The organism is Leisingera sp. JC11 (assembly GCF_040704725.1).
GTDB lineage: Bacteria > Pseudomonadota > Alphaproteobacteria > Rhodobacterales > Rhodobacteraceae > Leisingera.
Genome location: NZ_JBFCVS010000011.1, coordinates 1 through 53869, shown reverse-complemented (window position 1 = coordinate 53869; position 53869 = coordinate 1). Strand labels below are relative to the sequence as shown.

Below are 53869 nucleotides of genomic sequence, written 5' to 3'. Positions count from 1 at the left end.
GTGTTCATTTCCAGGAAGTAGAAGTTCTTGTCGCCGTCGACGATGAATTCGACGGTGCCGGCAGAGGAATAGCCCACCGCCTTGGCCAGCGCCACGGCCTGTTCGCCCATGGCGCGGCGGGTGTCTTCATCAAGGAAGGGCGACGGGGCCTCTTCCACCACTTTCTGGTTGCGGCGCTGGATCGAGCATTCGCGCTCGCCCAGGTAGATGCCGTTGCCATGCTTGTCGCAGAGGACCTGGATTTCGATGTGGCGCGGCTGGGTGACGAATTTCTCGATGAAGATCCGGTCGTCGCCGAAGGAGTTCGCGGCCTCGTTCTTGGAGGACTGGAAGCCTTCGCGGGCCTCCTCGTCGTTCCAGGCGATCCGCATGCCCTTGCCGCCGCCGCCGGCGGAGGCCTTGATCATCACCGGGTAGCCGATCTCATTCGAAATCTTCACCGCCTCGTCGGCATCGGCAATCAGGCCCATGTAGCCGGGCACGGTGGACACACCGGCCTCCTGGGCGATTTTCTTGGAAGTGATCTTGTCGCCCATCGCCTCGATCGCGCCTTTCGGGGGGCCGACAAAGGCGACGCCTTCGGCCTCGAGCGCCTCGGCGAACTTGGAGTTCTCCGAGAGGAAGCCGTAGCCCGGGTGCACCGCCTGGGCGCCGGTCTGGCGGATCGCCTCCATCACCTTGTCGATGACGATATAGGACTGGTTGGCGGGCGGCGGGCCGATGTGGACGGCCTCGTCGGCCATTTGCACATGCAGGGCCTGCTTGTCGGCGTCGGAGTAGATGGCAACGGTCTTGATGCCCATTTTCCGCGCGGTTTTGATCACGCGGCAGGCGATCTCGCCCCGGTTGGCGATCAGGATCTTATCAAACATAGGCAGTCCCTTGTTCCTTGGTATTCCGGAATGCAAAACGCCGCGCCCGGGGAAGACCCGGACGCGGCGTTTGCGCGATGTCAGAAGCGGCCCGCGAAGGGCGGCTGTTCAGAGCGGCGGCAGGCGCCTCAGCACTTGCGGGGGTTTTGCTCGCAATAGACCAGGTTTGCGGCCACGCCGACGGCTGCGCCGGTGACCAGGTTGGCGTCCAGCACCGCGGCGCCAAGCGCGCCTGCGCCGCCGCCGTAGATGATGCGCTCGCCGGTGGTGTCGCCGCAGGCCGCCACGAGGCCGCAGAGCGAGAGCGCCGCAATGAGAGATTTTGCCCGCATGTCCATGTTCCTTCTTCCGGGGACGTGAGTGTCCCTGCGGAATTTGCAGGCTGGCAAGCGCGGCGCAACGCTGCATCGGCAAGAAGCCGATGATGCGCGGAGGCTTGCCGCACCGGGGGGCAGATACGGCAAGCTTCCGCCAATGCCTGAAGGGGATAAAAGACGGGCAGGCCGCGGATGGGGTCGCGTACCTGCCCGTTCAGGCGAAGGGGCCGGAACAGATGCTCGGCACAGCAGCGTGGCTGCGCTGCTTGGGCCACGATGCACGCCGCGGCGGCGGCTGTAAGCCCCTGAGATACAAGGCTGCCGGTTTGAGCAAATTCCTGCTGAATCGCGCAGGGCTTGTGCAAATTCACGCCGAAAACCCGGCCCGGGGAAAGCCGCAAGGCGCGCCCGCGCCCCGGACGCCGGGAGCGGCTGCGCGCGGGAAGCCGCGCCGCCTGACCGGTGATATGCGTCCGGGGCTGCGCCATTACTCGAACGCCTCCGGGAAGGAGGCCCGCGCCACCGCCTCGTCGATGACCAGCAGCGCCTCGTAGCTTTCGGGATCAAACGGATCCTCGGCCGGAATCACCTCGCGGCCGAACAGCCAGCTGAGACGGCCGGCATCAAGGTTGCCGCGCTCGAACGGCTGGTCGCCGAAATGCTCCCACAGCGCCTGCATGAACGTGAGGTCGACACGCTTGTCGACGTTCTTGCGGTCGCGGAAGCGCTCGCGCCGGATCAGCGGCGTGACCCCCTTGGGGTTGGGGCGGCGGATGGTGAATTGGAAATCAGTGCCGGGCATGCGGCCCGGGAACCCGCGGTGTTTCAGCATTTGGGTGCCTCCGGTCCGGCACCCCACGGGGCGGCGGGGGCCGGCCGCAGGGCCGGACCCCTGTAGTGTTTAGTTGTACTTGCCGGTGAAGGTCGGCTCTTCGGTGACCGGCTCGACAACGACGAATTCTTCTTCCTGCTGGGCGCAGGCGGTGACGGCGGCCAGCAGGCCTGCCAGGGCGATGAGTTTGATGCTTTTGGACATTTCTGTCTCCTGATAAAAATAGTGAAACCTGCGGCGGCTGCGCCACCCGCATGCCTCAACCTCAATGCGAAGGCAGCCTGATGGCTGCCCGTGCCAAGGATAGCCGGGTTTGCCGCCGAGTCACATGCAAATCGCTGCAAGCGGCTGTGCTGTGGCTGCAATGCCGCAAGAATCCGCCGGCCCGGCCCATGGCCCGCAAGATATTGTGGAAACATCAGAAAGCCTCCCACATGCAGGCGCCGCCATCGGGGCGGTAGGCCTCGAAAAACTGGGTCGCTTCCGAGTCCTGGGCGCCGAAGGGCACCATCCGGTCAGAGAGCGAGATCACCACCCGCGCCGCGCTGATCCCGTGTTCGGCCAGATAGGGCAGCGCCAGGGCGCCGCAGAGGTGGTCCATGTCGGGGGCCGCCGATTCATAGCTGACGGTGCCGGTGCCGCGGGCGATCTGCGGCGCCAGGAAGCGGAACCGCGCCCAGGTTTCGCCGGGCTGGCCGGGGGCGTCGTCCAGCAGCACCTCTGCCAGCGTCACCGGCTGGCCCGAGGGCACGGCAATCGCCTCCGCCGCTGCGGCGGTCAGGGCATGGAGCGCAAAGGGGATGGCCGCCAGATATCCGCAGCTCCGGCCCCCGGTCGCCCGGGCTCCTCCGGCCGGAGCTGCAGGCGCTGCGCAAGTGGCGCGCGCTGTCTGATATCGGCTGGCGCGGATCATGACGCTGATTCGCTCTTCATGTCAAATTTTGCCGCGATTCTATGCGAATCCTTCGCATCTGCGCGGGAATCGGGCAGAGCAGCGCCCTTCCCCCGCCCGGCATGGCGGACCCAGCGGGCGCGGCGGGCGGGATCTTCCAGAACTTCGGTGATTTGTACGGCCGCATTGGCGGGCACCCGGCCCGTCACCTGCCCGCCTGCCCGCACCCGCAGCCCCTGCCCTTCGGCGGAGATTTCCACCACCGGGGCGAAGCCGCGCAAGCGCTGCAGTTTGCGCCACATGTCCTGACGGATCTGATGCGCCAGCCGCAGGGGATCGCCTGACGGCAGCACCGTTTCCGCCGATACGTCGAAACGCGCAGACACACGGCGCGACAGCGTCAAGGCGCCTTCGGTGCGGGTGATATGCCAACGGCTGCGGGACAAGATGCCGGGATCCCTCTTCATCTGGCTAATAAATCCTCGGGGGTGCGGGGGCGGACAGCCCCCGCTCGACCTCCGCGGTTACAACGGAATGTTGTCGTGCTTTTTCCATGGGTTCTTCAGCTGCTTGCCCCGCAGGGAGGCAAAGGCGCGGCTGACCCGTTTGCGGGTGGACTGGGGCATGATCACCTCGTCGATGAAGCCGCGTTCGGCCGCCACGAAGGGGTTGGCGAAGCGGTCCTCGTAGTCCTTGGTGTGGGCCGCGATCTTCTCCGCGTCCTTGAGGTCGGCGCGGTGGATGATCTCGGTGGCGCCCTTGGCGCCCATCACCGCGATCTCGGCGGTCGGCCAGGCATAGTTGAAGTCGCCGCGCAGGTGCTTGGAGGCCATCACGTCATAGGCGCCGCCATAGGCCTTGCGGGTGATCACGGTGACCTTGGGCACGGTGGCTTCGCCATAGGCGAACAGCAGCTTGGCGCCGTGCTTGATGACGCCGCCGTATTCCTGGCTGGTGCCCGGCAGGAAGCCCGGCACGTCGACGAAGGTCAGGATCGGGATTTCGAAACAGTCGCAGAAGCGCACGAAACGCGCGGCCTTGCGCGACGAGTCGATGTCGAGGCAGCCGGCCAGCACCATCGGCTGGTTGGCGACGACGCCGACGGTCTGGCCTTCGAGGCGGATGAAGCCGGTGATGATGTTCTTGGCGAAATCCTCCTGGATCTCGTAGAAATCGCCCTCATCCGCGACCTTGGTGATCAGCTCCTTCATGTCGTAGGGGCTGTTGGGGTTTTCCGGGATCAGGGTGTCCAGGCTTTCCTCGATCCGGCCGGGCTGGTCGAAGAACGGGCGCACCGGGGGCTTTTCGCGGTTGTTCAGCGGCAGGAAGTCGACCAGGCGGCGGACCTCGGCCAGCGCCTCGACGTCGTTTTCAAAGGCGCCGTCGGCGACCGAGGATTTGCGGGTGTGGGTGGAAGCGCCGCCCAGCTCCTCAGCCGTCACCACCTCGTTGGTCACGGTTTTCACCACGTCCGGGCCGGTCACGAACATGTAGGAGGTGTCCTTGACCATGAAGATGAAGTCGGTCATCGCCGGGGAGTACACCGCGCCGCCGGCGCACGGCCCCATGATGACGGAGATCTGCGGGATCACGCCGGAGGCCATGATGTTGCGCTGGAAAATCTCGGCGTAGCCGGCCAGCGCGTCGACGCCTTCCTGGATGCGGGCGCCGCCCGAGTCGTTGATGCCGATGACCGGTGCGCCGTTCTGCACCGCCATATCCATGATCTTGCAGATCTTCTGGGCGTGGGTCGCGGAGACCGAACCGCCCAGCACGGTGAAGTCCTGGGAGAAGACATAGACCTGGCGGCCATTGATGGTGCCCCAGCCGGTGACCACGCCGTCGCCGGCCGGCTTGTTGTCTTCCATGCCGAAATCGGTGCAGCGGTGGGCGATGAACATGTCGAACTCTTCGAAGCTGCCCTCGTCCAGCAGCAGTTCGATCCGTTCGCGGGCCGTCAGCTTGCCGCGGCCGTGCTGTGCGTCGATGCGGCGCTGGCCGCCGCCCAGCCGCGCGTCCTGGCGGCGGTCTTCCAGCTCGGAAAGGATGTCTTTCATGGCACATGTCCCCTGTCAGTTTCAGCGCGACCATATATTGCGCAGCAGCGAAGCCAAAGGACATAATCGCAAATTTGCAAACCATTTGCATACGGAGTTGGCAAAGTTGAAAATCAGCAAAGTCCGGGCGCATCCTTCCGGCCGGGAGGGCATTGCCCGCAGGTCCGCAGGGGACCCCGGCCCCGGGACTGCCGGCAGCCCTGTGCGCTGCCGCACAGCGGAGCGATGGACAACGCCGGCCGACTGCTCTAACCGGATGGTATGTCCACATATGATACAAGGGCCGCCGGCCAGCGGACGCCTCCGCGCATTTTCACCCTGATCCTGCTGGCAGGCCTGTCGGCGCTTGGCATGAACCTGCATCTGCCGTCGCTGGCGGGGATGGCAGAGTATTACGCGGTCGACTACCGGGTGATGCAGCTGTCGGTAGCGCTGTACCTGGCGGGCAATGCGGTGGTGCAGATCTTTGTCGGGCCGATTTCCGACCAGATGGGGCGGCGGCCGGTGATCCTGGGCAGCATCGTGCTGTTCCTGCTGGCCACGCTGGGCTGCATCTATGCGCCGACGGCGGAGCTGTTCCTGATGTTCCGGGTGGCGCAGACGGCGGTGGCCGCAACCATGGTGCTGAGCCGCGCCGCGGTGCGCGATATGTATGACACCAACGAGGCCGCCAGCATGATCGGCTATGTCACCATGGGCATGGCGGTGGTGCCGATGATCGGCCCGGCAATCGGCGGCTTCCTGGACCAGTGGATGGGCTGGACCGCCAACTTCTGGCTGCTGTTCCTGGTCGGCGCAGCGACGCTGCTGATCACCTTCACCGATTTCGGCGAGACCGCGCACAAGAGCGGCAAGACGCTGGTGGCGCAGTTCCGCGAATACCCGGAGCTGTTGAGTTCGCCGCGCTTCTGGGGCTACTCGCTGTCGTCCGGCCTGGCCTCCGGCGCCTTCTTTGCCTATCTGGGCGGCGCGCCGTTTGTTGGCACCGAAGTTTACGGCCTCAGCACCGCAGAGCTGGGGGTTTGGTTCTCCGCGCCTGCGGTGGGGTATTTTGCCGGCAACTTCGTCTCCGGCCGCTATTCCACCCGGCTGGGGGTCAACCGCATGGTGCTGTGGGGCTGCATCATCAATGGCGGCGGGGTGCTGTTGTCGCTGCTGATCGCAATGGCCAGCGCGGACAGCGTGATCACCTTCTTCGGCCTGATGTGCTTTGTCGGGCTGGGCAACGGCATGGCGATCCCCAATGCCACCGCAGGCGCGATTTCGGTGCGGCCGCATCTTGCGGGCACGGCATCAGGCCTCAGCGGCGCGATCATGATCGGCGCGGGCGCCGCGCTCAGCGCCTTTGCGGGGATGCTGCTGGTGCCGGGATCCACCGCGGTGCCGCTGCTGGCGATCATGTTCGGCACCGCCATGTGCGGGCTGGTGGCGATCCTGCTGGTGGTCTGGCGGGAGCGGCAGATCCGCGCATAAGCGCCGCCGCAAGCTTGCGGGGCGGCCTTTGCAATTATACGCTTCGCAGGAGCTGAATTTGCAAAGGCACACCTCATGGCCACTCAGAAACTTTACGCCGGCGCCAAGCTGCGCGAGATGCGGCAGCGGCTGGAGCTGACGCAGAAGGATTTCGCCGCCAAGCTGGGCGTCTCCCTGCCCTATCTGAACCAGATGGAGAACAACAACCGCCCGGTGTCGACCACGGTGGTACTGGCGCTGGCGCAGGAATTCGGCATGGATGTTACCGAGCTGAGCGCGGGCGACAGCGAGCGGCTGGTCAGCGACATGCGCGAGGCGATGGCGGACCCGGTGTTTGCCGATGACGCGCCGCCGCTGGCGGACCTGCGGCTGACGGCATCAAACGCCCCGGCGCTGGCGCGGGCGTTTCTGGCGCTGCACCGGGCCTACCGGCAGACCCATGAGCGCCTTGCCTCATTGGATGAGGCGCTGGGGCGGGAGGATGCGCGCATTCAGGCGAGCCCCTGGGAAGAGGTGCGCGATTTCTTCCATTACTGCGACAACTACATCGACGCGGTGGACCACGCGGCGGAACGCTTCGCCGCCACCAATGACATCCGCGCCGCGGCGGTGGCCGAGCTGGAGCGCGGCGGCATCACCGTGCGGCAGACCGAGATGGAAGGTTTGCGCCACTATGATGCGGAGGCGCAGGTGCTGCATCTGTCGAACCGCTCCGCGCCGCAGACGCAGCTGTTCCAGATGCTGCTGCAGGTGGCGCTTTTGCGGCAGAACACGCTGCTGGAGGCGACCCTCGATTTTGCAAAGTTCCAGAGCGAGGAGGCCCGCGCCATCGCCAAGATCGGCCTGGCCAACTACTTCGCGGGCGCGGCGCTGATGCCCTATACACGGTTCCTGGAGGCGGCGCAGGCCTGCCGCCACGACCTGGAGCTGCTGGCGATCCGCTTCGGCGCCTCGATCGAGCAGATCGCGCACCGGCTGTCGACGATGCAGCGGCCCGGCGCCAAGGGCGTGCCGTTCTTCTTTGTGCGGGTGGATCAGGCGGGCACCATCACCAAGCGGCACTCGGCCACGCGGCTGCAGTTTGCCCGTTTCGGCGGCGCCTGCCCGCTGTGGAACGTGCACCGGGCGTTTGAAACCCCGGGCCGGTTCCTGCGCCAGCTGGCGGAGACGCCGGACGGGGTGCGCTATATCTCGCTGGCGCGGGATGTGTCCAAGCCCGGCGGTTCCTTCGGCGCGCCGGTGCGGCGCTATGCGATTGCGCTGGGGTGCGAGGTGCGCCACGCGGACGCGCTGGTCTATGCCGACGGGCTGGATGTGAGCCAGGACAGCGCTTATGAGCCGATCGGCATCTCCTGCCGGATCTGTGAGAGAAAGGACTGCCACCAGCGCTCGGTGCCGCCGCTGGAGAGGCGGCTGACCATCAACACCGACCAGCGCGGCGTGCTGCCTTATGAGGTAAGCTGAGGCTGCTGTGCCGCAGAGCGGAGCGCTGCAATCAGCCGCGCAAACGGTCCAGCAGGCGGGCCATCAGCGCGCGTTCCGCCTTGGCGGCTGCTTGGGGCGGCTGTTTGGGCTGGTCCGCCGGGGCCGGCTGCCACTGGCGCGCGCGGCCGGGCGCAGGCTGCTCCTGCCGCGCCGGGACCGCGGTTTCCGCCCGGATCACATTCCGCACCGCTGCCAGGATTTCGGCATCGGTGGCCTCTGACGGCACCCCTTCGATCTCCTGCCAGCGCCCCGGCTGATAGATCTGTCCCATCGGGTTACTCCTTCGCACACTACGCTGCACCCTTTGGCCTGAGGACAAATTCAGGCCGTAGTTTGTAGATAGTGCACCCGGTCACAATTTTGACGAATTTGCCTTAAATTCATCAAAATTACCCCGTTCCGGGAGGTAAATCCTCACCAGTTGGCCGGGCGGTCCGGCACTGTTGCCAATTCAGGGCTAATGCGGCGGCCGCGAATCCCCGGGCTGCCGGTTCGCACAGGGGAAGGCCCGCGTGCCGGATGCAAAAAAGGGGCGCCGCAGGCACCCCTTCTCCGTTGCGCCATCCGGCGGCATCACGCCTTGGACAGGATCCCCCAGATCTCATCCTTCAGGGCGGCGCGCTGTTTGCGCATTTCGGTCTCGGCCTGTGCGCTGACCGGCTCCACATTGGTTTCCGCCCGATGCACGGCGCGGTTCACCGCGTGGTAGTCTTCCGACAGCTTGGCGAAATGCGCGTCGGACTGTTTCAGCTGGCTCATCAGCGCCGCTTTTTCCGGGAATTCCTCGGCCAGTTCATGGGGAGTGTTGGACACCTGCTCGCTCCTTCTTCCTAGGGTCGGTTGCAGATTATTGCCTGCCCTGCCCGGCCACTTTGACGCGGATCAAAAGATGACCGCAGCGGGCGGATTTTCGGGAAAATTCCGGCAGCAAAAAGCCGCCCGCACAAAGGGGAGGTGGCGGGCGGCTTGCTGGCAGCGCAACAGGATCAGCGTTGCGCTTCGCGCCAGTTCGGGTTGAACCACGGCTCTGCGTTCGAGGACGGCAGGCGGCGGCCCAGGATGTGGTCGGAGGCCTTCTCGCCGGTCATGATCGAGGGGCCGTTGAGGTTGCCGTTGGTGATGCGCGGGAAGATCGAGCTGTCGGCGACCCGCAGGCCGTCCACGCCGATGACGCGGCATTCCGGGTCGACCACCGACATCGGATCGTCCGCCGCGCCCATCTTGCAGGTGCCGCAGGGGTGGTAGGCGCTTTCCACGTGCTCGCGCAGGAAGCCGTCGATCTCGTCGTCGGTCTGCAGGTGGTCGCCGGGCTGGATCTCGTGCTTGAGGAACGGTTTCATCGCGTCCTGGGCAAAGATCTCACGCGTCAGGCGCACGCATTTGCGGAAGTCGATCCAGTCCTGCTCGGTCGACATGTAGTTGAACAGGATGTTCGGCGCGTCCTTGGGATCGCTTGAGGCCAGCGTGACTTCGCCGCGCGAGGGCGAGCGCATCGGACCGACGTGGGCCTGGAAGCCGTGCCCCTCTGCCGCGGCCTGGCCGTCGTAGCGGACCGCGATCGGCAGGAAGTGGTACTGGATATCCGGGTAATCCACGCCCTTGTCGGAGCGGATGAAGGCGGCGCTTTCGAACTGGTTCGAGGCCCCCAGGCCGGTCTTGGTGAACATCCACTGGGCCCCGACCAGGCCCTTGCCCAGCAGGTTCCAGTATTTGAACAGGGTGATCGGCTGCTTGCAGGCGAACTGGAAGTAGAATTCCAGGTGGTCCTGCAGGTTCTGGCCGACACCGGGGCGGTCGGCGACCACCTCGATGCCGTGTTCTGCCAGGTGTTTGGCCGGGCCGATGCCGGACAGCATCAGCATCTTGGGGGAGTTCAGCGAGGAGGCGGCCAGGATCACTTCGGCATTGGCGCGGATCACCTCGACCTTGCCGCCGCGTTCGATCTCGACACCGACGGCGCGACCGTCCTCGATCACCACCTTGCGGGCAAAGGCGCGGATCAGGTCGCAGTTTTCACGTTTCAGCGCGGGCTTCAGATAGGCGTTGGCGGCGGACCAGCGGCGGCCCTTGTAGACCGTCATCTCCATCGGGCCGAAGCCTTCCTGCTGCTCGCCGTTGTAGTCGGAGGTGACCGGGTAACCGGCCTGCTCGCCCGCCTTGACGAAGGCGTCATGCAGCGGGTTGTCGCGGGGGCCGCGGGTCACGTGCAGCGGGCCGTCCTTGCCGCGCCAGTCGGGGTCGCCGCCGTGGCCGCGGTCGTTCCAGGTTTCCATGCGCTTGAAGTACGGGAGCACGTCGGCATAGGACCAGCCCGCCGCGCCGCTTTCGGCCCAGTGGTTGTAGTCGCCTGCGTGGCCGCGCACATAGACCATGCCGTTGATCGAGGAGGAGCCGCCGATCACCTTGCCGCGCGGGCAGACCAGCTCGCGGCCGCCCAGGTGCGGCTCGGGCTGGGATTTGTAGCCCCAGTCATAAAGCGGCATGTTCATCGGGTAGCTGAGCGCGCCCGGCATCTGGATAAACGGCCCGGCATCGGTGCCGCCGTGTTCGATCACCAGGACCTTCTTGCCGGCCTCGCTGAGCCGGTAGGCCATGGCACAGCCGGCAGAGCCGGCCCCGACAATCACATAATCCGCGTTCATTTCCATTCTCCATCCGGCAGCCGGAAGATCTGGACTGCTGCCGTTTTCTTCAGATTGGGCGGGCGCGCAGGGCGCCCTGCCCGGCCGTTGCTTGCAGGCGGATGCCGATCAGAACGCCGCTTCGACGTCGCCCATGCGGACGTAGACGGATTTCACCTGGCTGAAGTGCTTGATCGCCTCTTTCGAGTTCTCGCGGCCCACGCCGGAGGCCTTGACCCCGCCGAACGGCGCCTCGACCGGCGCGTCGTTGTAGGAGTTGATGAAGCAGCTGCCCGCCTCCAGCTGGCCGATCACCCGGTGGGCGCGGCTGAAGTCGTTGGTGAAGACGCCGGCGGACAGGCCGAACTCGGTGTCATTGGCGCGGGCGATAACCTCTTCCTCGGTGTCGAAGTCGAGGACGGACATCACCGGGCCGAAGATTTCCTCGCGCGCGATGGTCATGTCGTCGGTCACATCGGCAAAGACGGTCGGCTGAATGTAGTAGCCGGGCATGTCGGCACGGTTGCCGCCGCAAACAACGCGGGCGCCTTCCTCTTTGCCCTTTTCGATGTAGCCCAGCACGATGTTCATCTGGTTCTCGGTGACCATCGGACCGAAGCTGGTGGCCTCATCCATCGGGTCGCCCAGGATGGCATTGCCGGTACGCTCCGCCAGGCGGGCGAGGAATTTCTCCTTGATGCCTTTCTGCACGAACACGCGGGTGCCGTTGGAGCAGACCTGGCCGGAGGAGTAGAAGTTGCCGTTGATGGCGCCGCCAACGGCGTTGTCGATGTCGGCGTCATCAAAGATGATCAGCGGCGACTTGCCGCCCAGCTCCATGGTGACGTGCTTCATGCCTTCGGCGGCGGCGGCATAGACCTTCTTGCCGGTCGGCACCGAGCCGGTCAGCGAGACCTTGTCCACGCGCGGGTCGGTGACCAGCGCGCCGCCGACCTCGCCCATGCCCTGGATGACGTTGTAGATGCCGGCCGGGGCGCCGGCCTCGTGCAGGATCTCGGCCACCTTCAGGGCGCAGAGCGGCGTGGTCTCGGAGGGTTTGAACACCATCGAGTTGCCGCAGGCCAGCGCAGGCGCGCCTTTCCAGCAGGCGATCTGGGTCGGGTAGTTCCAGGCGCCGATGCCCACACACAGGCCCAGCGCCTCGCGCACGGTGTAAACCCAGTCCTCGCCCATCGGGATATGCTCGCCGGTCAGGGAGCCTGCCAGGCCGCCGAAATATTCCAGCGCGTCGGCGCCGGAGGTGGCGTCGGCGACCAGAGTTTCCTGCAGCGGCTTGCCGGTGTCGTAGGTTTCCAGAACCGACAGTTCGTGGTTGCGCTCGCGCATGATGTCGGCGGCGCGGCGCAGGATGCGGCCGCGTTCGGTGCCGGTCATCTTGGCCCAGGCCTTCTGGGCTTCCTTGGCGGTGGACAGCGCCTGCTCCACGATTGCGGGGGTGGCGGCGTAGACGGTGGCGATCTGCTCACCCGTCGCGGCGTAGATCACCGGGATCGGGGTGCCCGCGGTGTCTTCGACGTATTCGCCGTTGATGAAGTGGCTGGCCTTGGGCTGGGCGGGGTGGGTCATGATACTCTTGTCCGATCTGTTCAAGGGTTTCAGTGCTGCCGGGGCAGCAATTGCGGGGTCTTCGTATGACTGGCAGAGGGTGCTGCCAGCGGGTTCAGTTGCGGGCCGGTCTGCCGGTTGGCAGGAGCGTCCGGGAGAAGCGGCTTTCTGGGGCCTGGGGCTGGAGCCGCTTGTCGCAGACCTCCGCGGAGACGGCGGTGTGCAAAGGCGCCTGGCAGGCCCGAAGGCACCGCCAGGCAGTTAGAGGCTGAACCGACTATTCGGGGAAACAGAGGTCCAGCCGGGAGACCGCCCTTAGTGGGCCGCCTTGATCTTTTCGAAGTCTAGCGTGTTTTCCTCGGGCGAGGCGTCGATGCTCATCACTTCGCTGCGTTTGAAGGCCAGGATGTAGGCCAGGCAGGCCACATAGATGGCGATCACGATGGTGCCGATCCACTGGATCTGCAGCCACTGGCTCTGGAAGGCCAGGGTCAGGCCGAAGAGCACAACCGCGTTGCCGAGCACGTAAGGGATGGTGCCGAAACGCTTGGCCGTCAGGTTCAGGTTGTCGGTGTAGAGGCGGATCAGCGAGTCAAACGAGTTGACCACGAAGATGATGCCCACCGCGACCATGGAGACGTTGATCAGCAGCGTCGTTTCGATGCTGTTCAGGTGGTAATAGTACAGCACCGAGAACCACACACCCAGCGGGATCGACGGGAAGATCAGCAGCGCTGCCAGAACCTGCCAGGTGCGCAGGCCGCCGACAAAGCGCGAGGTGAACTGGCCGATCATGATCGACCATGCGAACCACCAGAACAGGTAGAACTCATGATAGTCGGTCAGCGGCAGGATGAACTTGTGGATGTTGGCGAAGTAGCCGCCGATGTTGGAGGCGGTGTCCGCGAAGGCGCCCAGGCCCATGCCGGCATAGGCCCACATGCCCAGGATCAGCGCCATGAACAGCACCGTGGAGCCGACCGACAGGATGCGGACGTATTTGATGTCGGTGGAGGAGAAGGCGGCAAACAGGATCACCAGGAAGGTGATGACGTAGAACGCCGGGATCACCGTCTCGCCGTCGCCCATGAAGGTGGCGTAATACGGCAGGTAGATCAGGAACAGCGCGCCGGTGAAGGCGCAGGTGCCAATGATCACGATGTTGTTGATCCACTTCACCAGCGGGATCTCGAAGAACTTCACCCGCGGTTCGATGACGCAGAAGTAGAAGGTCGTCAGGAAGTAGAAGCCCCAGATCAGGAAGCCCCAGAAGCCGAACTCCAGCGCCAGCGGGTTGGTGAAGCCATAGGCCGGTTCCGCCGCGGTGTCCGCATAGAGCGGGAAGTCCCAGGCCAGCGGGAACATGATCAGGCCCACGTCCAGACCGGAGGTGAACAGGATTGCGATGAAGGTGAAAAGGTGAACGGGGGTCACGCCGACGTTGCGGACGTTCCACCACTTGATCACGCAGAACGCCACCAGCGCAAAGGCCAGCAGGATCCCGAACGAGATGATTGAAGTCATATGTCCCTCCCATTTCCGGGCGGTTACCGCCCTAAGACATGGGAGGAGTACATATCACAGCAGACTGAGGCGCCAAACAGTTTTTTAAACGGCCATTCAAGTTTCGGATTCACGAGAACAACAGTTGAAACGCCGGCCCAATTGCCGCACAACTTAATCATGAGCAGGAAACGCATCCGGGACATCCGCAACGAGGAGCTGATCGAAGCCACCATCGTTGCCGTGCACAAGCGTGGTTACGGCGTTGTAACCATGGCGGAAATCGCACGGGAGGCCGGGGCGTCGGCGGCCTCGATCAACTACTATTTCGGCTCCAAGGAAGGGCTGATGGAAGCCACGATGCTGCATCTTCTGGGCAAGCTGCGCCGCGCGATGAGCGAGGGTTACGCCACTGCGCGCACCCCGCGCGAGCGGCTGTATGCGGTGATGGATGCGAACTTTGCCGACGATCTGTTCACTGTTCCCCAGTGCAGCATCTGGATGCAATTCTGGGCAAATGCCCCCTATTCGCCCCGGCTCAGCCGCCTGCACCGAATCAACCGGGCCCGGGTGCGCAGCCATTTCCTGGCCGAGCTGCGGGCGCTTTTGCCGGCCCAGCGGGTGGAAACCGCCCGCCAGGCGTTGCAGTGCTACATGGACGGGGTTTGGCTGCAGGCGGCGCAATCGGAAGAGGCGCTGGACCCGGAGGATGCCCGCGCCGCAGCGCACCGGGTGGTGGACCTGGTGATCCCCTGATCCCCAGATCCCCAGGGGCAGGCGCTATTGCAGCCGCCTGTAGTCCAGCCGGATGCCGCGCGGCAGATAGATCAGCGTCATTCTGTCCTCCGTCAGGGATTTGATCCGGTAGCACAGGCTGGAGTCGCGCAGGCTGTCCCAGGCCAGCAGGAAGTCCCCGCCCCCGGCTCCCTTGCAGCTGCCCTGGACCGCGATGAATTCCGGCGACATCTCGACGCCCTCGTAGCGGACCCGGCGCTGCGCGCCGGAAATCGAAAAGCTGTCGTAACGATTGCTTTCCGACACCCACTCTCCCTGCATCTGCTGCAGCATCCTGTCGAACCGGTTCGGAACCCGCGGCGTGACGCTGTGCAGCTCCAGCTCCCCGAAAGAACCGAAGGTGGCGATCATCTCCCCGTCGATGGCCAGCGGGGCGCCGCGCAGCAGGCCCAGAAGGTAAGTAAAGACTGGATCGGAGATCTGCACCCTGCCCGCGGCGCCGATTTCCATGCCGTTGCCGACGAACTTGCAGGTCACCATTGCCGCTGATGCCTGCTGTGTGCAGCCCTGAAAGACCACATCCACCGCATAGTGCGACCCGTCCGCATGCAGCGCCGCGTGCTGCGCGTCGTGGCGGATCTCCCGCAGCGCCGCTGCCGCAGCGCCGCCGCTTGCGGTTTGAGAACGGCCGCTGAGCGGAATCGTCCGGTCCTCCGCTCCTGCCTGCGCCTTGGCAAACCCCTGCCGGGATTGGCCCGGCAGCTCGCAAGCAGCATCATCCGCGATCCGGAACCGCCCCGGAGCGGTGCAGAACCGGACGCTGTCGTCCCGGAAACTGTAGCCGGGGCCTTCGACGCGGAAATAGAAGAATTTTCTGCTGTAGCCCTGCGGCGCCGGCTCCACGCAGCCGCCCGGCGGCAGCGGCTGCCATCCCTGGGCCACCCATCGGCCGCCGGTGTGCAGAGTCACAGCCAGCTGATGCAGGGCTTCCGTATCGTTGCAGATGCGGGTCCCGGCCTGCACCGCTGCCGTATCGTAAAACGCCGCCAGCAGCAGGGCCGGCAGCCAAAGGCATTTCATCATTCACGGCCCCTGGGAGTCTCCGTAAGATCGGGAGGTTACGCCACTATTGTAACACCCATAAGACGATCAAATACCAGGGACATTACCGGAAGATGAAAGGGATTTCCTTTTTATCCTGGCTTCACGCCAGGAGATGAAGCTGACCGCCGCCAGGATCAGGCCGCCGCCGGAGATCACCCAGATGTCGGCGGGCTCGCCAAAGGCCAGCGCGCCCAAGAGGGTGGCCCAGACCAGCTGCAGGAAGGTGACCGGCTGGGTGACCGCCACGGGCGCTGCGGCAAAGGCCAGCGTCATGGTGTAATGGCCCGCGGTGGCAAAGCAGGCGACGCCGAACAGGATCGCGGTCTCTGCCAGGGTCGGCGTGACCCAGGCCGCCAGGGCGAAGGGGGCAAGGCCGATGGTGACGAAGATCGACAGCATCCCCACCACCACAGCGGGGCTGTTGCTGCCGACGGTGAATTTGGCGATCAGGTAGGAGGCGCCGAAGGAGACCGCGGTGAACAGCATGGCGACATGGCCGGGCGAGACCTCGCGGAAGCCGGGGCGCAGGATAATCATCGCGCCCACCAGCGCCACTGCGATGGCGGTGATGCGGCGGAAGGCCAGCTTCTCGCCCAGGAACAGCGCCGCACCAAGGGTGACATAGACCGGCGACAGGTAATTCATCGCCGTGACCTCTGCCAGCGGGATCTGGGTCATGGCGTAGAACCACAGGATCACCCCGGCGGTGTGCACCACGCCGCGGCCGGCGAACAGCGCCCAGAGCCGCGGGGTCAGATGCGCCTTGCGCAGCGCGCCGGCCATCGGGATCAGGAACACCAGCCCCAGCAGATAGCGCAGAAAGGCGCTTTCGGCGGGCGGGATGCGGGTGCCGAGCGATTTAACCAGCGCCGTCACCGCCACGAAGCAGAGGCCGGTCACCACCATCCAGAACACGCCCTTGAGCGGGTTCTGCGTTTGCTGGACAGGGGCGGCGGTCTGGCTCATGACGGTCACAGAACACCCGTTCGGGCGGCGGCACAAGAGTTCACATGTGAAATATTTCCAGTCGGGCAGCTTTCTGCCCGGAAACGCTGCGGCGTCACGGCAGCGGGATGAACTCCTGATCATCGCCCGGCGGCAGCTGGAAGCGGCCGTGCTGCCAGTCGCCCGCGGCCCAGGAGGCCTTGGCCTCCTCGATCCGGTCGCGGGAGGAGGCGACGAAATTCCACCAGATGTAGCGCGGCCCGTTCAGAGTCTCGCCGCCCAGCGCCATCAGCCGGGCGCCCTCAGGCCCGGCGGTCACGGTGATCTCATCGCCGGGGCGGAACACCATCATGCGGCCCGCGTCAAAGGTCTCGCCGGCGATCTCCACCGAGCCCTGGGTCACATAAAGCCCGCGGTCCTCGTGGTCGGACGGCAGCGGCAGCTTGGCGCCCGGGTGCAGCACCACATCGGCATAAAATGTTTCGGAATAGAGGGTTGCGGGGGCTTTCTCACCCCAGGCGGAGCCGAGGATCAGGCGCACTGTCTTGCCCTCGCCCTCCAACACCGGCAGCGCCTCCTTGCCGTGGTGCTCAAAAGCCGCCGGAACATCCTCGTGGCTGTCGGGGAGCGCGATCCAGGTCTGGATGCCGAACAGGCTGCTTTTGCCCTGGCGGGTGGCGGCGGAGGTGCGCTCGGAATGGGTGACGCCCTGCCCGGCCACCATCCAGTTCACCTCGCCCGGGTAGATCATCTGGTGGGTGCCGAGGGAGTCGCGGTGCTCGAATTCGCCCTGATAGAGGTAGGTGACGGTGCCGAGGCCGATATGCGGGTGCGGGCGCACGTCGATGCCCTGGCCGGTCAGAAACTCGGCAGGCCCGGCCTGGTCAAAGAAGATGAACGGCCCGACCATCTGGCGGCGCGGCGCGGGCAGCGCACGGCGGACCTCAAAGCCGCCGAGGTCGCGGGCGCGCGGGATGATCACCGTCTCGATCGAGTCGAGATCGCCCGCATCGGGGCATTGCGGTTCCAGTGCCGGATTCCAGCTCATCTTTCCCTCCTGTCTGCTGTCATGGGGGAAAGGTAGGGCATTTCTGCGCAGGCGATAGGCCTGCCTGCGCACAAGCGCTGTTCGTCACATCAGCAGCAGCTTGGCGGCAATCGCCCACATGGTGAGGCCGACGATGGCATCCAGCACCTGCCAGGCGCGCGGGCGGGCAAAGACCGGGGCCAGCAGGCTGGCGCCATAGCCGAGGGTGAAGAAGAAAGTGAAGCTGGCGATGGCGGCCCCGGCGGCGAAGACCAGCGGTTCGGGATACTGGGCGGAGATCGAGCCCAAGAGCACCACAGTGTCCAGGTAGACATGCGGATTGAGCCAGGTGAGCGCCAGCACGGTGGCCAGCACAGGCAACAGCGCCGCGCCTGCGCCCTCCTGCGCGGCCTCCAGCGTTTCTCCGCCCTGCCAGGCGGCGCGCAGGGCGCGGGCGCCGTACCAGACCAGGAAGGCCGCACCGCCCCATCGCATCGCCTGTTCGAACCACGGCACCGCCAGCGCAAGAGAGCCGAAGCCGAAGACGCCCGCAGTGATCAGAACCGCGTCGGACCCCGCGCAGGTCAAGCAGATCCAGAACACATGCTGGCGCCGCAGCCCCTGGCGCAGGACAAAGGCGTTCTGGGCGCCGATCGCCATGATCAGGCTGAGGCCCAGGGCAAATCCGGCAATCAGGCTGGGGGGCATTGCTGTCTCCATCGTTGTGCTGGGATTTGACTAGCGGCCGCCGCTCCCTTAATCCAGTTAATGAGTTTCAGGCCAGATTAGAGTTTCTAATGCAGATGGACCCCAGCCAGCTGGCAGCATTGAGCGCGGTGCTGCGTCTTGGCTCGTTCGAGGCGGCGGCGCATGCGCTGGCAGTGACGCCGTCAGCCATTTCGCAGCGGATCAAGGCGCTGGAGGACCGCATCGGCGCCGCGCTGGTGCTGCGCGGGGCGCCCTGCACCGGCACCGCGGCGGGGCTGCGGATAGCCAAACACGCAGAGGACATCGGCCTTTTGGAGGCGCAGCTGGCGCGGGAGCTGGCGCTGGAAGCGGATCACGGCCCGGTGCGGCTGCGGATTGCGGTCAATGCCGACAGCCTGGCGAGCTGGTTCATTGATGCGATGGCGGCGGTGGAGGGCGTGCTGTTCGACCTCCTGGTGGACGACCAGGACCACAGTGCGGAATGGCTGAAGCGGGGCGAGGTTTCGGCAGCCGTCACCGCCAGCTCCAAGCCGGTGACCGGCTTTGACGCCCATCCGCTGGGCACGCTGGATTATGTGGCGACCACCAGCCCGGATTTCTTGGCGCGCTGGTTTCCGGACGGCGTCACGCCGGAAGCCGCTGCAAAAGCGCCCTGCCTGATCTTCAACGCCAAGGACAACTTGCAGCGGCTGTGGCTGGAGCGCAATGTGGCGCCCGGCCTGGCGCCGCCCGCGCATTACCTGCCCTCGACCCAGGCCTTCATCGATGCTGCGGCCGCGGGGCTGGGCTGGGGGATGAATCCTCTGGCGATGGTGGAAGCGGACATCCGATCGGGCCGCCTGGTGCCGCTGATTCCGAAGACCACGCTGCCGGTGCCGCTCACCTGGCAGGTGGCGCGGGTGATGGCCCCGGCCCTTGCCGAGGTGACCCGCGCCGTGCAGAAATCGGCGAGACAGTATCTGACGCAACGCTAGACCGGAATGCCCGCCCATGTTCTCGAAAGACGCCCTGAGCTACGAACCGCTGCCCCTGCCTGATCGGGCGGAGTATTCCGATGCGGAAATGCAGGAAAAGGCGGCGGCGTTCCTGGCGCATATGCGGCGGCGTCACACGGTGCGGGATTTTACCGGCCAGCCGGTGCCGCGCGCGGTGATCGAGGATTGCATCCGAGCGGCCGGCACCGCGCCGTCGGGCGCCAATCACCAGCCCTGGTTCTTTGCCGCGATCTCCAACCCTGCGCTGAAGGCGCGGATCCGCGAAGAGGCCGAAGAGGAAGAGCGCCGGTTCTATGCCGGCGGTGCGGGGGATGAGTGGATCAAGGCGCTGGAGCCGATCGGCACCAATGCTGACAAGCCGCATCTGACCACCGCGCCCTGGCTGATCGTGGTCTTTGCCCAGCGCTGGGGCGAGTTCGAGGACGGCACGCGCTACAAGAATTACTACGTGCCGGAGAGCGTGAACATCGCCACCGGCGTCCTGCTGACGGCGCTGCATACGGCGGGTCTGTGCAGCCTGACGCATACGCCGAACCCGATGAAATTCCTGAACGGGGCCCTGGGCCGCCCGCCCTCGGAGAAACCGACCATGATCATCGCGGCGGGCCACCCGGCAGAAGACGCGACTGTTCCCTCCGTTGCCAAGCTGAAGAAGCCGCTCGAGCAGATCTGCCAGGTGTTTGAATGATGCAGGCCGCCGGATGAGCGCCGGCGCCTTATCCCTGCCCCGCAGCCTGCTGCTGCAGGTGGCACTGCCGCGGGGGGCAGTGCTGCTGGGGTGGCTGGCGCTCAATCACTGGATCCGGCTGCCGGTGCCGCTGGCCTTTGTGCTGATCGCTGCGGACGGGCTGTTCGTTTTGTGGCAGGCCCGGGCCTTTCTGCGCAGTGCTGACGCGCATGTGCAGAGCACCGGCGCGATGGCGCCGGTCTGGGGCGGCTACCTGCTGCTGCTGTTTGCGGGCTTTGCGGCGCTGACGCAATGGTGGGACGCATTGCTGATTGCCCGGGCGGTGGAGGAGCCCGCCTATGCAGAACAGCGGCGGAAGGAGCGGGAGGCGCTTTACAGCCTGTCCGTGTCCGGGGATGGCCGGACGCTGATCTTTGACGGCGAAATCACCTTTGGCCTGACCAAACGGATGCGGCAGCTGGCAGAGGAAAACCCGGGCGTGGGCCTGGTGGCGCTGACCGGTCCCGGCGGGCTGATCGCCGAGGCGCGCGGCGTTGCCCGGCTGGTCCGGCAGCGGGGCTGGCACACCCGCGCAGACGGGCTGTGCGCCTCGGCCTGCACGCTGATGTTTGCCGCCGGCACGGAACGCAGCCTGGGGCCGGACGGGCAGCTGGGCTTTCACAGCTATGCGCTGCAGTTCGAGAGCGGCCTGCCGCAGATCGACCTGCAGCGGGAACAGGAGAAAGACCGCGCCTTCCTGCTGGGACAAGGGGTCAGCCCGGAGTTCGCTGAGCGGATATTTGCGGTGCCCAGCGCGGAGCTGTGGCTGCCGGGCAGCGGCGAATTGCACCGTGCCGGGCTGATAAGGCCGGACCCGCGCTGAGCGCGCCGGCGCTGCGGCCAAGCATGTCAGACGGCAAGCTCCTTGGTCATACGGTAGTTATGCAGCGCCACCCCGCGGCGTTCGATTTCGCGCCGGGTCTCTACGGTGAACCCCTGGCGCAGGAAGAACCGCCGGGCGGCCTCGCTGGCCTCCACAAAAAGGGACTTGAGGCCGAGGCTGCGCGCTTCTGCTTCCAGCCGTTCATAAAGCGCGGACCCTGTGCCGGTGCCCGCAACCTGCGGGTGGCAGTAAAAGCAGTCGATATGGCCATCAAGCTCCAGTTCGATGAAGGCCTGGGGCTGGTTCTGCGTGTCCGCGGCGACAAAAACGCGTCGGCCATCGGCGGCGCGGCGGGCCCATGCTGCCGCCGGGGCGGGTTCCGGGCTCCAGGCACGCAGCTGTTCGGGTCTGTAATCGCGGGCGCCGATGCCATGAACGGCGGCATGGAAGATCTGCGCGAGCGCTGCGGCGTCCGAGGGGCGGAACTCTCTGATCTGCATCGGGGGACCTTTCAGGGTCATTCTTGAAGGCCGGAAAGCAAAAGGCCCGCCGGGCTGGCGGGCCTTGGAAATTTAATCATGCGGCGGATCAGAGCTGCGCCATGACCTCGTCGGTGGCTTCGAAGTTGGTGGTGACGCGCTGCACGTCGTCGTCGTCTTCCAGCGCATCGACCAGCTTCATCAGCTTCTGCATGCCTTCCAGGTCCAGCTCGGTGGTGGTGGTCGGCCTCCAGACCAGCTTGGTCGACTCGGATTCGCCCAGCTCTGCTTCCAGCGCGTTGGACACATCGTTGAGGTCGCTGTCGGCGCAATAGATGATGTGGCCGTCCTCGGAGCTCTCGACATCCTCGGCACCGGCTTCGATCGCCGCCATCATCACGGTGTCGGCGTCGCCGACGGAGGCCGGGTAGGTCACTTCGCCCTTGCGGTCGAACATGAAGCCGACCGAGCCGGTCTCGCCCAGGTTGCCGCCGTTCTTGGAGAAGGTGGAGCGCACGTTGGAGGCGGTGCGGTTCTTGTTGTCGGTCATCGCCTCGACGATCACCGCAACACCGTTCGGGCCATAGCCCTCATAGCGGATTTCATCGTAGTTCTCGGCGTCGCCGCCGACGGCCTTCTTGATGGCGCGCTCGATCACGTCCTTGGGGACGGACTGCGACTTGGCCTCTTTCACGGCCAGGCGCAGTCGCGGGTTCTTGTCGGGATCGGGGTCGCCCATCTTGGCGGCCACGGTGATCTCCTTGGCCAGCTTGGAAAACAGTTTTGACCGCGCCGCGTCCTGACGGCCCTTGCGGTGCTGAATGTTAGCCCATTTTGAATGGCCTGCCATGGTGCATCCTTGCTGCTGTAACTTTGAATTGGCGCCCATATAGCCTTGCAAGGCGGGGGCTTTCAAGCGCCCTGCCCCGCTTTGCCCTTGTTCCGCGGGGTTTCGGGGATAAGCTGGCGCCATGACATATGAACAAGCCGTTTTGTTTGCGTTATTTACTGCTGTCTTTGCCCTGCTGCTGTGGGGGCGTTTCCGCTATGATCTGGTGGCCTTTGCCGCGCTGATGGCGGGCGTGGTGCTGGGGGTGGTTCCAGCCAAGGACGCCTTTGCCGGGTTCGGCCATCCTGCGACGCTGGTTGTGGCGCTGGTGCTGGTCGTCTCGGCCGGGCTGGTGCGCTCCGGCGCGGTGTTCCTGATCACCCGGACGCTGGTGGACAGCGCCCGCGGCCTAGGCGGCCATATCGCGCTGATGGGCGGGGTAGGCGCGGTGCTGTCGGCCTTCATGAACAATGTGGCGGCGCTGGCATTGCTGATGCCGGTGGACATCCAGACCGCGCGCAAGGCGGGCCGCGCGCCGGGGCTCAGCCTGATGCCGCTGTCCTTTGCCACTATCCTCGGTGGCATGGTCACGCTGATCGGCACGCCGCCCAACATCATCATTGCCGCGATCCGCGGCGAAACGCTGGGCGAGCCGTTCCGGATGTTCGATTTTGCCCCGGTGGGCGGGATTGCAGCGCTGGCGGGCCTCGCCTTTGTGGCGCTGATCGGCTGGCGGCTGATCCCGGCGCGGGAAAATGCGGCCGGCGCGTCCGAGGCGCAGCTGGCGCCCTATATCGCCGAGCTGACAGTGGGCCACGGGTCCGAGCTGATCGGCAAGCGGCTGGGCACGTTGGACGAGGAGGCCGAGAAGGCGGATGTGGCGATCCTGGGCCTGATCCGGGACGGCAAGCGGCGGTACGGGCGGGCTGTTGCTGCAATTCTGCGCGAGGGCGACACGCTGGTGATCGAGGCGGAGCCGGAAGCGCTGGACGAGTTCCGCAGCGCGCTGAAGCTGGAGTTTGCCGATGCCGCCCGGCAGGAGAAGCTGACGGCGGCGGGTGAAGGGCTGGAGCTGGTGGAGCTAGTGGTGCCTGAATCCGCGCGCATCCGGGGCCGGACCGCGCAGTCCATCGGGCTGGCCTGGCGGCAGAGCGCGGTGCTGCTGGGGATTTCCCGCCAGGGCACGCGGATCACCCGGCATATCCGCCAGACCGAAGTGCAGGCCGGTGATATCCTGCTGGTGCTGTCCCCGCGCGGGCGCAGCGCCGATGTGGCGGACTGGCTGGGCTGCCTGCCGCTGGCCGCGCGCGGCCTGGCAGTAACGGCCAACGACAAAACCTGGGCCGCCATCGGGCTGTTTGCCGCTGCTGTCCTCGCGGCCTCCGTCGGGCTGTTGTACCTGCCGGTGGCGCTGGGGCTGGTGGCCATCGGCTATGTGCTGCTGAAAATCCTGCCGGTGGCGGAGATCTATGACCATGTGGAATGGCCGGTGGTGGTGCTGCTGGGGTCGATGATCCCGCTGGGGGCGGCACTGGACAGCTCCGGCGGCACGGCGCTGATTGCCAACGCGCTGACGGGGCTGACCGCGGGCCTGCCGGCCTGGGCGGTGCTGACGGTGCTGATGGTGGTCACCATGACCCTGTCGGATGTGCTGAACAACACGGCGACGGCGATTGTTGCGGCGCCTGTCGGCATCCAGATGGCAGAGACGCTGGGCGTCTCCCCGGATCCGTTCCTGATGGCGGTGGCGGTGGCGGCCTCCGCCGCCTTCCTGACCCCGATCGGGCATAAGAACAACACGCTGGTGCTGGGCCCCGGGGGGTATCATTTCGGCGACTACTGGCGGATGGGGCTGCCGCTGGAGGCGCTGGTCATCGCGGTGTCCATTCCGGCCATTCTGGTGTTCTGGCCCTTGTGAGCGGTGCAAACAGGCGGTCGGCCTACTGCGCCTGCTCCTGCTGAACCGGGAGCGCGCGGGCGGCGCCGCCGGTCTGGGCTTGCGACACCAGTGCAATCGCGGTTGAGCCGGCGAGGACGACAAACAAGAACACTTTTCTGAAACTCATGGCCTTGGCCCTTATGAAGACACTGCTCCTCTCCATATGGGCAAAATATTAACAGTTTCATGTAACCGGGGTCACAGAAGGCGGCTTTTCGCCGCCGTTTTTAGCATTCGGCAGGCTTAGAGCGGCCAAAAGAAGGGGATGATCAGCGAGGCAACCATGCCGACGGTCAGGTTCAGCGGGATGCCGACACGCAGGAAGTCGGTGAATTTGTAGCCGCCCGGGCCGTAAACCAGCGTATTGGTCTGATAGCCGATCGGCGTCGCAAAGGACGCCGAGGCCGCCACCATCACCGCCACCACCAAGGGGCGCGGATCCACGCCCATCGCCTGGGCCAGACCGATGGCAATCGGCGTTACCACCACCGCGACGGCATTGTTGGACACCAGCTCCGTCAGCACCGACGTCAGCAGGTAAACCGCCCAGACCAGCAGGAACGGCGGCAGCATCGACAGGCCGGGGGCGATGGCGTTGACGATCAGGGCCACCGCCCCGGAGCTTTCCAGCGCCGCGCCGATGGCCAGCATCGAGAAAATAAGCGCCAGCAGCCGCCCGTCGACAAAGGAGAACGCCTCATCCGCGTCGATGCAGCGGGTGATGAAGACCAGCGAGACCATCAGCACCGACAGCATCAGGATCGGCGCCACCCCGAAGGCGGCCAGCAGCACGATGCCCAGCAGGGCGGCAACCGCAATCGGCGCGTGGCTGCGGCGGTAGGCGCGCTGGGTCGGCTGCGAGACGTCGGCCAGGTCCATATCAGCGGCCAGACGCTGGATGTCGGCCGGTGCGCCCTCCAGCAGCAGGGTATCGCCGACCCGCACCACCAGGTCGTCGAGCTGCACGCCGATGTTCTGGTTCCGCCGGTGCACCGCCAGCGTATAGACGCCGTAGCGGCGGCGCAGGCGCATGGCGCCCAAGCTGCGGCCCACCATCCGGCAGCCGGGGGTGATCAGCACTTCGACGGTCTGGGTCTCCACCGCGGAGACCTGATCGACCCGCTTCAGCTCCTTGTTCGACTGCAGGCTCAAGAGCTCTGTCATCCGGGTCCGCAGCACCACCCGGTCGCCGACCTGCAGCTCCACCCCCTCGAGGTTGCGGCGCAGCGATTCATCGCCGCGGATCACGTCGATGAGCCGCACGCCGGGACGCTTGAACAGCTGCACGCCAGTCACTTCGCGGCCGATCAGGTTGCTTTCCGGCGGGATCACAGCCTCGGTGAAGAATTTCATCCGCGACTTGTCGCTAAGCAGCTCTGCCATGCTATCGCGGGCCGGCAGCAGCCGCGGCGCGATGAAGCGCAGGTAGACCATGCCGTAGACCACCAGGATCAGGCCCAGCGGCGTGACTTCGAATATGGTGAAGGGTTTCAGCCCCTGCGCGCGGGCGACACCGTCCACCAGCAGGTTGGTCGAGGTGCCGATCAGTGTCAGCGTGCCGCCCAGGATCGCCGCGTAGCTGAGCGGGATCAGCATCTTGGAGGCGGAGACTTTCATGGTGCGGGCGATCTGGATGAAGACCGGGATCATCACCACCACCACCGGCGTGTTGGAGACCACCGCGGAGGCTGTGACAACAAATGCCATCAGCAGGGCGATCGCCAGCTTGGGGTTCACCTCTGCCTGTTTCCTGGCGATCTGGGTAAAGGCATCCAGTGCGCCGGTGCGCACCAGCGCCCCCATGATGATGAACATCGCCGCAATGGTCCAGGGCGCTGGGTTGGACAGCACCGGCAGCGCTTCCTGGTAGGGCAGAACGCCGGTGGCCAGCATCGCCGCAACACCGGTAAGCGCCACCACTTCGGTCGGATAGGTTTCCCGCAGGAACGCCACGAACATGGCCAGGACAATTGCAAGCGCCACAAACGCGCTGCCGGTGTCAGCAAATTGAAAGTACTGCATATGCCGTGACTTTGCCCATTTTGTTTAAGGCGGGGTTAGCGCGCCAGCCAGCGCCCCGCCATCGCGCAGTTTCCCCGAAACCCTTTGGCTGAGCAAGGATTTCTGAAAACACAGGCTGTCCGCGGTGCGGAAAGGGCGTTTTGCCCGGGAAACTGCGGTTTCGCCGGATGTTCCTCCCGCCCTGCGGTTGCGGGCAAGGACAGCAGCTCCGGTTCAGAGAGCCGCTTCCTGCAGCAGCCCGCCGTTGCGCACCATGCGAATCTGCTTGGCGGCGCCGGTGCGGTCGTCGGTTTCGACAAACACGCCGGACAGCGTCGCCTCGCCGTTGGCAGGCGTGAAGCGGGTCTTGGGCATTCCGGTCAGGAACCGGCGCATCGGTTCGGCCTTGTCCATGCCGATGACCGAGTTGTAATCGCCGCACATGCCGGCATCGGTCAGGTAACCGGTCCCCTCGGACAGGATCTGCGCATCCGCGGTCGGCACATGGGTATGGGTGCCCACCACCAGCGAGGCACGGCCATTGCAGAAATGGCCCATCGCCATTTTCTCCGATGTCGCCTCGCAATGCATATCGACGATGATGGCCTGAGCAAGCCCGCCGCGGGGATGGGATTTCAGCACCGCCTCCACCGCGCCGAAAGGGTCGTCGAAGGCGCGTTTCATGAACACCTGGCCCAGCACCTGCACCACCAGCACCTTGCGCCCGCCCGGCGCCTGGAACAGGCGGTAACCGCGGCCCGGCGCGCCCTTGGCAAAGTTCAGCGGCCGGATGATACGCTGTTCCTTTTCAATGAACTGCAGCATGTCCTTCTGGTCGAAGGCATGGTCGCCCAGCGTCAGGCAGTCGACACCGGCGTCCAGCAGAAGCTTGGCATGCTCGCCGCTGAGCCCCATGCCGTTGGAGGCGTTTTCGCCGTTCACGACAACAAAATCGAGCCGCCATTCCTGCCGCAGCCGCGGCAGGGTTTCGGTGATGGCACGGCGCCCGGCGCGGCCCATCACATCGCCAAGGAAAAGAATACGCATGCCCGGCTGGTAGGCAACGCGGCGCCAAAGAGCAAGGCCCCGCGTTGCGATTTCACCGCTGTGTGGCGCCGGGTTCAGCTGTAGGCGCCAGCCGAGTAGGTCAGCTCATAGCCGTGCGAGTAGATCTCGAAGACGTTGCCGAAGGGGTCTTCGACATAGACCATGCGATAGGGTTTCTCGCCCGGGAAATATTCCCGCACGGGCATCCGCTGCTTGCCGCCGGCCGCGACGATCTTTTGCGCCAGGCCCTCGACGTCGGGATCCTGCACGCAGAAGTGGAACACACCGTGGCGGCGGTAGTCCAGATTGTCCGACGGCGCGTAGTTACCGTCGAATTCGAACAGTTCAATGCCGACGCGGTCAGCGGTGGACAGATGGGCGATGCGCAGCCGCGACCAGCCTGCGCCGAACACATCCGTGCACATGCGGCCGATGTCACTGTCGTCCTCAACCACTTCGGTGGGTTTCATAATGACGTAGAAGCCCATGACTTCAGCATAGAATTTCACCGCGGCGTCCAGGTCCGGAACAGACAGGCCGATGTGGGAAAAGCTGCGCGGGGCGGTCAGCATGTTAGTCTCCTTGGCTGATGTTTCGCTTGTTTCAAGCAGGAGATAGGGTTGCGCCGACAGAATGAAAAATTATCATTTGTTATTCCACTCATAACAAAATGAGCCATCTATGCTGAATGCCACTTGGCTGGAAACCTTTACTCTACTCAGCAGGCTGGGCAGCTTCACCCGTACCGCGGCGCGGCTGAACATGACCCAGCCGGGGGTCACGCAGCACGTCAAGAAGCTGGAGCAGCAGGTGGGCCGGCCGCTGCTGGTCCGGCACGGCAAAAGCTTCAGCCTGACGGATGCAGGCACCGCGGTGGCCGCCCTCGGCCGCAGGCGCCAGGCTGAGGAGGAAGCGCTGCGCCAGGAGCTGGGACAGGACGACCCGGGCCGCGGCCATGTGCGCATCGCCTGCCCCGGCGGTCTGGCGGTTCTGATCTACACCGAGGCTGAGCCGCATCTGACGCGCTGGCCGGAGCTGACGCTGTCGCTGCAGGCCGCCCCGCAAGCCTCGATCGAGGCGCAGCTTTTGTCCGGCGAACTGGATCTGGGGATCCTGCACCGCAAGCTGGACGCGCCGCGGCTGGAGGCGGAGCGCCTGGGCCGTGATCCGCTGAACCTGATACTGCCTTTGGATGCGGCGGACAGGCCCGGCCTTGAAGAGTTGCAGGGCTTGGGGCTGGTTGACCACCCCGACGCAGCGGCCCTGGCAGACCGGCTGCTGGCAGCGAATTACCCGGACTACCGCGGGTCGGCCGGGCTGCGGCGGCGGGCCTTTCTCAACCAGATCGGGCAGATCCTGAGACCGGTGTCAGCCGGGGCCGGTTACACCATCCTGCCGCAAAGCGCAGTTCTGGCGCAGCAGGGCCAGGGGCAATTGCGCACCGCGGCCCTCGCGGCGCCGCTGGAGGATGATCTGTGGCTGATCCGGCAGCGGCAAAAGGCGCCCCCTGCCCGGCTTGCGTTTTTTGAGGCGGCGATCCGGGGCATTTGCGCCCGGCTGGCAGATTAGAACTGCAGAACGCGGCTTTCGGTGACGATCATGTCGAGCGGCTGGTCGGTGGGCTCCAGCGGCAGATCCTCCGCCTCCTGCGCGTCGAAGGCAAAGCCGATGGCCAGGGTGCCCCGCTTGCCGCGCAGCAGCTCCAGGGTGCGGTCGTAGAAACCGCCGCCATAACCGAGCCGCCCGCCCTTGGTGTCAAAGGCCACCAGCGGCACCACCAGGATTTCCGGCTCAAAGAAGTCATCAACCTCGGGCACCATGGCGCCAAACGGGCCTTCGCGCAGCGCACCTTCGGGCTGCCAGCGGCTGAATTTCAGCGGCTGCCCGGCGCCCAGGATCACCGGCACGCCGACGGGGCCGTGCGCCGCGGCTTCGGCCATCGCGGGCAGCGGGTCGATCTCGGTGCGGATCGGCATGTAGCCCGACAGCGGCACGCCGCGGTAGCCCGCCAGCACCTCCGACAGGTGGCCTGCGGCGCCGGCGATGTTGCGGGCGTGCGCCTCCTTGCGGCGGGCGAAGGCGGCCTTGCGGGCGGCGGCCTTGATTTCGGTCAGATCCGTCATGGCGGTCTCCTAAAGCAGTAGAACGGCCGCAAGGCCCAGGAAGGCGAAAAAGCCGACCACATCGGTCACGGTGGTCACAAAGGCGCCGGAGGCCAGCGCCGGGTCAATTCCTATTTTCTCCAATAGAACCGGGATCACGGTGCCCGCCAGCCCCGCCACGACCAGATTGACCACCATAGCGACGGCAATCACCACGCCCAGCATCGGCGAGCCGAACCAGGCCAGGCCGACCAGCCCCATGACGATGGCAAAGATCACCCCGTTGACCAGCCCCACCAGCACTTCACGGCGGATCACCCGCCAGACGTTGGAGCCGGTCAGGTCGCGGGTGGCGATGGCGCGCACCGCAACCGTCAGCGACTGGGTGCCGGCGTTGCCGCCCATTGAGGCAACGATTGGCATCAGCACCGCCAGCGCCACGATCTGGGCAATTGCCGCCTCGAACTGGGCAATCACCAGCGACGCCAGCACTGCCGTCACCAGGTTCACCGCCAGCCAGGGGAAGCGGCGTTTGGTGGTCTCGATCACCCGGTCGGCCAGCGAGCTTTCCTCGCCCACGCCGGCAAGGCGGAGAATGTCCTCCTCGTGCTCCTCGTCTAGCACGATCATCGCGTCGTCGATGGTGATGACCCCGACCAGCCGCCCCTCGTCATCGACCACCGGGGCCGAGATCAGGTGGTACTGGTTGAAGGCATAGGCCACGTCTTCCTCGTCCTGATCGGCGGGAATGACCTGAAACGTGTCCTCAACCAGATCGGTCAGCGTCACATGGCGCTTAGCGCCCATGATCCGGCCCAGGGTGACGTTGCCGATTGGATGCAGGCGCGGATCGACCAGCACAACGTGGTAGAACTGGTCCGGAAGATCGTCGGAATTCCGCATGAAATCAATAGCCTGACCGACATTCCAGTGCTCGGGCGCCATCACCACCTCGCGCTGCATCAGGCGGCCGGCAGAGTTTTCCGGGTAGCTCAGCGACTGTTCGACTGCGACCCGGTCGGCGTCTTCCAGCGCGTCTAGGATGGCTTCCTGCTGCGGCACCTCCAGGTCTTCAAGCAGGTCGACGACATCGTCGCTTTCCAGTTCCCGCACCGCGTCGGCCAGCACCAGCGGGTTGAGGGTTTCGATTACCTCCTCACGGATGCTTTCATCCAGTTCCGAGAGGATCTCGCCGTCGAACTCCCGGTCATACAGCCGGATCAGGCTGATCCGGTCATCGGAATCGATCTGTTCCAGAAGGTCGGCGATGTCGGCTGCGTGCAGGTCTTCCAGCAGCTCCGTAAGAGCCTGCTGATCGCCCTGCTCCACCGCCTCCAGAACCTGCGCGACCATCTTGCGGTCGAGGTCATAGGCATCTTCCTGAGACTGGTCGCCGGTGATGTTGTCGCCGCTGCTCATCTGATGCCCCCGGAATTTCTTGGTCTTTGCCTGCAAAATAGAAGACGCCGCCGCCGGAAAACAATGGCGATGCCGCAATTTACCCGCGCCCCTTCGGCGGGTATCCTGCGTGGAGCCATTTTGCAAGGAAAGGGTTCAGCGCATGGGCACCGGTTACATCCTGAAAGGGCAGGTTCTTGCCTTTTCCGCCTCTCCCTTTGCCGGGGAGCGCCCGGAGGACGCGGCCCGGCTGCTGGACGCGGTGGCGGTGGAGGACGGGCGGATTGCGGGCACCGGCACACTGGCGGAGATGCAGGCGCTGCTGCCGGAGGCAGAGACCTTGGATCACGGCAGCAAGCTGATCATGGCCGGCTTTGTCGATGCCCATGTGCACTACCCGCAGACCGCGATCATCGCCAGCTGGGGCAAGCGGCTGATCGACTGGCTGAACAGCTATACCTTCCCGGAGGAAATGCGGTTCGGCGACCGCGCCTATGCGGATGAAATCGCAAACCGCTACCTGGATCTGACCGCAGCGCACGGCACCACCACGGTTTGCAGCTACTGCACAATCCACCCCGAAAGCGCGGATGCGTTCTTTGCCGCGGCGCAGGCGCGCGGGCAGCGGGTGGTGGCAGGCAAGACCTGCATGGACCGCAACGCGCCGGAGGGGCTGCGGGACACCGCGCAGTCGGCCTATGACGACAGCGAGGCGCTGATTGCGCGCTGGCACGGGGTGGACCGGCTGGAATATGCCATCACACCGCGGTTCTCCCCCACCTCAACCCCGGAACAGCTGGAGGCGATGGGGGCGCTGTGGGCCAAGCACCCGGAATGCCTGATGCAGACGCATCTGAGCGAGCAGACAGATGAGATCGAGTGGGTGAAATCGCTGTTCCCGCAGGCTCGTGATTATCTGGACACCTATGAGGAGTTCGGCCTGTTGGGCGCCAAGGGGCTTTACGGCCATGCGATCCACCTGGAAGAGCGCGAGCGGCACCGGCTGCGGGACTACGGCGCGGCGCTGATCCATTGCCCGACGTCGAACACTTTCATCGGCTCCGGCCTGTTCGACATGGCCGGGCTGATGGCAGAGGGGCAGCGCATCGGGCTTGCCACCGACACCGGCGGCGGCTCCAGCTTCTCGATGCTGCGCACCATGGCGGCGGCCTATGAGATCGGCCAGCTGCGCGGCACGCCGCTGCACGCGGCGCAGCTGTTGTGGCTGGCGACACAGGGATCTGCCACGGCGCTGCGGATGGAAGGGAAGATCGGCAACATCGCGGCAGGCATGGAGGCGGACCTGGTGGTGCTGAACCTGGCCTCCACCCCGGCCATCGCCCAGCGGTCCGCGCGGGCGGAGGATATCTGGGAAGCGGTGTTCCCAACCATCATGATGGGGGATGACCGCGCCATTGCCGAGGTCTGGATCGGCGGCCGGCGGGTTTAGGAGAGGCGCTGGCGCGCCTCTGCCTCCGGCCTGAGTATTTGGGCAAAGAAGAAGGGCTGTGCCCTCAGGTCATCAGCTGCCGCGCCAGCTGGCCATGGCGTTCAATCAGCCGCGGCAGGTCCAGGGTGGTCAGCTCGCCGCTGCGGATGATCTGCTTGCCTTCGACAAACAGGTGTTTGACCCGGGTCGGGCCCGCCAGCAGCAGGGCGGCGGCGTCCCAGCTGCCGCTGGAGGCCACGCCCCTGGTGTCCCATATGGCGATGTCGGCGCGCTTGCCCGGCTCCAGCCGGCCGCAGTCGGGACGGCCCAGCACATCGGCGCCGCCGCGGGTGGCGATCTCCAGCGCTTCATAGGCGCTCATCGCGTCCGCGCCGTTTGCCACCCGCTGCAGCAGCATCGCCTGGCGCGCCTCGGCGCTGAGGCTGGCCATGTCGTTGCTGGCAGAGCCATCGACCCCGAGGCCCACCGGCACGCCTGCGTCGCGCATCGCGCGGACAGGCGCAATGCCGCTGCCGAGGCGGCAGTTGGAACAGGGGCAATGGGCCACCCCGGTGCGGGTTCTGGCAAAGAGATCAATCTCTTGCACATCAAGCTTGACGCAGTGGGCGTGCCAGACATCATCGCCGGTCCAGCCCAGCTGCTCGGCGTACTGGCCGGGGCGACAGCCGAATTTCTCCTCGGAATAGGCGATATCTTCGTCGTTTTCGGCCAGGTGGGTGTGCAGCATCACGCCCTTGTCGCGGGCCAGCAGCGCGGCATCGCGCATCAGTTCGCGGCTGACGGAGAACGGCGAGCACGGCGCCAGGCCGACGCGGCACATGGAGCCTTCTTCAGGGTCGTGGAAGGCGTCCACCACCCGGATCATATCGTCAAGGATCGCGCGCTCTTCCTCGACCAGGCTGTCGGGCGGCAGGCCGCCGTCGCTTTCGCCGATGCTCATGGCGCCGCGGGTCGGGTGGAACCGCAGGCCCACATCGCGGGCGGCGTGAATGGTATCCTCCAGCCGGGAGCCGTTGGGATAGAGGTACAGGTGGTCGGAGCTGAGCGTGCAGCCCGACAGCGCCAGTTCGGCAAGCCCCAGCTGGGCGGAGACGAACATCTCGTCCGGGGTGAACCGCGCCCAGATCGGGTAAAGCCGCTGCAGCCAGCCGAACAGCAGCGCATCCTGCGCCCCCGGCACCGCGCGGGTCAGGTTCTGGTAGAGATGGTGATGGGTATTCACCAGTCCGGGGGTCACGACGCAGCCGCGGCCCGAAACCACCTCTCCGCTGGTTTGCAGCCCCTGCCCCACAGCGGCAATCACACCGCCGCGGATCAGCACATCGGCGCCATGCAGCACACGGCGGGTGTCGTCCATTGTCAGGACGGTATCTGCGTTTTGAATCAGGATCTCTGTCATATCCACACACTCCAATAGACAGCCCGCTTCATGGGAATGTGTGATCGGCCGATGGAAAACGGGCGAAGAACCGGCCTGTCTGGAAACTACAGGCCGGGACCGCCGGTTTCAACCCGTTTACGTCTTGCGCAGCAGTTCCAGCGCGGCGGCGTGGATTTCCGCATTGGCCGCGGCCAGGGCGCGGCCGCCATTGTGGGCCGGGTTGCCGTCCCAATCAGTCACAATGCCACCCGCCGCCTGGATCACCGCAATCGGTGCCTGGATGTCATAGGCGTTGAGGCCGGCCTCGATCACCAGATCCGCCTGCCCTGCCGCCACCAGCGCATAGGCGTAACAATCCATGCCATAGCGCGTCAGCTTGGCTCTTGCCGCGACACGTTCGAAGCCTGCGCGCTCCTCGGCGCTTCCGACCTCGGGGAAAGTGGTGAATAGTATCGCGTCCGACAGCGCAGCGGTGCTGCGGGTCTGCAACGGCCTTTCGCCCAGCGGGCCGGTCATAGCCGCAATCTCCGCCCCGCCGCAGAAACGCTCGCCGGTATAGGGCTGGTCGATCACGCCGAGGAACGGGCCGTTTTGATCCGCCAGCGCAATCAGCACCCCCCAGGTCGGCGTGCCGCTGATGAAGCCGCGGGTGCCGTCGATCGGGTCCAGCACCCAAGTGCGGCCGGAGCTGCCTGCTTTGCAGCCGAACTCCTCGCCCAGGATCCCGTCCTGCGGGCGAAGCTCTTCCAATACCGCGCGCATCGCCTGCTCGGCGGCGCGGTCGGCCACCGTCACCGGATCAAACCCGCCTTCGAGCTTGTTCTCGGCATTCAATGAGGAGGTTCTGAAATGCGGCAGGATGGCAGCGCGGGCCGCGTCTGCCATCCTGTTCGCTACGTCGAGATCCGTGAGTGCTGCCTGTGTCATAGCCAAACGGGTGCCACCCAGGCGCCTTTATTGCAAGCGCAAACCCCGCCACTCATAGGTTTTGCGCTGCAATTTCCTGTCAGGCCCGGGTTTTAATCCGGGCCCTGTTCCGTCTCAGGCGACGTCGCTCAGCACCCGCGCCAGTTCAAACAGGCGGCGGCGCTGATTTTCCGGGATCGAGTAATAGGACCGCACCAGGTCCAGCGCTTCCTTGTCGCCCATCAGGTCCTCCGGCACAGAGGCCTTCTCTGCCGGCGCCTTGCCTTCTTCCTGCAAGCCTTCGAAGAAGAAGCTCACCGGCACCTCGAGTGCATCGGAGATGTCCCACAGGCGGGACGCGCTGACCCGGTTGGCGCCGGTTTCATACTTCTGAATCTGCTGGAACTTGATGCCGACCTGCTCGGCGAGCTGCTGCTGCGTCATGCCAATCAGCCACCGGCGGTGGCGGATGCGCTTTCCCACATGCACGTCTACGGGATGAGCCATGCGTATCTCCTAACTGTCATTGTGGCCAAAACCCGGACCGCTCTACCAATAATGCGTTCTGGCAGCTTCGGATGCCTGCCGGAAACACGTTTCCCCATCAGCGCGACCGGTCTTCAACCTCTGAGCAAAAGTGTACAACCCTTACGGTTGATTGCAAGGCTGCCGTCGCCCCTGACGTGGTCTTGTAACCCAAGCGCATGATTTCGCGAAGCATTTTCCCAAACGTTTTATTGCCAACCAGCTGCGGATGGCGTACCTCCCCAGAAATAGCGAGGTGTAAGCCGCGGGCGCACCCCGGCAGTGTAGCCCCGCGAATCACGTTGATTCCCGCAGAAGGTGAGGAAAACACATGCAGGCTTTCCAAGTCTCCGCTTTTGGCAGCCCGGCAGCCCTGACGGAAACCCGATGCCCGCCCCCCGGCCCGGGCCAGGCGGCCGTCGCCCTGCGCGCCTGCGGTCTGAACTTTGCCGATCTTCTGATGATGAAGGGCACTTACCAGGACACCCCCGAGCCGCCCTTTACCCTGGGGCTGGAAGCGGCCGGGGTGGTGACGGCGCTTGGCGACGGCACGGAAGTCTTTGACATCGGCGACCGGGTGGCAGTGTTCGGCGGCTCCGGCGGCCTGGCCGAGGCCGGCGTCTTTGATGCGGCGCGGCTGATCCGGATCCCGGATGCGATGAGCTTCGAACATGCCGCGGCGATGCAGATCGCCTATGGCACCAGCCATATGGCGCTGGATCATTGCGCCCGTCTGCAACCGGGAGAGACCCTGCTGGTCACCGGCGCGGCGGGCGGTGTCGGGCTGACCGCGGTGGAGATCGGCAAGCTGATGGGCGCGACGGTGATCGCTCAGGCCCGCGGCAGGGACAAGCTGGAGGTGGCCGCCGCAGCGGGCGCTGATCACCTGATCGACGCCAGTGAGGACCTGCGCAGCGCGGTCAAGGCTCTTGGCGGGGCTGATGTGGTCTATGACGCCATTGGCGGCGATGTGTGGAAGGCCGCCTTCCGCTCTGCCAATCCCGGCGCGCGGCTGCTGCCGGTGGGCTTTGCCGGCGGCGAGGTACCGCAGATCCCCGCCAACCATCTGCTGGTGAAGAACCTGACCGTGATCGGCTTTTATCTGGGCGGCTACATGAAATTCCGCCCCGAGGCGGTGCGCCAGTCCTTCGAGACGCTGTTTGCCTGGCACGGCGAAGGCCGCATCAAGCCACATATCAGCCACACGCTGCCGCTGGCGCAGGCCGCGGAGGGGCTGGAACTGCTGCGCAGCCGCAAATCCACCGGCAAGGTGGTGATCACCATGGGCGGCAGCTAACTGGCAGCATGCGCCGCGCCGGCGGCGGGGCTTCTCCCGCCCGCTTACTGCGCATTTCCGCAAAACGCACCGCAGCGGCCTTGGATGCGCTGGCGAAGCCAGGGCAGACTGCGGGCTCGGGAGCTCCGCCCTGCCCGCCAGTCAGCTGGCGGCGCGCAGCGGCGTGGACCATAGTCCCTGGAACCCCTGCCGGATGAATTCCGCCAGATCCTCGACATAGGGCGCACGCACCCGCTCTGCGCCATAAAGGTTGATGTGCTGCATCGGCAGTTCCGGCAGGCCGCAGCTCTGGGTGATCAGCTCCTGGTATGACGGCTGAGTGCCCTCCAGCAGCACGCCGACGGCCAGATCGGCACTGACAGTCGCCTCGACCGTGCGGTCGGAATCGCTGTCCAGCGCCATTTCCCATTCGATGCCGGCCTCATCCAGCGCCGCCGTCGCCACCGGGCGGAAGCTGCAGTTGCGGCAGAAACCGAGCCGCAGCGGGCGCTGCCGCCAGACTGCGCCGTCGGGCGCGCCGACCCAGCGCAGCGGCATGCTGTGGATCGTCTCGCCGCCTTCGCCCGCGCCGGTTTCGGTGGTCAGGATCAGGTCGAAGGCGCCGCGCGCGAACTCCGACTTGAGATCGCGGGTGTTGGAGGTGCAGAGGTTCACGTTGACCCGCGGATAGCTGAGGCTGAACCGCTTCAGCACCTGCGGGATGACCGGATGCACCACATCATGCGGCACCCCCAGCAGCACCTCGCCCTCAAACGCCTGGTCGGTCAGCCGGCTGATCACCTCGTCGTTCAGCGCCACCATCTTGCGGGCATAGCCCAGCATCTGCTCGCCCTCGGCGGTGAGCGCAATGGTGCGGCCTGACCGGTCCAGCAGTTCCAGCCCCAGAAGCTCCTCCAGACGTTTCATCTGCATCGAGACCGCCGACTGGGTGAGATGCAGGAAACCGGCGGCACGGGTCACCCCGCCGTATTCGGCCACCGCCACAAAGGAGCGGAGCGTGGTGATATCGAGATTTCTTACCATCACAGAACCTGATTCATTGGATCAAAAACATTCGTTTTAAAAATATGCCATACCGGCCCATATTCATCAACACAATTGATCGCCCAAAAGGGAAGCATCACAAACACAACTGAAGGACCAAAGCCATGACCCTCGCAACCTCCGCCTGCTCCTCCCCCTGCACCGCCGCCAAGCCGCAGCTTTCCCTGACCGCGCGCCTGCGCCTTCATCTGGCCGCCTGGCGCCAGCGCCGCCAGTTGGCGCGGCTGGATGCGCGCGCCCTGGAGGACATCGGCGTGACCCGCGCCCAGGCGGACGCAGAGGCGCGCGGCGGGTTCTGGAAAGCCCCGGATCACTGGAGCCTCTGAGACGGCTTGGCCTCAGCCAGCACCCACTTTTCAGACGGGCTGCCGCCGTGCGGCCCGTTTGGTTGTTTTTCATGTATTTCTTTGTTCGAAATACTTGAACCGAACTCCGCTTCACCCGATATTTGGCAGGAAAGCTGCGGCCCGCGGTCCTGTTCGCGTGCCGGCAGCGAGGGAGTAGATTACGGAGACCATTCAATATGGCACAATTCGATACCATCCGCTCTGCCGCAGGCGCCCGCGCTGCGCAGATTGATGAGGGCCTCCGCGCCCATATGAACAAAGTCTATGCCACAATGTCGGCAGGCACGTTCATCACCTTCCTGGCCGCCTGGGCGATTGCCGGGCTGGCCGTCACTTCGGACCCGGCCAACGCCGTGGCCCAGCTGAGCGCTGACAAGTACCTGACCAACATCGGCTATGCGCTGTACGCGTCGCCGCTGAAGTGGGTCATCATGTTTGCGCCGCTGGCCTTTATCTTCGGCATCGGCGCCGCCGCCAACCGCATGTCCGCGGCCGGCGTGCAGCTGCTGTTCTATGTCTTCGCGACCGTGATGGGCCTGTCGATCAGCTCGATCTTCCTGGTCTTCACCGGCGAGAGCATCGTGCAGGTGTTCCTGATCACCTCCATCGCCTTTGCGGGCCTCTCGCTGGTGGGCTACACCACCAAGAAGGACCTCAGCGGCATGGGCTCCTTCCTGATCATGGGCCTGATCGGCCTGATCGTGGCCTCGATCGTCAACATCTTCCTGGCGTCCTCCGCCATGGCGTTTGCGATCTCGGTGATCGGTGTGCTGATCTTTGCTGGCCTGACCGCATATGACACCCAGCGCATCAAGAACGACTACCTGCAGATGGCCCACGCGGGCGACCAGGAGTGGCTGGCGAAGTCCGCGATCATGGGCGCGCTGAGCCTGTATCTGGACTTCATCAACATGTTCATGATGCTGCTCCAGCTGCTTGGCAACCGCGAATAACCGCAGGCCACATACCAAACAGCAAGGGGCGGATCTCAGCGATCCGCCCCTTTTCATTTGAACAACAATAACAAGGGGAACACCCATGGAAATCATTGAGATCCCGGCCGCTGAGGCAGGCCGCCTGCTGCCGCTTTTGCAGGACCTGCATGCGCTGCATGCGGAACATCAGCCAGCGCGCCATATTCCGGCGCCCGGCAGCAGCGACCTGGCCGCGTGGCTGCAGGGCTGGCTGCAGGAAGAGAACGTCTTTGCACTAGCCGCGGAAAGCCCGCAGGGCGCGCTGCTGGGCTACCTGATCTATGAGCTGCAGGACCGCCCTGCCCTGCCCGTCCGCGCGGCTGAGAAACGCGCCATGCTGCACCATATTTCGGTGACCGAAGCCTGGCGCCGGATGGGTGTCGGCAAAGCGCTGGTGGAGACGATGAAGACACGGGCGCTGGCAGAGGGGGCCACGGTGATTGCGGCCACCTATGCGCCGTTCAACAGCGCCTCCGCGGCGCTGATGCAGGGCATGGGGATGACGCCGGTGCTGACCGTGGCAGAGTGGCGCGCCTGAGGTCAGGAACCGGAACAATCCAAGCCGGCGGAGATAGCAAATGTCCCTTGCCGGCCTGCAACCTTGCGGAGACTTCCGTCCGCGCGGCAGCCCGAGGCGCTGCGGAGCAGGTCCCTCAGGTCAGCCTCTGCAATTTCGGGCAGAACAGGCACCGGGCTGGTTGCAGGGACGCTCAGCACCGCCACACCGGCACTGCCTGAGCGCACCAGGCTCAACGCCAGCCTGCGACCATTCAGGCGCACAAAGCTTGCTTCCACTTCCTCTTCCTGCCGGGGGGCTCCCGCCGCAGCCGGCAAGGGCTCAGCGGTGACGGCCGGCGGCAGCGGCACCGCCACCTTGGCTTCAAAGAAACTGGAGACCGGCGCCCCGGCCACTGACAGTACCGCTGCCAACAAGAAAACCCTCACAGCACATCCACCCGATTGCTTTTTAACCCACGGCTGTCAGGCTAGAGGGCAAATGGGGCAGCAAGATGCCGGGCTGCCGGGTAATCCCTGCGGCATTTTCCGACAATTGCGGACAGCGGGCACAACCAGCCGCGCGGCCCAAAAGAAAACGGGCCGCGCATCGCGCGACCCGTTTCCGGAAATCGGTCCGTAAGGAAGGCTTACTTGATTTTGCCTTCTTTGTACTCGACGTGCTTGCGCACGACCGGGTCGTATTTGCGCACGACCATTTTCTCGGTCATGGTGCGTGCGTTTTTCTTGGTCACATAGAAGTGGCCGGTGCCCGCGCTCGAGTTCAGGCGGATCTTGATGGTGGTCGGCTTCGCCATGGTGCTTCTCCTGCGTCCGAAAAGGCAGGGGCCTCTCGGTAAATTCCTATCTGAAGCCCGGCTTTTACCCGCCCTGCGCCCCAAGTCAACAGCCAAAACGCCCGGAAGCCGCCGCTGAGGGGCAATTCTGCCAGCCAGGCGGCGGAATTGGGGTTTTCAGCTGCTTTCCCCCTGTTGGGACGCGGAGAAACGTAGCCTTGCCCGCCGTTTGCCCCATTTCAATGGCTGAACCAGCCGCACCACAGCCCAAGGGCCTTGCCGATGCCTGAGCACAGGGAGACCAGCCAGACAGATCCGCAGCCGAATCTTCTGGTGCGCGCGGTGGCCGGGCTGGCGGTTTCGCTGCGGCACAAGCTGCTGGCCGCCTTTCTGACCGGGACCGGGCTGGTGATCCTGCTTGCCGTTCTGGGGCTGCAGACGCTGCAGCAGGCAAATGAACGGACCCGGCTGCTGATCCGCGATCAGCAGCAGATCGCAGCCTATAACCGCATCTATCAAAGTGCAGGCGACGCCATGGTATTTGCCCTGTCCAGCAAAACCGGGTCTCCTGGACGCATGGGGGTGCCTTCTGCCCAGGCCCTGAACGAATCCAATGACCTGACGGTGATCATCGCCCGTTACGCACGGCAAGTGGAGCGGCAGAAGCTGCCAAGGGATCCCCGGCTTGCGAACCTGCAGAAAACCGCAAGCCGCCTGCCGGGGGTGGCAGCAGACCTCGTGCAGGCGCGCCGGTCGGGTGAGATGGCCAAGGTCGCGGAGCTGGTCGACAAACAATTCACCCCGATCGCCCTGAGCCTGCAACGCGATGCCTATACAATCGCCAGAGACATCGAAGCCCGGATGAACCGGCGCGCGCAGGAAACCGCCAGAGCTTACGGGCGCGCCCGCGCCCTGGTCATCGGGGCCAGCGTGGCAGCCGTTCTTTTGTCGCTGGCGGCGGGCTATGCGATTTCCTCCTCCGTGCTCTGGCCGGTGGAGCAGATCGGCCGCACCCTGAGTTCCGTCGCCTCCGGGAATTTCACCGCCCGGGCCAGGGTTTCAAACCGGGATGAATTCGGCGGGCTGGCACGGAATGTAAACAGCATGAGCCGGGAGCTGGGCGCGCTTTACGAGGAGGTCAATGTGCAGAAGGAGGAGCTGCAATCCTGGAACAGCCAGCTGGAGCGCAAGGTGGCGCAGCAGGTCGCGGAGCTGGAGCGGACCAACCGTCTGCGCCGTTTCCTGCCGGAACCGGTGGCGGCGATGATCGTGAATGCGGGCAGCGGCAGCACGGCCTTGAACAGCCAGCGCCGCACCGTGACAGTTCTGTTTGCCGACCTGCGCGGCTTTACCGCCTTTGCCAGCGCCGTCCCTCCGGACCAGGTGATTGCCGCGCTCAACGCCTTCCACCAGGCCGCAGGGCCGCTGATCGAGCAGGCCGGCGGCACGCTGGAGCGGTTTCTGGGCGACGGACTGCTGGTGCTGTTCAACGCGCCGCTGCCCTGCGAGGACCCGGCCAGGCGGGCGCTGGATCTGGCAGAGCAGATGCAGGGTGCGTTTCCGGATGCGGTGCGGCCGTTTCAGACCGGCGGCAGCCGGATCGGCCTGGGGATCGGGATTGCCACTGGCAAGGCGACGCTGGGCCAGATCGGCTTTGAGGGACGGTTGGACTATGCGGCCATTGGCGCCGCGCCGAACCTGGCAGCCAGGCTTTGCGACAAGGCCGGCAGCGGGCAGATCCTGGTTTGCGAAACCACAGCCCGGGCGATTGGCGCGGGCTTGCAAAAGGCCGGCGTGTTCGACCTGAAGGGCATTCCCGGACCGGCCACCGCCTATGAGCCATTGGAACGCGCAGAAGGCCTGTAAGCCGGATCCTGTCCCCCCTGCCCCGTAAGGCAGGGATCGACGGCCATTCATCTAGGCGGCGCATTGCTGCGCCGCTCAAGCTGCCAACCCGGTCCCTCTCGGCTGAAGCGAACCTAGCGGCGGTTTTCCGGCGGACCGGAACCTGCCCGCGCGGGGACCCTATTTGGCATTGCTCCCGGTGGGGCTTGCCGTGCCGCCCCTGTTGCCAGGGGCGCGGTGGGCTCTTACCCCACCGTTTCACCCTTACCAGCCCGGGGGCTGGCGGTCTGTTTTCTGTGGCGCTTTCCGTCGGGTTTCCCCGCCCGGGCGTTACCCGGCACCGCTGCTTCATGGAGTCCGGACTTTCCTCCCGCGCGGGTCTCCCCGCGCCGGCGGCCATCCAGCCTTCTGCGCGAGGGGAGGCGTAGGAACAACCGCACGCGGCGTCAAGCGGATAGTACAGAAGCAGGCCGTTCCTTCAGGCGAGCGGCAGGAAGTCCTCAGCAGAGAGCGGGCCTGAGGCCCAGGGCCGGAACCGCAGCCGCACCGCCGCCAGCAGCGTTTCGTCGTCTGCCGGCGCCGTGAAACCGGCCGCGGCGGCGGCTTCCCGGAAGTCCGGGAAGGTTACGGGCTGCGGCGGGGGCGAACCCGCGCCATCCGCGGCCAGCCCCTGCCGGGCCAGGCGCGCCCAGTCAAAGCGCGGGCCGGGGTCGCATTTTCTCCCCGGCGCCATGCAGGAATGGCCGATCACCCCCGCAGGCGGAATGTCCCGGCGCTGCATGATGCCGCGGATCAGCGCCTCAAGCGCCGCCATCTGCGGTTCGCTGAAGGGGTGGCTGCCGAGGTTGTCGAGTTCGATGCCGATGGAGCGGGAATTGATGTCTTCCTGCCCTGCCCACTCGCCTGCGCCTGCATGCCAGGCACGGCAGTCTTCTGCCACCATCTGCCAAAGGGTGCCGTCTGCACCAATCAGATAGTGGGCGGAAACCTCCGCAACCGGATCGCAGAGCCGCTCCAGTGCGGCTTCAGCGGTCTCCATGGCGGTGTAGTGCAAAACAATCAGGGACGGCGTCAGGCCGTCCCTGCGGGGCCCGAAGTTCGGGCTGGGATGCCAGATGGCGCCTGGCTGATCAGGCGTCATCAGTTCTGGACGGCCAGCCGGTAGGGGGCCGGATCCCAGCCGCAGGCAAAACCGTCGCCATCCGGGTCCAGCGCCTTGCGGTCGCGCTCCGGGCCGCCGCTCTTGAGGAAGGCAACCTGGGCCTGATCCGGCGATGCGAATTCGGCGCAGTTGCGCGCGCTGCGAGCCTTCAGGTTGATGCCTGCGCGGGTGTAGAGGCGCACGCCCTTGGGGTTGGAGGTGCTGAGCGCGTATTTGACGATGTTCGGCCCGGTATCGCCGGAGCGTTCCGGCACCGCCGTCGGCTGCACCTGCTGGTACTGCGACCGCTGGCGCTGCAGCCGCTCAGCATCGCTTTCGATGGACTGGCGCGAGGCCACTGCCTCAAAATCATTCTCGTCCGAGATACCCGCGTTGCCGATCAGCTGCGGCGCCGGGTTGGCGGGGCTGGCATCCAGCGGCGCAGTGCCGGATGTGCTGCGGGACGCGGCCAGGGCGGCCTCGGTCTGCCGCGCGATATCGGCGTCGCTGGACGACGCCGCAGCGGTGCTGAAGGTGCCCGCCGTGGTGGTGGAGCCGCTGCTGCGCGGCGCGGTGCCAGGCTGATAAGGCGCGGTTTCAGTGGACACCCGCGCAGGCGGCACCAGCGGATCGCCATTAATGGTCGTGCCGGCGGCCGGCGGCGGCGCAAACGGGTCGCCGTCGATGCCAACGCCCGCGGCGCTGTCCGGAACCTGGGGGGAACAGGCAGCCATAACCAGAAGGCTGCCTGCGGCGGCGTAAGATGCGAATGCGCGCATGGGGTACCTGTCAGCTCTGCTCAATTGCTTGCGCAGATGTTTACCACCATTGCTGCGGCTTGGCTACAAAGCCGGCCGCATTCTCCAGCGCATAGGCAGTGTTCAGCAGATCGCCCTCTTCCCAGGGCTTGCCAATGAGCTGCAAGCCCAGCGGCAGGCCTTGGGAATCCAAGCCTGCAGGCACCGCGACGCCGGGCAGGCCCGCCAGGTTCACGGTGACGGTGAAGACGTCGTTCAGGTACATTTGCACCGGATCCGCTTCGGTCATCTCGCCCAGACCAAAGGCCGCGGACGGGGTGGCCGGGGTCAGGATGGCATCGACACCGGCGGCAAAGGCGTCCTCGAAGTCCTTCTTGATCAGGGTGCGGACGCGGCGGGCGCGGTTGTAATAGGCGTCGTAGAAGCCTGCCGACAGCACGTAGGTGCCGACCATGACGCGGCGCTGCACCTCGTGGCCGAAGCCTTCGGCGCGGGTCTTCTCGTACATCTCGGTGATGCCGTCACCCGCTTCCAGCGCGGCGCGGCGGCCATAGCGGACGCCATCATAGCGCGCGAGGTTCGAAGACGCCTCAGCCGGAGCAATCACGTAATAGGCAGGCAGCGCGTATTTGGTATGGGGCAGCGAGATATCGACGATCTCGGCGCCTGCGGCCTTCAGCATCTCGGCGCCATCGGCCCAAAGCTTGCTTATTTCATCAGGCATGCCGTCCATACGGTATTCCTTGGGGATACCGATCTTCTTGCCGCGGATGTCGCCGGTCAGCATCGCTTCGAAATCCGGCACCGCCAGTTCGGCAGAGGTCGAATCCTTGGGGTCGTGGCCGCACATGGCTTCCAGCATAATGGCAGCATCGCGCACCGATTTGGTCATCGGCCCGGCCTGGTCCAGCGAGGAGGCAAAGGCGACAATGCCCCAGCGCGAGCAGCGGCCGTAGGTCGGCTTGATGCCGACTGTGCCGGTGAAGGCCGCAGGCTGGCGGATCGAGCCGCCGGTGTCGGTGCCGGTGGCCGCGAGGCACAGGTCGGCTGCCACGGCAGAGGCCGAACCGCCGGAGGAGCCGCCCGGGGTCAGCTGGGCGTCGTCATTGCCGCGGCGCCAGGGGCTGACGGCATTGCCGTAGACGGAGGTTTCGTTGGAGGAGCCCATGGCGAACTCATCCATGTTCAGCTTGCCCAGCATGACGGAACCGGCATCGGCCAGCTTCTGGCTGACAGTGGATTCATACTCCGGCTTGAAGCCTTCGAGGATCTTCGAGGCCGCCTGCGACGGCACGCCCTTGGTGCAGAACAGGTCCTTGATGCCGATCGGCAGGCCGCACATGGAGGGCGCATCGCCCGCCTTGATGCGGTCGTCCGCGGCCTTGGCCCGTTCCATCGCCAGTTCGGGTGTCTTGTGCACGAAAGCATTGAGCGCGTCAGCCGCGTCGATTGCCTTGAGGCAGGCCTCAGTCAGCTCAACGGAGGTGGTGTCGCCCTTGCGCAGCGCGTCGCGGGCCTCTGCCAGGCCCAGTTTGTTCAGATCGCTCATGTCTCTTACTCCACGACTTTGGGCACTGCGAAGAAACCTTCGCGGGCGTCCGGCGCGTTGGCCAGCACCTTGTCCTGCTGGCTGCCGTCGGTGACTTCATCCGCGCGGCGCTTCAGGCGCTGCGGGGTGACGGAGGTCATCGGCTCGACGCCCTCGACATCCACCTCGTTCAGCTGCTCGATGAAGCCCAGAATGTTGTTGAACTCGTCTGCCAGCGCCGGCAGCGCGTCGTCCTCGACCTTGATCCGGGCCAGTTTGGCCACCTTGGCGGCGGTGCTTTGGTCAATCGACATGGAAACCCTCATCTGGTGTTGAGTAGGCATTTACCGCCGTGCCGCCTGCGCTGCAAGCCTGCAACGGGCGGGCAGCCTGCAATCGGGCCGGCAGGCATATTTTCCGGCACGTCCGCATTCCTTTTCGCCCGCAGCCTGTTAGGCTTCCGCCAAGGACAACGGGAGGAGAAAACCGATGAAGATCATTTGGCTGGGCCACGGCTCATTCCGCATCGAAACAAGCGGCCAGGTGCTGCTGGTGGACCCCTGGCTGAGCGGCAATCCGGTGCTGCCGGAAGAGAGCCACGAGGCCGCCGTTGCCGGTGCCACCCACATCCTGCTGACCCATGTGCATTTCGACCATGTGGTGGACGTGCTGCCGCTGGCAAAGCGGCTGGAGGTGCCGGTGATCGGGCAATACGACCTGATGGGCCTCTGGGGCGAGACCGAAGGAGTGCAGACCACCGGCTTCAACAAGGGCGGCACCGTGGACCTGGGCGGGGTGAAGGTTGCGATGGTGCCTGCTTCGCACAGCTCCACCTTCAACACCCAGGACGGGCTGCGCACCGGCGGCTCGGAAGTCGGCTACATGCTGATGGCGGAGGGCAAGACCGTCTATCTGTCCGGCGACACCGCGATCATGGCCGACATGGAGTGGATGGGCGACTACTACAAGCCGGACGTGGGCATCTTGTCGGCAGGCGGCCATTTCACCATGGACATGAAACAGACGGCTTATGCGGCGAAGCGGTACTTCAATTTCAAGACGGTGATTCCCTGCCACTACAAGAGCTTCCCGATCCTGGAGCAGGACGCCAAGGACCTGATCGAAGGGCTGCCCGGGGTGGAGGTGATCGAGCCGGAAGTGATGAAGGCGATCGAAATCTGAACCGCGCGACCAGACGGGGGGCCTCCCGCCCGTCGCCGGATCTGGCGGGCAGATCCGCTCCCGTTGGGCGTGGCGCCGGGCCTGCCGGCCCGGCGCGGGCGGAGATCAGGCCGCCGGCTTCAACTGCGGCACAGTAAAGGCCTGCCGGGCCGCGGCGGCCTTCTCCCGGCAGATACAGCCGCGGGCATGGTCATTGATCAGCCCCATCGCCTGCATGAAGGCAAAAACCGTGGTCGGGCCGACAAATTTCCAGCCGCGTTTCTTGAGCGCCTTGGACAGCGCCACGGATTCGGGACTGGTGGAGGCGGTCTGCGGTTCCGGCAAATCCTCCGGCTTCGGCTCATAGCTCCAGAAGAACGCCGCCAGCGACCCCGCTTCCGCCACCAGTTCCTGCGCGCGGGCAGCATTGTTGATCACCGCCTCGATCTTGCCGCGGTGGCGGATGATGCCCTTGTCCTGCAACAGCCGTTCAACATCGGTCTCGCCGAATTTCGCCATCTCGTTGAAATCAAACCCCGCAAAGGCGGCGCGGAAGTTCTCGCGTTTGTCCAGAATGGTGCGCCAGCTGAGGCCGGACTGGAAGCTTTCCAAGCAGACCTTCTCGAACAGTCGGTTATCGTCGCCGACCGGGTAGCCCCATTCCTCGTCGTGGTACCGCAGGAAATTGGGGGCCGAGGCGCTCCAGGCGCAGCGGGGATGGCCATCGGCGGCGGTAACGGTGCGGCTCATTCGCCGCCCCGCAGGAAATCAAGCCGGGGATCCATCATGGTCGGCGCCACGCCGATGATTTCCGGCTCCACCACACCGCCGGTCACAAAAGGATCCTGCGCGACGCGGGCGGCCAGTTCCTCTTCGCCTTCACCTACGGCGAGGATCGCACCGCCCTCGCCATCGGTCATTGACCCGGCGGCAAGGAACACCCCGTCCTCAAATCCTTGCTGCAGCCAGGCCTTGTGCCCCTCCAGAAACTCGGCCAGGCGGTCCTTCTGCACCGCAAATGAAAGCAAAATAAAATACATGAGTATCTCCTGTGGTGTGTGTCAGGCAGGGTGATCCTTTGGCAGCTGATCCTGAAGCCAATCCAGCATCAGCTCTACTTCCCGGTTGATGAATTCCACATCACGGAACGCCTGCGCCAGCGTTGCCCCCCCCTGGCTGCGCGCCAGCAGGTGCATCGCCAGGGCATCCGATTCCGCGCCGCAGCCCAGCTCCCCAAACTGGCGGCGGAGCCAGGTCCGGAACAGGGTGAATATGGCATTGGCCTGATCCTGCGCCGCATGGTCCAGTTTGCCCAGCTCCGCCACCAGCGTGCCGACCGGGCAGCCGTAGACAGTGATCTTGGCCTGGTTGGCGATCAGGATCCGGATGAAGCAGATGATCCGCTGCTGCGGACTGCCGCCCTCTGCCTGCCAGCCGTTCAGCATGGCGCGTGTATTGGCCATGCGGCGCGCGATCACCGCTTCAAGGATCTCGTCCTTGGTCTTGAAATGATAGTAGAAATTGCCGCGTGAGATGCCGACAGCCGCAGCAATATCCGCAAATGACGTAGCCTCGAACCCGCGCTCATAGAACAGCTGGTCGGCGGCTTCCGCGATCCGGTCTTTGGTAGTTTGCTGCGCCATCCGGCCCCTTTAGGACAATTGACCTAAGCCCCTTATAGGACAATTGCCCAAATCCGGCAACAGCAAAGTCAACCGCGGTGCATCACCTCAGCACTCAGCGTTTCTGTGCGAAGAACTCCTTAAGCAGTGCGCTGGCCTCACCTTCCGCAATCCCGTCATAGACTTCCGGCGCGTGATGCGCCTGCGGGTGGGAGAACACGCAGGCGCCATGAGCCACGCCTCCGGATTTAGGGTCAGCGGCGCCATAGTAAACCCGGCGGATGCGGGCAGCGGCGATGGCGGCGGCGCACATCGCACAAGGCTCCAGCGTCACATAGAGGTCATAGCCGGTGAGGCGCTCACTGCCCAAAGCGGCACAGGCCGCGCGGATGGTCAGGATCTCGGCGTGGGCGGTGGGGTCGTTCAGCTCGCGGGTGCGGTTACCCGCCAGGGCGGCGACGCTTCCGTCCGGCGCGATCAGCGCAGCACCCACGGGAACCTCGCCGCGCTCCGCGGCCTCGCGCGCCTGGTCCAGCGCTTTGTCCATATGCGATTTGAATGCCATGCCCCTTCCTGCCCGCGATTGCCCGCTTTCGCAAGGCAGCGGAATGCTCTATGGCACAGGCATGAGCAAAACACCCGCATCCCCCAAGGGCAAACCAGGCCCGAAATCCCAGCCCCGCAAGGCTGCCGCCAAACCAGAGGCTGGCGCCTCGCCTGAGGGCGACCGCATCGCCAAGGTTCTGTCGCGCGCGGGTGTTGCCTCGCGCCGTGAGGCTGAGCGCATGATCGCCGAGGGCCGCGTGTCGGTGAACGGCAAGAAGATCGACAGCCCGGCGCTGAACGTGACCGCAGCGGACCGGATCAGCGTCGACGGCCAGCCCCTGCCGGAGGCCGAGGCACCGCGGATGTGGCTGTATTACAAGCCCACCGGGCTGGTGACGTCGAACAGCGACGAAAAGGGCCGCAAGACCATCTTTGACGAGCTGCCCGAGGACATGCCGCGGGTGATGACGGTCGGCCGCCTCGACCTCAACTCCGAAGGTTTGCTGCTGCTCACCAACGACGGCGGCATCAAGCGCAAGCTGGAGCTGCCTTCGACCGGCTGGCTGCGCCGCTACCGGGTGCGGATCAACGGCCGCCCCAAGGACGAGGATTTCGCCCCCCTGCGCAAGGGCCTGGTGATCGAGGGCGAGAAGTTCCAGCCGATGACCGTGTCGCTGGACCGCCAGCAGGGCGCCAACGCCTGGCTGACCGTCGGCCTGCGCGAGGGCAAGAACCGCGAGATCCGCCGCGCGATGGAGGATATCGGCTTCACCGTGAACCGGCTCTTACGGGTGTCCTACGGGCCGTTCCAGCTGGGCGATCTGAAACCGGGCGACGTGGAAGAACTGCGCCCGCGCGTGGTGCGCGATCAACTGGGGCTGGAGCCGGAAGAGGAAAAGCCGGCAGGCCGCCCCACCCGCTCCCGCGGCGGCAAGCCTGCTGGCAGGCCGATGGGCAAACCGGGCGGCAAGCCCGCAGCCAAGGCACCAGCAAAACCCGGCAAACCGGCCGGCAAAGCCGCTGCACCGCGCAGCGACCGCCCGGCCCAGCGCGGCGGCGGCAAGCGCCCGATCGGCAAGAATCCCCGGCGCTGAGCCAAATCCCGCAGACTTCCCCCTAGCAACACCGTCCGCTATCCCCTAGATTTCCAATCAGTTAATCTTCGCTGGCGGTTTTGGGGGAGCTTGCGTGCAGAAAATTGCCTATGCCGCCCTATTGATCCTGATGTTCGGCCTCAGCACCGGCTGGATTGTGGGGGGCTGAACGCATGGCACAGCGTTACGGCGGCAAATACAGCCCCGGCAGCGACCCCGGGTCGCAAAACTCCGCTCCCAAGCAGTCTTACCGCAATGCCCAGGTGGATCCGGTCGGGGTGCGCGCCAACGTGATGTTTGTGCCTCCCGCCATCCTGGCATTGCTGTCATTGAACGACGGCGCCACTGGCCTGGCGCTGGGACTGATCGGCGCGGGCCTGTGGACCGGCGGCGCCTTCCTGCTGCGCGAGGGGCTGAAGGCCGAAGCCGCCTATGCCGCCCGCAAGGTGGCGCGCAAGCCCGCCCTGCCCCGCAAGATCCTGGCAGCGCTGCTGGCCGGCGGCGGCGCGGCGCTGGCGGCGTGGAAGGCAGAGCCCGGCATCCTGATTGCCGCCATCTATGGCGCCGCGGCAACGGGGCTGCACATCACCGCCTTCGGCATCGACCCGCTGCGCGACAAGGGCGTGGACGGGGTCGACGATTTCCAGCAGTCCCGGGTGGCCCGCGCGGTAGATGAAGCGGAACAGAGCCTTGCCGCCATGAAGGACGCCGCCCTGCGTGCCCGCGACCGCGGGGTCGAGGCGCGGGTGGAGCAATTCCAGGAGGTGGCCCGCGAGCTGTTCCGCACGGTGGAGGAAGACCCGCGCGACCTGACCGCCGCCCGCAAGTACCTGACCGTCTATCTGCAGGGCGCCCGCGATGCGACGGTGAAATTCGCCGACATCTATGCCCGCAGCCAGGATGCCCAAGCCCGCGCCGATTACCTGGCGCTGCTGGACGACCTGGAACAGAATTTTGCCGCGCGCACCCGCAAAATGCTGGTGGAGGACCGCGCCGACCTGACCATTGAAATTGAAGTGCTGCGCGACCGTTTGCAGCGTGAAGGGGTCCATCTGGACCGGAATTGATTAGCGAGGAAGCCGTTCATGTCCGAAGCCGTTCAACAGAAAGCCGCCGAAGCCGAAGCCCTAGTCACGGAAGTCACCGCCATTGAACTGCCTGAACCCGTGGCTGAGGTGCAGCCGCTGGAGCAGGCCGATGAACTGACCAGCGAGGCGATCCGGCAACGGATGGATCAGATCGACATGGGCGATACCAATTCGATCATCCATTTCGGCTCAGCCGCGCAGGAAGAACTGCAGACCATCAGCCAGGCGATGCTGTCCGATGTGCGTAACAAGGATGTGGGTCCTGCGGGCGACTCCTTACGCAACATCGTGGCCACGATCCGCGGCTTTTCGGTCTCCGAACTGGACGTGCGCCGCAAGGCGACCTTCTGGGAGCGGCTGTTGGGCAAGGCCACGCCTTTCGTGAAATTCACCGCGCGGTATGAAACCGTGCAGGGGCAGATCGACCGGATCACCGACGACCTCCTGGGCCACGAGCACACCCTGCTGAAGGACATCAAGTCGCTCGACCTTCTCTATGAAAAGACGCTGCAGTTCTATGATGAGCTGGCGCTCTATATCGCCGCGGGCGAAGCCAAGCTGGCGGAGCTGGACAGCACCGCCATCCCGGCGAAGGAGGCCGAGGTGCAGGCAGCGCCGGAAGGCGACCAGGTGATGAAGGCGCAGGAGCTGCGCGACCTGCGCGCCGCCCGCGACGATCTGGAGCGCCGGGTGCATGACCTGAAGCTGACACGCCAGGTCACCATGCAATCGCTGCCCTCGATCCGGCTGGTGCAGGAGAACGACAAGTCGCTGGTGACCAAGATCAACTCCACCCTGGTGAACACCGTGCCGCTGTGGGAAACTCAGCTGGCGCAGGCCCTGACCATCCAGCGTTCGGCCCAGGCCGCCGCAGCGGTGCGCGACGCCAATGATCTGACCAATGAGCTCCTGACCTCCAACGCCGCCAACCTGCGCCAGTCGAACGAGATGATCCGCCAGGAGATGGAGCGCGGCGTCTTTGACATCGAAGCGGTGAAACAGGCCAATGCGGACCTGATCGGCACCATTCAGGACAGCCTCAAGATCGCCGATGAAGGCAAGGCCAAACGCGCTGCGGCCGAGGAAGAGCTGCAGAAGATGGAGGCGGAGCTGCGCGACACGCTGGCCGCCGCCAAGGCGCGCCGCGACGGGGTTGGCGACACCGCCGGCACCGCGGTGCCGAACTGAGAAGGGCGGCAAGGGTGCAGGCTGTCCAGACCATGTGGAGGAGCGCAGCGGCCCTTGCCGGGCTGGCCGCGCTCACGGCTTGCCTGCCCTTTGACCAGGCGGAATCGCTGGTGCCGCAGGCCCGGCCCGCGGCGCCGCAGCCGGCGGTCTACAAACCCTCCGCAGACAGCGCGCAGCTGGCCTATTACTACAACGCGCTGGAGCGCGACCTGCTGACCCGAGGGCTGCTGCGCACCGACGGCGGCGGACCGGACACGCCTTATGACGCCGAGGATCTGGCCAGAAGCTTTGAAGCGCTGGCATTTTACGATGAATACGGCGGAGCAGGGATATCAGGGGGCATGGGCCGCTGGTCCGGGCCGGTGCGGATCGCGGCAGAATTCGGCCCCTCGGTGCAGGCGGACCAGCGGGTGCAGGACCGGGAAACACTCGCCGAATATGCCGCGCGGCTGGCGCGGATCACCGGCCACTCCATCAGCACCGTCAGCGGGCGGGCCAACTTCCACGTGATCTTTGCCAGCCTCGACGACAGCGCCTTTGTGGCCGAACGGGTGCGCGAGCTGCTGCCCTCGATCAGCGCCCGCGACCTGTCGCTGCTGGCCGCGCCGCCGCGCAGCTATTACTGCCTGGTGGTGGCGGGCGGGCCGCAAGGCGACCCGCTGTCCTATACCCGTGGCGTGGCGCTGATACGGGCCGAGCATCCCGACCTGGTGCGCAAGAGCTGCGTGCACGAGGAAGTGGCACAAGGCCTGGGGCTGCGGAACGACAGTCCCAGGGCGCGGCCTTCTATTTTCAACGACGATGACGAATTTGCGCTGCTGACCAGCTTTGACGAAAAACTGCTGCAGATGCTGTATGATCCAAGACTGACAACGGGGATGAGCATCGAGGAGGCCCGCCCCGTCATCCGCATTCTCGCCCGCGAGGCGATGGGCCAGGAACTTTAGGCCGCCACAGGAAGAGGACCTGAAACATGGGTATTTTCGATTTTCTCAAAGGCGAATTCATTGATGTCATTCACTGGGTGGACGACACCCATGACACCATGGTCTGGCGGTTTGAGCGCGAGGGGCACGAGATCAAATACGGTGCCAAGCTGACGGTGCGCGAGGGCCAGGCGGCGGTGTTCGTGCACGAAGGCCAGCTGGCGGATGTGTTCACGCCCGGTCTTTATATGCTTGAGACCAACAACATGCCGGTCATGACCACGCTGCAGCACTGGGACCACGCCTTCCAGTCGCCGTTCAAATCTGAGGTCTACTTTGTCGACACCACCCGCTTCAGCGACCTGAAGTGGGGCACCAAGAACCCGATCATCTGCCGCGACCCGGAGTTCGGCCCGGTCCGGCTGCGCGCCTATGGCACCTATACGATCAAGGTCGCCGATCCGGCTCGGTTCCTGTCCGAAATCGTCGGCACCGACGGCGAGTTCACCATGGATGAGATCTCCTACCAGATCCGCAACATCATCGTGCAGGAATTCTCCCGCGTGATTGCAGGCTCCGGCATCCCGGTGCTGGACATGGCCGCCAATACCGCCGATCTGGGCAAGCTGGTGGCGGCGGAGATTTCCGGCACCCTGGCGGACTACGGCCTGATGATGCCGGAGCTGTACATCGAGAACATCTCGCTCCCGCCCGCGGTGGAAGAGGCGATGGACAAGCGCACCCAGATGGGCGTGCTGGGCGACCTTGGCCGCTACACCCAGTTCTCCGCAGCCGAGGCGATGACCGCTGCCGCGCAGACCCCGAACAGCGGCATGGGCGCCGGCATGGGTATGGGCATGGGAATGGCGATGGCGCAACAGATGGGCCAGGCGCTGCAGGGAGGCGCGGCCTCCCAGGCAGCGGGTCAGCCGTCCGGGCCATGGGGCGCACGGCCCGAACCGGCTGCACCGCAGCCGGCGGCGCCCGCGGCCCCGCCCCCGCCGCCGGTGGAGCACGTCTGGCACATCGCGGTGGACGGCCAGACCTCCGGCCCGTTCTCCAAGGCACGGATGGGACGGATGGCCCAGGACGGCACCCTGACGCGGGAGACCCATGTCTGGACGCCAGGCCAGGACGGCTGGAAACGCGCGGGCGAAGTGATGGAGCTGGCGCAGCTGTTCACCATCCTGCCGCCGCCTCCGCCGCCGCCGGCACCGCCGGCCGGGTAGCACCTTCGAGAGGGGGCAGCCTGCCGCCCCCGCCACCCCCTGACTGACAT

General features: G+C 65.4%; 57 protein-coding genes, 1 other RNA gene and 1 pseudogene (1 of these 59 cut by a window edge). 20 read left to right on the top strand and 39 right to left on the bottom strand.

The window, feature by feature from the left end; genetic code table 11:
- The 7 genes from AB1A62_RS13555 to AB1A62_RS13525 form a co-directional block, all read right to left on the bottom strand.
- Nucleotides 1-872, bottom strand: partial view of an acetyl/propionyl/methylcrotonyl-CoA carboxylase subunit alpha gene (locus tag AB1A62_RS13555; RefSeq protein WP_366661987.1) — the beginning only. It extends 1174 nt beyond the left edge of the window; 872 of the gene's 2046 nt are visible here — the first part of the coding sequence; it begins with the start codon at nucleotides 870-872; the stop codon falls past the left edge of the window.
- Nucleotides 873-1000: 128 nt separating this feature from the next.
- On the bottom strand, nucleotides 1001-1204 hold the full coding sequence (locus AB1A62_RS13550; RefSeq protein WP_029204763.1) for a hypothetical protein: 204 nt from the start codon (nucleotides 1202-1204) through the stop codon (nucleotides 1001-1003).
- A gap of 472 nt (nucleotides 1205-1676) precedes the next feature.
- Nucleotides 1677-2021 (bottom strand): hypothetical protein, encoded by a 345-nt coding sequence (locus AB1A62_RS13545; RefSeq protein WP_366661986.1) that lies wholly within the window; start codon nucleotides 2019-2021, stop codon nucleotides 1677-1679.
- Nucleotides 2022-2090: 69 nt separating this feature from the next.
- Nucleotides 2091-2225: a hypothetical protein gene (locus AB1A62_RS13540; protein ID WP_302480791.1), complete on the bottom strand. Its 135-nt coding sequence runs from the start codon at nucleotides 2223-2225 to the stop codon at nucleotides 2091-2093.
- A 214-nt stretch (nucleotides 2226-2439) separates the two neighbouring features.
- The gene (locus AB1A62_RS13535) at nucleotides 2440-2934 is read right to left on the bottom strand and encodes a DUF6497 family protein (RefSeq protein WP_366661985.1); all 495 of its coding nucleotides are present in this window, start codon (nucleotides 2932-2934) and stop codon (nucleotides 2440-2442) included.
- Nucleotides 2931-3317 (bottom strand): hypothetical protein, encoded by a 387-nt coding sequence (locus tag AB1A62_RS13530; RefSeq protein WP_366661984.1) that lies wholly within the window; start codon nucleotides 3315-3317, stop codon nucleotides 2931-2933. Before AB1A62_RS13530 ends, AB1A62_RS13535 begins: the two co-directional genes overlap by 4 nt.
- Nucleotides 3318-3437: 120 nt before the next feature.
- Entirely contained in the window at nucleotides 3438-4970 is a 1533-nt protein-coding gene (locus AB1A62_RS13525; RefSeq protein ID WP_366661983.1) for an acyl-CoA carboxylase subunit beta, read from the bottom strand.
- A 261-nt stretch (nucleotides 4971-5231) separates the two neighbouring features.
- On the opposite strand from AB1A62_RS13525, the gene AB1A62_RS13520 reads away from it, so the two are divergent.
- Both AB1A62_RS13520 and AB1A62_RS13515 read left to right on the top strand, forming a co-directional pair.
- Nucleotides 5232-6443, top strand: a complete 1212-nt coding sequence (locus AB1A62_RS13520; protein WP_366661982.1) for a multidrug effflux MFS transporter — start codon at nucleotides 5232-5234, stop codon at nucleotides 6441-6443.
- A gap of 75 nt (nucleotides 6444-6518) precedes the next feature.
- Nucleotides 6519-7907 (top strand): short-chain fatty acyl-CoA regulator family protein, encoded by a 1389-nt coding sequence (locus AB1A62_RS13515; protein ID WP_366661981.1) that lies wholly within the window; start codon nucleotides 6519-6521, stop codon nucleotides 7905-7907.
- Nucleotides 7908-7938: 31 nt separating this feature from the next.
- Here the strand turns inward: AB1A62_RS13515 and AB1A62_RS13510 are convergent, their stop codons facing one another.
- The 5 genes from AB1A62_RS13510 to AB1A62_RS13490 form a co-directional block, all read right to left on the bottom strand.
- On the bottom strand, nucleotides 7939-8199 hold the full coding sequence (locus AB1A62_RS13510; RefSeq protein ID WP_366661980.1) for a hypothetical protein: 261 nt from the start codon (nucleotides 8197-8199) through the stop codon (nucleotides 7939-7941).
- Between the two features lie 302 nt (nucleotides 8200-8501).
- Nucleotides 8502-8741: a YdcH family protein gene (locus tag AB1A62_RS13505; protein ID WP_366661979.1), complete on the bottom strand. Its 240-nt coding sequence runs from the start codon at nucleotides 8739-8741 to the stop codon at nucleotides 8502-8504.
- Between the two features lie 173 nt (nucleotides 8742-8914).
- The gene (gene betA / locus AB1A62_RS13500; RefSeq protein WP_366661978.1) at nucleotides 8915-10570 is read right to left on the bottom strand and encodes a choline dehydrogenase; all 1656 of its coding nucleotides are present in this window, start codon (nucleotides 10568-10570) and stop codon (nucleotides 8915-8917) included.
- Nucleotides 10571-10678: 108 nt separating this feature from the next.
- On the bottom strand, nucleotides 10679-12136 hold the full coding sequence (gene betB / locus AB1A62_RS13495) for a betaine-aldehyde dehydrogenase (RefSeq protein ID WP_366661977.1): 1458 nt from the start codon (nucleotides 12134-12136) through the stop codon (nucleotides 10679-10681).
- Nucleotides 12137-12430: 294 nt separating this feature from the next.
- On the bottom strand, nucleotides 12431-13639 hold the full coding sequence (locus tag AB1A62_RS13490) for a BCCT family transporter (protein WP_366661976.1): 1209 nt from the start codon (nucleotides 13637-13639) through the stop codon (nucleotides 12431-12433).
- 159 nt (nucleotides 13640-13798) lie between these two features.
- On the opposite strand from AB1A62_RS13490, the gene betI reads away from it, so the two are divergent.
- Nucleotides 13799-14374, top strand: a complete 576-nt coding sequence (betI, locus tag AB1A62_RS13485) for a transcriptional regulator BetI (protein ID WP_366661975.1) — start codon at nucleotides 13799-13801, stop codon at nucleotides 14372-14374.
- A gap of 24 nt (nucleotides 14375-14398) precedes the next feature.
- Here betI and AB1A62_RS13480 read toward each other — a convergent pair whose 3' ends face one another.
- The 4 genes from AB1A62_RS13480 to AB1A62_RS13465 all read right to left on the bottom strand — a co-directional run bounded on the left by AB1A62_RS13480 (nucleotide 14399) and on the right by AB1A62_RS13465 (nucleotide 18137).
- The gene (locus tag AB1A62_RS13480) at nucleotides 14399-15436 is read right to left on the bottom strand and encodes a DUF1036 domain-containing protein (RefSeq protein ID WP_366661974.1); all 1038 of its coding nucleotides are present in this window, start codon (nucleotides 15434-15436) and stop codon (nucleotides 14399-14401) included.
- A 66-nt stretch (nucleotides 15437-15502) separates the two neighbouring features.
- Entirely contained in the window at nucleotides 15503-16423 is a 921-nt protein-coding gene (locus AB1A62_RS13475; protein WP_366661973.1) for a DMT family transporter, read from the bottom strand.
- A gap of 94 nt (nucleotides 16424-16517) precedes the next feature.
- Entirely contained in the window at nucleotides 16518-17450 is a 933-nt protein-coding gene (locus AB1A62_RS13470; RefSeq protein ID WP_366661972.1) for a pirin family protein, read from the bottom strand.
- 84 nt (nucleotides 17451-17534) lie between these two features.
- The gene (locus AB1A62_RS13465) at nucleotides 17535-18137 is read right to left on the bottom strand and encodes a LysE/ArgO family amino acid transporter (protein ID WP_366661971.1); all 603 of its coding nucleotides are present in this window, start codon (nucleotides 18135-18137) and stop codon (nucleotides 17535-17537) included.
- Between the two features lie 89 nt (nucleotides 18138-18226).
- Between AB1A62_RS13465 and AB1A62_RS13460 the strand changes: the two genes are divergently transcribed.
- Genes AB1A62_RS13460 through AB1A62_RS13450 form a run of 3 tightly spaced genes read left to right on the top strand, consistent with a single transcriptional unit; the run spans nucleotide 18227 to nucleotide 20682 of the window.
- Entirely contained in the window at nucleotides 18227-19111 is an 885-nt protein-coding gene (locus tag AB1A62_RS13460) for a LysR family transcriptional regulator ArgP (protein ID WP_366661970.1), read from the top strand.
- Between the two features lie 16 nt (nucleotides 19112-19127).
- A complete protein-coding gene (locus AB1A62_RS13455; RefSeq protein WP_366661969.1) occupies nucleotides 19128-19820 on the top strand; it encodes a nitroreductase family protein in 693 nt (230 codons plus the stop codon).
- 13 nt (nucleotides 19821-19833) lie between these two features.
- Nucleotides 19834-20682 (top strand): hypothetical protein, encoded by an 849-nt coding sequence (locus AB1A62_RS13450; RefSeq protein ID WP_366661968.1) that lies wholly within the window; start codon nucleotides 19834-19836, stop codon nucleotides 20680-20682.
- A gap of 26 nt (nucleotides 20683-20708) precedes the next feature.
- Here AB1A62_RS13450 and AB1A62_RS13445 read toward each other — a convergent pair whose 3' ends face one another.
- Complete coding sequence (locus AB1A62_RS13445; protein ID WP_366661967.1) at nucleotides 20709-21203, bottom strand: GNAT family N-acetyltransferase; 495 nt, start codon at nucleotides 21201-21203, stop codon at nucleotides 20709-20711.
- Nucleotides 21204-21270: 67 nt separating this feature from the next.
- Entirely contained in the window at nucleotides 21271-22011 is a 741-nt protein-coding gene (locus AB1A62_RS13440; RefSeq protein WP_366661966.1) for a YebC/PmpR family DNA-binding transcriptional regulator, read from the bottom strand.
- 121 nt (nucleotides 22012-22132) lie between these two features.
- On the opposite strand from AB1A62_RS13440, the gene AB1A62_RS13435 reads away from it, so the two are divergent.
- Nucleotides 22133-23908, top strand: a complete 1776-nt coding sequence (locus AB1A62_RS13435; protein ID WP_366661965.1) for an SLC13 family permease — start codon at nucleotides 22133-22135, stop codon at nucleotides 23906-23908.
- Between the two features lie 22 nt (nucleotides 23909-23930).
- Here the strand turns inward: AB1A62_RS13435 and AB1A62_RS13430 are convergent, their stop codons facing one another.
- From AB1A62_RS13430 to AB1A62_RS13415, 4 genes are all read right to left on the bottom strand, one after another.
- Nucleotides 23931-24056 carry a hypothetical protein gene (locus tag AB1A62_RS13430; RefSeq protein WP_366661964.1) on the bottom strand — a complete coding sequence of 42 codons (126 nt, stop codon included), beginning with the start codon at nucleotides 24054-24056 and terminating at the stop codon, nucleotides 23931-23933.
- 116 nt (nucleotides 24057-24172) lie between these two features.
- Entirely contained in the window at nucleotides 24173-25951 is a 1779-nt protein-coding gene (locus AB1A62_RS13425; RefSeq protein WP_366661963.1) for an SLC13 family permease, read from the bottom strand.
- Nucleotides 25952-26164: 213 nt separating this feature from the next.
- The gene (locus AB1A62_RS13420) at nucleotides 26165-26977 is read right to left on the bottom strand and encodes a TIGR00282 family metallophosphoesterase (RefSeq protein ID WP_366661962.1); all 813 of its coding nucleotides are present in this window, start codon (nucleotides 26975-26977) and stop codon (nucleotides 26165-26167) included.
- Between the two features lie 74 nt (nucleotides 26978-27051).
- Complete coding sequence (locus tag AB1A62_RS13415; RefSeq protein WP_366661961.1) at nucleotides 27052-27549, bottom strand: lactoylglutathione lyase family protein; 498 nt, start codon at nucleotides 27547-27549, stop codon at nucleotides 27052-27054.
- A 109-nt stretch (nucleotides 27550-27658) separates the two neighbouring features.
- On the opposite strand from AB1A62_RS13415, the gene AB1A62_RS13410 reads away from it, so the two are divergent.
- The gene (locus AB1A62_RS13410) at nucleotides 27659-28546 is read left to right on the top strand and encodes a LysR family transcriptional regulator (protein ID WP_366661960.1); all 888 of its coding nucleotides are present in this window, start codon (nucleotides 27659-27661) and stop codon (nucleotides 28544-28546) included.
- Here AB1A62_RS13410 and AB1A62_RS13405 read toward each other — a convergent pair.
- Together AB1A62_RS13405 and mgtE are read right to left on the bottom strand one after the other, a co-directional pair.
- Nucleotides 28543-29100 (bottom strand): 5-formyltetrahydrofolate cyclo-ligase, encoded by a 558-nt coding sequence (locus tag AB1A62_RS13405; protein WP_366661959.1) that lies wholly within the window; start codon nucleotides 29098-29100, stop codon nucleotides 28543-28545. The two genes, AB1A62_RS13410 and AB1A62_RS13405, sit on opposite strands and share 4 nt — an antisense overlap.
- Nucleotides 29101-29109: 9 nt before the next feature.
- Nucleotides 29110-30498: a magnesium transporter gene (gene mgtE / locus AB1A62_RS13400; protein WP_366661958.1), complete on the bottom strand. Its 1389-nt coding sequence runs from the start codon at nucleotides 30496-30498 to the stop codon at nucleotides 29110-29112.
- A gap of 142 nt (nucleotides 30499-30640) precedes the next feature.
- Here mgtE and guaD point away from each other — a divergent pair, with 142 nt between their 5' ends.
- Complete coding sequence (gene guaD, locus AB1A62_RS13395; protein ID WP_366661957.1) at nucleotides 30641-31927, top strand: guanine deaminase; 1287 nt, start codon at nucleotides 30641-30643, stop codon at nucleotides 31925-31927.
- Between the two features lie 64 nt (nucleotides 31928-31991).
- On the opposite strand, the gene AB1A62_RS13390 is transcribed toward guaD, so the two are convergent.
- From AB1A62_RS13390 to AB1A62_RS13380, 3 genes are all read right to left on the bottom strand, one after another.
- Nucleotides 31992-33326 (bottom strand): 8-oxoguanine deaminase, encoded by a 1335-nt coding sequence (locus tag AB1A62_RS13390; RefSeq protein ID WP_366661956.1) that lies wholly within the window; start codon nucleotides 33324-33326, stop codon nucleotides 31992-31994.
- Nucleotides 33327-33443: 117 nt separating this feature from the next.
- Nucleotides 33444-34235, bottom strand: a complete 792-nt coding sequence (gene hisN, locus AB1A62_RS13385) for a histidinol-phosphatase (RefSeq protein WP_366661955.1) — start codon at nucleotides 34233-34235, stop codon at nucleotides 33444-33446.
- Between the two features lie 114 nt (nucleotides 34236-34349).
- Nucleotides 34350-34721 carry a helix-turn-helix transcriptional regulator gene (locus AB1A62_RS13380; protein WP_019295723.1) on the bottom strand — a complete coding sequence of 124 codons (372 nt, stop codon included), beginning with the start codon at nucleotides 34719-34721 and terminating at the stop codon, nucleotides 34350-34352.
- 349 nt (nucleotides 34722-35070) lie between these two features.
- On the opposite strand from AB1A62_RS13380, the gene AB1A62_RS13375 reads away from it, so the two are divergent.
- Complete coding sequence (locus AB1A62_RS13375) at nucleotides 35071-36036, top strand: NADPH:quinone oxidoreductase family protein (protein ID WP_366661954.1); 966 nt, start codon at nucleotides 35071-35073, stop codon at nucleotides 36034-36036.
- A gap of 141 nt (nucleotides 36037-36177) precedes the next feature.
- Here the strand turns inward: AB1A62_RS13375 and AB1A62_RS13370 are convergent, their stop codons facing one another.
- Complete coding sequence (locus AB1A62_RS13370; RefSeq protein ID WP_366661953.1) at nucleotides 36178-37059, bottom strand: LysR family transcriptional regulator; 882 nt, start codon at nucleotides 37057-37059, stop codon at nucleotides 36178-36180.
- A 125-nt stretch (nucleotides 37060-37184) separates the two neighbouring features.
- Between AB1A62_RS13370 and AB1A62_RS13365 the strand changes: the two genes are divergently transcribed.
- The 3 genes from AB1A62_RS13365 to AB1A62_RS13355 all read left to right on the top strand — a co-directional run bounded on the left by AB1A62_RS13365 (nucleotide 37185) and on the right by AB1A62_RS13355 (nucleotide 38939).
- A complete protein-coding gene (locus AB1A62_RS13365) occupies nucleotides 37185-37406 on the top strand; it encodes a DUF1127 domain-containing protein (protein WP_366661951.1) in 222 nt (73 codons plus the stop codon).
- 197 nt (nucleotides 37407-37603) lie between these two features.
- On the top strand, nucleotides 37604-38380 hold the full coding sequence (locus AB1A62_RS13360; RefSeq protein ID WP_222478355.1) for a Bax inhibitor-1/YccA family protein: 777 nt from the start codon (nucleotides 37604-37606) through the stop codon (nucleotides 38378-38380).
- An 85-nt stretch (nucleotides 38381-38465) separates the two neighbouring features.
- The gene (locus AB1A62_RS13355) at nucleotides 38466-38939 is read left to right on the top strand and encodes a GNAT family N-acetyltransferase (RefSeq protein WP_366661950.1); all 474 of its coding nucleotides are present in this window, start codon (nucleotides 38466-38468) and stop codon (nucleotides 38937-38939) included.
- A 607-nt stretch (nucleotides 38940-39546) separates the two neighbouring features.
- On the opposite strand, the gene rpmG is transcribed toward AB1A62_RS13355, so the two are convergent.
- Nucleotides 39547-39714 (bottom strand): 50S ribosomal protein L33, encoded by a 168-nt coding sequence (gene rpmG / locus AB1A62_RS13350; protein ID WP_008554190.1) that lies wholly within the window; start codon nucleotides 39712-39714, stop codon nucleotides 39547-39549.
- Nucleotides 39715-39870: 156 nt separating this feature from the next.
- Nucleotides 39871-40488, bottom strand: coding sequence for a hypothetical protein (locus AB1A62_RS13345; protein WP_366661949.1), 618 nt, complete (start codon nucleotides 40486-40488; stop codon nucleotides 39871-39873).
- Here AB1A62_RS13345 and AB1A62_RS13340 point away from each other — a divergent pair.
- Nucleotides 40456-41445: pseudogene (locus AB1A62_RS13340) on the top strand (adenylate/guanylate cyclase domain-containing protein); the annotation flags it as partial. The gene AB1A62_RS13345 and the pseudogene AB1A62_RS13340 sit on opposite strands and share 33 nt — an antisense overlap.
- A gap of 95 nt (nucleotides 41446-41540) precedes the next feature.
- Here the strand turns inward: AB1A62_RS13340 and rnpB are convergent.
- The 5 genes from rnpB to gatC form a co-directional block, all read right to left on the bottom strand.
- Nucleotides 41541-41950, bottom strand: an RNA gene (rnpB, locus tag AB1A62_RS13335) — RNase P RNA component class A.
- 66 nt (nucleotides 41951-42016) lie between these two features.
- Entirely contained in the window at nucleotides 42017-42679 is a 663-nt protein-coding gene (locus AB1A62_RS13330; protein WP_366661948.1) for an N-acetylmuramoyl-L-alanine amidase, read from the bottom strand.
- Complete coding sequence (locus AB1A62_RS13325; RefSeq protein ID WP_366661947.1) at nucleotides 42679-43458, bottom strand: hypothetical protein; 780 nt, start codon at nucleotides 43456-43458, stop codon at nucleotides 42679-42681. The genes AB1A62_RS13330 and AB1A62_RS13325 overlap by 1 nt, the downstream gene beginning before the upstream one ends.
- Nucleotides 43459-43498: 40 nt before the next feature.
- Entirely contained in the window at nucleotides 43499-44986 is a 1488-nt protein-coding gene (gene gatA, locus AB1A62_RS13320; protein WP_366661946.1) for an Asp-tRNA(Asn)/Glu-tRNA(Gln) amidotransferase subunit GatA, read from the bottom strand.
- A 5-nt stretch (nucleotides 44987-44991) separates the two neighbouring features.
- The gene (gene gatC, locus AB1A62_RS13315) at nucleotides 44992-45279 is read right to left on the bottom strand and encodes an Asp-tRNA(Asn)/Glu-tRNA(Gln) amidotransferase subunit GatC (protein ID WP_039186076.1); all 288 of its coding nucleotides are present in this window, start codon (nucleotides 45277-45279) and stop codon (nucleotides 44992-44994) included.
- Between the two features lie 175 nt (nucleotides 45280-45454).
- Here gatC and AB1A62_RS13310 point away from each other — a divergent pair, with 175 nt between their 5' ends.
- Complete coding sequence (locus AB1A62_RS13310; RefSeq protein WP_366661945.1) at nucleotides 45455-46147, top strand: metal-dependent hydrolase; 693 nt, start codon at nucleotides 45455-45457, stop codon at nucleotides 46145-46147.
- A gap of 105 nt (nucleotides 46148-46252) precedes the next feature.
- Here AB1A62_RS13310 and AB1A62_RS13305 read toward each other — a convergent pair whose 3' ends face one another.
- The 4 genes from AB1A62_RS13305 to AB1A62_RS13290 all read right to left on the bottom strand — a co-directional run bounded on the left by AB1A62_RS13305 (nucleotide 46253) and on the right by AB1A62_RS13290 (nucleotide 48313).
- On the bottom strand, nucleotides 46253-46876 hold the full coding sequence (locus AB1A62_RS13305; protein WP_366661944.1) for a DNA-3-methyladenine glycosylase I: 624 nt from the start codon (nucleotides 46874-46876) through the stop codon (nucleotides 46253-46255).
- The gene (locus AB1A62_RS13300) at nucleotides 46873-47166 is read right to left on the bottom strand and encodes a YciI family protein (RefSeq protein WP_366661943.1); all 294 of its coding nucleotides are present in this window, start codon (nucleotides 47164-47166) and stop codon (nucleotides 46873-46875) included. The genes AB1A62_RS13305 and AB1A62_RS13300 overlap by 4 nt, the downstream gene beginning before the upstream one ends.
- A 21-nt stretch (nucleotides 47167-47187) precedes the next feature.
- Nucleotides 47188-47769, bottom strand: coding sequence for a TetR/AcrR family transcriptional regulator (locus AB1A62_RS13295; protein ID WP_366661942.1), 582 nt, complete (start codon nucleotides 47767-47769; stop codon nucleotides 47188-47190).
- 94 nt (nucleotides 47770-47863) lie between these two features.
- Nucleotides 47864-48313 (bottom strand): nucleoside deaminase, encoded by a 450-nt coding sequence (locus AB1A62_RS13290; RefSeq protein WP_366661941.1) that lies wholly within the window; start codon nucleotides 48311-48313, stop codon nucleotides 47864-47866.
- 61 nt (nucleotides 48314-48374) lie between these two features.
- Between AB1A62_RS13290 and AB1A62_RS13285 the strand changes: the two genes are divergently transcribed.
- The 5 genes from AB1A62_RS13285 to AB1A62_RS13265 all read left to right on the top strand — a co-directional run bounded on the left by AB1A62_RS13285 (nucleotide 48375) and on the right by AB1A62_RS13265 (nucleotide 53819).
- On the top strand, nucleotides 48375-49388 hold the full coding sequence (locus AB1A62_RS13285; protein WP_366661940.1) for a pseudouridine synthase: 1014 nt from the start codon (nucleotides 48375-48377) through the stop codon (nucleotides 49386-49388).
- 173 nt (nucleotides 49389-49561) lie between these two features.
- Entirely contained in the window at nucleotides 49562-50455 is an 894-nt protein-coding gene (locus AB1A62_RS13280) for a 5-bromo-4-chloroindolyl phosphate hydrolysis family protein (RefSeq protein ID WP_366661939.1), read from the top strand.
- 18 nt (nucleotides 50456-50473) lie between these two features.
- Nucleotides 50474-51664, top strand: a complete 1191-nt coding sequence (locus tag AB1A62_RS13275) for a toxic anion resistance protein (RefSeq protein ID WP_366661938.1) — start codon at nucleotides 50474-50476, stop codon at nucleotides 51662-51664.
- 32 nt (nucleotides 51665-51696) lie between these two features.
- Nucleotides 51697-52611 carry a DUF2927 domain-containing protein gene (locus AB1A62_RS13270; protein ID WP_366661937.1) on the top strand — a complete coding sequence of 305 codons (915 nt, stop codon included), beginning with the start codon at nucleotides 51697-51699 and terminating at the stop codon, nucleotides 52609-52611.
- A 26-nt stretch (nucleotides 52612-52637) separates the two neighbouring features.
- On the top strand, nucleotides 52638-53819 hold the full coding sequence (locus tag AB1A62_RS13265) for an SPFH domain-containing protein (RefSeq protein WP_366661936.1): 1182 nt from the start codon (nucleotides 52638-52640) through the stop codon (nucleotides 53817-53819).
- Nucleotides 53820-53869 lie beyond the last annotated feature (50 nt).

Bases quoted from the DNA above. Each gene is read 5' to 3' on its own strand.
- AB1A62_RS13550 (WP_029204763.1), bottom strand. From the start codon at position 1,204: ATGCGGGCAAAATCTCTCATTGCGGCGCTCTCGCTCTGCGGCCTCGTG.
- AB1A62_RS13545 (WP_366661986.1), bottom strand. From the start codon at position 2,021: ATGCTGAAACACCGCGGGTTCCCGGGCCGCATGCCCGGCACTGATTTC.
- AB1A62_RS13540 (WP_302480791.1), bottom strand. From the start codon at position 2,225: ATGTCCAAAAGCATCAAACTCATCGCCCTGGCAGGCCTGCTGGCCGCC.
- AB1A62_RS13535 (WP_366661985.1), bottom strand. From the start codon at position 2,934: ATGATCCGCGCCAGCCGATATCAGACAGCGCGCGCCACTTGCGCAGCG.
- AB1A62_RS13525 (WP_366661983.1), bottom strand. From the start codon at position 4,970: ATGAAAGACATCCTTTCCGAGCTGGAAGACCGCCGCCAGGACGCGCGG.
- AB1A62_RS13520 (WP_366661982.1), top strand. From the start codon at position 5,232: ATGTCCACATATGATACAAGGGCCGCCGGCCAGCGGACGCCTCCGCGC.
- AB1A62_RS13515 (WP_366661981.1), top strand. From the start codon at position 6,519: ATGGCCACTCAGAAACTTTACGCCGGCGCCAAGCTGCGCGAGATGCGG.
- AB1A62_RS13510 (WP_366661980.1), bottom strand. From the start codon at position 8,199: ATGGGACAGATCTATCAGCCGGGGCGCTGGCAGGAGATCGAAGGGGTG.
- betA (WP_366661978.1), bottom strand. From the start codon at position 10,570: ATGAACGCGGATTATGTGATTGTCGGGGCCGGCTCTGCCGGCTGTGCC.
- betB (WP_366661977.1), bottom strand. From the start codon at position 12,136: ATGACCCACCCCGCCCAGCCCAAGGCCAGCCACTTCATCAACGGCGAA.
- AB1A62_RS13490 (WP_366661976.1), bottom strand. From the start codon at position 13,639: ATGACTTCAATCATCTCGTTCGGGATCCTGCTGGCCTTTGCGCTGGTG.
- betI (WP_366661975.1), top strand. From the start codon at position 13,799: ATGAGCAGGAAACGCATCCGGGACATCCGCAACGAGGAGCTGATCGAA.
- AB1A62_RS13480 (WP_366661974.1), bottom strand. From the start codon at position 15,436: ATGATGAAATGCCTTTGGCTGCCGGCCCTGCTGCTGGCGGCGTTTTAC.
- AB1A62_RS13475 (WP_366661973.1), bottom strand. From the start codon at position 16,423: ATGAGCCAGACCGCCGCCCCTGTCCAGCAAACGCAGAACCCGCTCAAG.
- AB1A62_RS13470 (WP_366661972.1), bottom strand. From the start codon at position 17,450: ATGAGCTGGAATCCGGCACTGGAACCGCAATGCCCCGATGCGGGCGAT.
- AB1A62_RS13465 (WP_366661971.1), bottom strand. From the start codon at position 18,137: ATGCCCCCCAGCCTGATTGCCGGATTTGCCCTGGGCCTCAGCCTGATC.
- AB1A62_RS13460 (WP_366661970.1), top strand. From the start codon at position 18,227: ATGCAGATGGACCCCAGCCAGCTGGCAGCATTGAGCGCGGTGCTGCGT.
- AB1A62_RS13455 (WP_366661969.1), top strand. From the start codon at position 19,128: ATGTTCTCGAAAGACGCCCTGAGCTACGAACCGCTGCCCCTGCCTGAT.
- AB1A62_RS13450 (WP_366661968.1), top strand. From the start codon at position 19,834: ATGAGCGCCGGCGCCTTATCCCTGCCCCGCAGCCTGCTGCTGCAGGTG.
- AB1A62_RS13445 (WP_366661967.1), bottom strand. From the start codon at position 21,203: ATGACCCTGAAAGGTCCCCCGATGCAGATCAGAGAGTTCCGCCCCTCG.
- AB1A62_RS13440 (WP_366661966.1), bottom strand. From the start codon at position 22,011: ATGGCAGGCCATTCAAAATGGGCTAACATTCAGCACCGCAAGGGCCGT.
- AB1A62_RS13435 (WP_366661965.1), top strand. From the start codon at position 22,133: ATGACATATGAACAAGCCGTTTTGTTTGCGTTATTTACTGCTGTCTTT.
- AB1A62_RS13430 (WP_366661964.1), bottom strand. From the start codon at position 24,056: ATGAGTTTCAGAAAAGTGTTCTTGTTTGTCGTCCTCGCCGGCTCAACC.
- AB1A62_RS13425 (WP_366661963.1), bottom strand. From the start codon at position 25,951: ATGCAGTACTTTCAATTTGCTGACACCGGCAGCGCGTTTGTGGCGCTT.
- AB1A62_RS13420 (WP_366661962.1), bottom strand. From the start codon at position 26,977: ATGCGTATTCTTTTCCTTGGCGATGTGATGGGCCGCGCCGGGCGCCGT.
- AB1A62_RS13415 (WP_366661961.1), bottom strand. From the start codon at position 27,549: ATGCTGACCGCCCCGCGCAGCTTTTCCCACATCGGCCTGTCTGTTCCG.
- AB1A62_RS13410 (WP_366661960.1), top strand. From the start codon at position 27,659: ATGCTGAATGCCACTTGGCTGGAAACCTTTACTCTACTCAGCAGGCTG.
- AB1A62_RS13405 (WP_366661959.1), bottom strand. From the start codon at position 29,100: ATGACGGATCTGACCGAAATCAAGGCCGCCGCCCGCAAGGCCGCCTTC.
- mgtE (WP_366661958.1), bottom strand. From the start codon at position 30,498: ATGAGCAGCGGCGACAACATCACCGGCGACCAGTCTCAGGAAGATGCC.
- guaD (WP_366661957.1), top strand. From the start codon at position 30,641: ATGGGCACCGGTTACATCCTGAAAGGGCAGGTTCTTGCCTTTTCCGCC.
- AB1A62_RS13390 (WP_366661956.1), bottom strand. From the start codon at position 33,326: ATGACAGAGATCCTGATTCAAAACGCAGATACCGTCCTGACAATGGAC.
- hisN (WP_366661955.1), bottom strand. From the start codon at position 34,235: ATGACACAGGCAGCACTCACGGATCTCGACGTAGCGAACAGGATGGCA.
- AB1A62_RS13380 (WP_019295723.1), bottom strand. From the start codon at position 34,721: ATGGCTCATCCCGTAGACGTGCATGTGGGAAAGCGCATCCGCCACCGC.
- AB1A62_RS13375 (WP_366661954.1), top strand. From the start codon at position 35,071: ATGCAGGCTTTCCAAGTCTCCGCTTTTGGCAGCCCGGCAGCCCTGACG.
- AB1A62_RS13370 (WP_366661953.1), bottom strand. From the start codon at position 37,059: ATGGTAAGAAATCTCGATATCACCACGCTCCGCTCCTTTGTGGCGGTG.
- AB1A62_RS13365 (WP_366661951.1), top strand. From the start codon at position 37,185: ATGACCCTCGCAACCTCCGCCTGCTCCTCCCCCTGCACCGCCGCCAAG.
- AB1A62_RS13360 (WP_222478355.1), top strand. From the start codon at position 37,604: ATGGCACAATTCGATACCATCCGCTCTGCCGCAGGCGCCCGCGCTGCG.
- AB1A62_RS13355 (WP_366661950.1), top strand. From the start codon at position 38,466: ATGGAAATCATTGAGATCCCGGCCGCTGAGGCAGGCCGCCTGCTGCCG.
- rpmG (WP_008554190.1), bottom strand. From the start codon at position 39,714: ATGGCGAAGCCGACCACCATCAAGATCCGCCTGAACTCGAGCGCGGGC.
- AB1A62_RS13330 (WP_366661948.1), bottom strand. From the start codon at position 42,679: ATGACGCCTGATCAGCCAGGCGCCATCTGGCATCCCAGCCCGAACTTC.
- AB1A62_RS13325 (WP_366661947.1), bottom strand. From the start codon at position 43,458: ATGCGCGCATTCGCATCTTACGCCGCCGCAGGCAGCCTTCTGGTTATG.
- gatA (WP_366661946.1), bottom strand. From the start codon at position 44,986: ATGAGCGATCTGAACAAACTGGGCCTGGCAGAGGCCCGCGACGCGCTG.
- gatC (WP_039186076.1), bottom strand. From the start codon at position 45,279: ATGTCGATTGACCAAAGCACCGCCGCCAAGGTGGCCAAACTGGCCCGG.
- AB1A62_RS13310 (WP_366661945.1), top strand. From the start codon at position 45,455: ATGAAGATCATTTGGCTGGGCCACGGCTCATTCCGCATCGAAACAAGC.
- AB1A62_RS13305 (WP_366661944.1), bottom strand. From the start codon at position 46,876: ATGAGCCGCACCGTTACCGCCGCCGATGGCCATCCCCGCTGCGCCTGG.
- AB1A62_RS13300 (WP_366661943.1), bottom strand. From the start codon at position 47,166: ATGTATTTTATTTTGCTTTCATTTGCGGTGCAGAAGGACCGCCTGGCC.
- AB1A62_RS13295 (WP_366661942.1), bottom strand. From the start codon at position 47,769: ATGGCGCAGCAAACTACCAAAGACCGGATCGCGGAAGCCGCCGACCAG.
- AB1A62_RS13290 (WP_366661941.1), bottom strand. From the start codon at position 48,313: ATGGCATTCAAATCGCATATGGACAAAGCGCTGGACCAGGCGCGCGAG.
- AB1A62_RS13285 (WP_366661940.1), top strand. From the start codon at position 48,375: ATGAGCAAAACACCCGCATCCCCCAAGGGCAAACCAGGCCCGAAATCC.
- AB1A62_RS13280 (WP_366661939.1), top strand. From the start codon at position 49,562: ATGGCACAGCGTTACGGCGGCAAATACAGCCCCGGCAGCGACCCCGGG.
- AB1A62_RS13275 (WP_366661938.1), top strand. From the start codon at position 50,474: ATGTCCGAAGCCGTTCAACAGAAAGCCGCCGAAGCCGAAGCCCTAGTC.
- AB1A62_RS13270 (WP_366661937.1), top strand. From the start codon at position 51,697: ATGTGGAGGAGCGCAGCGGCCCTTGCCGGGCTGGCCGCGCTCACGGCT.
- AB1A62_RS13265 (WP_366661936.1), top strand. From the start codon at position 52,638: ATGGGTATTTTCGATTTTCTCAAAGGCGAATTCATTGATGTCATTCAC.